This is a genomic window from Cognataquiflexum nitidum, from assembly GCF_022538055.1.
In the GTDB taxonomy this organism is placed as follows: domain Bacteria; phylum Bacteroidota; class Bacteroidia; order Cytophagales; family Cyclobacteriaceae; genus Cognataquiflexum; species Cognataquiflexum nitidum.
The window spans coordinates 1-57,671 of the sequence record NZ_JAKZAM010000014.1 but is presented as its reverse complement, the minus strand read 5'-3'; the positions used below and the strand labels follow the sequence as shown (position 1 = coordinate 57,671).

Genomic DNA, 57,671 nt, shown 5'->3' with positions numbered 1-57,671 from the left:
TTGTCCACTTTGGATCTTTTGCCAAAAGCCCCTATAACATGGTTGGCTGATAGGGAACTGCCTCTACTGAGTTTGAGAAAAAACCTGTTTTCTTTTTGCTCAAATCCAACTTCCTCCACCTGCGTCTGAAGCATAAAGGTTACACCTTCAGCTGATGCTTTTTGGTACAAAAATAAATCAAACGCATACCTGCTGATACCAAATCCACCAAGGTCCAGTGGCATATTGGCCATATTTCCTTTGATGGAACTCAGCTGAAATTTATTGATATCAGAAGGACCTATTTCCTGGGGGAATAGATTTTCTTTGAGTAAAAAATCTTTGACCTCATTGGAGATATATTCCCCACAAACACGGTGAAAAGGATATTTTTTTTTTTCAATGAGCAAAACCTCCCTTCCGTTTTTAGCCAATTGATGCGCAGCAATCAATCCTCCCAACCCTCCGCCGATGATGATAATGTCTAAATGCTGCATAAAACTGTCGCGCCTTTTAAATGGAATGAATTGCCGTTTATCAAATTTCGGCCTTTGAATTTAAGAAAAGCCCTGAATTACGGGTTAATTTCAAAAGTTAATTATCAAGTCAACTACATAACACATGAAGAAGTTTACCCAAATGTATTTACGAAAGGGATTGACTTTTCTTCTTTTGGTGGGAATGGTTTTCGTCAATGACGAGGCATTTGCCCAAAAGAAAAAGAAAAAAGATTCCAAAAACGCCCCTGCGGTGGCAGCTCCTGCACCTGCAAGACCTGCGCCGCCGAAGACAGGGCCAAAATCCTATGCTGAAGTCATTACCGACAAGGCAAAGTCAAAGGACGGATTGTTTAAAGTTCATGAGTTGGACGGGAAGTATTTTTATGAAATCCCCGATACCCTGATTGGGCGAGAAATGCTCATTGTCACGACCATTGCCAAGACCGCAGATGGGATCGGGTATGGTGGCGAAAGGACAAACACTTTGCTCGTCAGATGGGATCAAAACGGAGATAATATACTTCTGAAAGTAGTTTCCTACAGCAACACGGCGGCTGACTCTTTGCCAATATTCACAGCGGTAAAAAGCTCCAACCTAGAACCGATCCTCCAAAAATTTGATGTGAAGGTAAAAGCTACGGATAAAAATGGTGTAGTTATCGAGGTAACGGACTTGTTTACTAAGGATGTTCAGGCCATTGGGTTACCAAGAAATAGAAGGACACAGTATAAAGTAACTAGACTGGACAATGAGCGCTCCTATATTGAGCGGGTGAGCCCTTATCCGATCAACATAGAAGCAAGGTATGTCATGACCTATGCTGCTACCGAGCCACCTTCAAATGCAAGCACAGGATTGATTACGGTAGAGATGAATTCTTCCATGGTACTGCTTCCAAAAGTACCAATGATGCAACGTCTTTCCGACCGACGCGTAGGGTGGTTTAGCCGCTCAGTAGTGGACTACGGTCTCGACCAACAAAAAGCTGCGACAAGAACTTTCCTTGACAGATGGAGATTGGAAGTGAAGGAAGAAGATTATGAGAAATTCAAAAGAGGTGAATTGGTAGAGCCAAAAAAACCGATTGTGTTTTATATTGATCCTGCCACGCCTGAAAGATGGAGATCTTACCTGAAGCAGGGAATTGAGGATTGGCAAAAAGCTTTTGAGGAAGCGGGATTCAAAAATGCCATTCTTGCCAAAGACGCGCCTACCAAAGAAGAAGATCCTGATTGGAGTCCTGAAGATGCGAGGTATTCTGTCATCAGGTATTTTGCCTCGGACATCCAAAATGCATATGGACCACACGTCTCAGATCCGCGCTCGGGAGAGATCATTGAATCGGATATCGGCTGGTACCACAATGTGATGAACCTGCTCAGAAACTGGTTCTTTATCCAAACCGCAGCAGTCAATCCAGAAGCCCGGGGTGTCAACTTCAGGGAAGAAGTCATGGGCAGGTTGATCCGATTTGTATCCTCTCATGAGGTGGGACATACTTTGGGTCTTCCACATAATTTTGCTTCATCACATGCTTATCCGGTGGATTCTTTGCGGTCAGCTACTTTCACCAAGGAATTTGGCACGGCGCCTTCCATCATGGATTATGCGAGATTCAACTACATCGCGCAGCCCGGAGATGATAATGTCAGCCTGATGCCTGACGTAGGACCTTATGACAAGTACTCCATAGCATGGGGTTACAGACCTATCTTGGAAGCCAAAACTCCCGAAGAAGAGCAACCTACCTTGGACAAATGGATTTTGGCCAAACAGGGAGATCCTGTTTACCGTTTTGGCCGTCAGGGCAATAGCTATGATCCAAGTAGCCAAAGTGAAGACTTGGGGGATGACGCCATGAAAGCTTCCGATTACGGGATTAAGAATTTGAAAGTGATCCTTCCAAACCTGATGAAATGGACTGCAGAAGAAGACAAACCATTCAAAGACTACAGCGACCTTAATGAAATGTATGGTCAGGTGATCGGTCAGTACAATAGATACATGGGACATGTTCGAACCAATGTCGGCGGGGTATATGAATTCTACAAATCATCGGGTCAAGGTGATGCTGTCTATGTCCATGCCGACAAGACAAAGCAGAAACGTGCCGTTCAGTTTATCAACAAAGAATTGTTTGCCACGCCTTCATGGCTGATGGATGAAAAAATCATCGAAAGAACAGGTGATTTCGGAGCATTGGAAAGAATCCGTGGGGTGCAGGTCACTACTTTGAATGGAATCCTGGAATGGGGTAGACTTGGAAGGATGATTGAAAACGAAGCCCTAAACGGAAAAAATGCCTATACCATGGTGGAGCTGTTTGATGACCTGCGTGGAGGAATATGGAGCGAGTTGCCTTCCGGCAAAACAATCGATGTCCACAGGCGAAGTCTTCAGAGAGCACATATTGAGCGCTTGGAGTTGTTGCTAACCGGAAACGAGCCAAATCTTCCTTTGCAGTTCAGGGCTTTTCTTGGGCCGCAGATCAATGCTTCCCAATCTGATATCAGACCAATGGCAAGAGGTGAATTGAAAACCTTGCAAAGACAGATCACTGCTGCCATTCCAAGAACTTCTGACAAAGTATCCAAACTCCATTTGGAGGATGCTTTGGAACGAATCAATAAAATCCTGGATCCAAAATAGGAGGCATGAACTAATTTGAAATGATGCAGGGTAATTGATTTAAGTTTCTTACTAAAATGGATTTGATATTCATTGATATTGGATATTGATGGATATGGGTTCAAAAACCATCATTTCTTTAATATTGAAGTGATAAGAATAAAAATGGATAATAAATAATATGTGTATCCGCTTTCTTGCACGAGGCCAAACAATAATTTGTTGGAGGAGCCATTAAACACCCTGTGGACAGTGGACTGTCGTCTATGGACGAGTATCCGCATTCGATACAACCTCCTATAGCCCAACGTGCAACATTGCGGATACTCATAATAAATAATCTTGAGAAAAGGCCAAGCTGAACAAGTTTGGCCTTTTTTTGTGTTATGGTCCTAAGTCCCTATTTTTACCCAAACATATTTTAAAACGATGTCCAACAGCCCTCTTCAACTCCTTCAGGAACACAGTTTGCGGATTACCAATTGCAGACAGGAAGTATTAAAGACTTTTTTGGAAAGGCAGGTGGCGCTTTCCCATTCCGATCTCGAAGAGGTTTTGCAGAAAGATTTTGATCGGGTGACGATTTATAGGACTTTGAAGACCTTTTTGGACAATGACCTCGTCCATAAAGTCCTTGATGACAGTGGAGCTACCAAGTACGCCTTGTGTTCCCATTCCCATGCCGGGGAGCACCGTCATGACCACGAGCATGTGCATTTCAAATGCGAAAAGTGCGGCAGGACTATTTGTATGGAAGAAGTAGGCTTGCCAAAAATCTCCTTGCCCGAAGGATATACCAAAAAAGAGGTAAGCTTACTGATTCAAGGAGTTTGCGACAAATGCAACTGAGTCAAACCTCCATGGGTTCTCTCGGCGCTTTCTTTGTAGGAGAATCTGTAGGCCAAATTACCCCCGGAGGCAAATCGATTTTAGGTGGAGTAAAGTCCTCTATGCCCCCATCTCCGTCGTCGCTGCTGCCTGTATTTCGCCCAAGATTGGATTTGGTCATGGTAGCCACAAAGTAAATCAGCACCACATAGGCAACTCCGCACAAGACCAAATCAACTATCAAGCTACTCATATGCAATGAAATTTGAATCAATTTACTACAAAACCATGTAGAAGTCAATCAATTAACTCATCAAAGACAATATTGATTTAAGAATTTTTAAAAAAATCAATTGGTTTCCTGTTTAGCTTGTGAAATAAGCGATATCATTAGATATTTGCGCACGAAAAAAATGAAGTAATGATAGTCAAAACAAAAAAATATCAATTAGAAACAGGAACCTACATCAAGTTGGGGCTGACCAATATCCTCAAAGAACAATGGTGGGTGGTATTGATCGCCATCGCCATAGGTTGCGGTTATTTTTGGATTGCATCTTGGTGGTGGATCAGCATGGCAATACTTGCCTATGCATTATATTGGCTTTTTTGGGTTATCCAATTTGCAGGCGTCACCCAAATGGAACAGAACAAGGTCATTTTTGAAAAAATGTCATATGAAATTGACAGCAGACAGATATTGATGAAACTCAACGTCCAACAGGGGATGCCCATCAAATGGGACCTGATCAAAAAAGTGGACCTGACCAAAGATGCTTATATCTTGACCATGTCCAAAGCCCAATTCATATACCTTCCTTTCAAAATTTTCAACACGGAGAATGAAAGGAAATTTATGGAAGCCATCCTTAGAAGAAAAGGATTCCTTCCTGAACAGCCCGCGGGCAAAATAGCCACGGCGGAGGTGAAGAAGTGATCAGACCATGGTCGACAGTCGATAGTCCATAGCTGCTACAATGGCTCTTCAATCCAAGATTTTATTTGGTAAGTGGCAAGTAAGCGTACATACAAATAAAACAAAAGGCCTGATTCGGTTTGAATCAGGCCTTTTTGTTAAGTCAACGATTGATCATCCATGGTCTATGGTCTAATGACCATTAACCTTTTCTGAAGTATTTAAATAAATCAAAACGTCCAATCACACTATTACATTTTTGGAAGGATTACCGTATCGATTACGTGAACCACACCATTTGAAGCTTCAATATCAGCAACGGTAACAGTAGCATTATCTACCATAGCTTTTCCGTCTTTCAAAGTGATGGTTACTTCAGAACCTTGGGCAGTTTTAGCCTTCATTCCATTTTGGAGGTCTTTGGAATAGACTTTCCCTGGAACCACGTGGTAAGTCAATACCGCTACCAATTGGGCTTTGTTTTCAGGCTTCAAAAGATTCTCCACCGTTCCGGCAGGAAGTTTGGCGAAAGCATCATTGGTAGGAGCGAAAACAGTAAAAGGGCCATCACCCTTCAATACACCGACCAAGTCACCTGCTTTGACAGCGACTACCAAGGTGGAAAGGAATTCGGTCTGAACCGCAAGATCAACGATATCTGCTTCCGGGTTCAAAGTTGCATTTTTGTTCAAAGTGAAGGATGATGTCAAAAAGAATGTGAACAACATCGCAATGGCAAATAATTTTTTCATGGTAATAATAGTTTTGGTTAGGTCATATAAAGCCCAAAGCCTATCCTATTGTTTTTCAAATACTTGTGAAATTTTGTCAATGGATTTTGACTTACGGCATACGACCGTTTGTCTACAAAAATTGGCTGTTTAAAGAAATGATTTATTTGTACGGTATCAAATCGCAGCTCACGCAGATTGTGCTGACTGGCGCAGAAAAAGATGGATTGGGTTTGGGAAAGTTTTGTTTTAATGGAAAAGCAGAAGATGAGAATCTAATTTTTCTTTAATTTAACCAATTATCCAACTTGCCCATTGAGCTTAACACGAATCCTTCATCACAATTATTTTCAAAATCCGGATTATTCGGTTAAGCTTTAATTATTTTGCAGGATGCAGATCAGACTTATCGCCGTCGGCAAAACAGACCATGCCGCCATTCAGACGCTATTGGAGGAATACAGCAAGCGCTTGGGGTTTTATATCAAGTTCGAGTTGGAAATCATCCACGATCTCAAAAACTCCAAAAACCTCAGCGAAGCTTCCCAAAAGGAAAAAGAAGGCGAACTGATTCTGAAAAGAGTCCTGACTTCCGATGAGTTGGTATTGCTCGATGAACAGGGAAAGCAATTTTCATCCGTGGATTTTTCGGACTATCTCCAAAAGAAAATGAATGCAGGTTTGAAGCAATTGATCTTTGTCATTGGCGGTCCATATGGATTTTCAGCCGAAGTGTACCAAAGGGCAAACGGCAAAATCTCCCTTTCCAAAATGACCTTTTCCCACCAAATGGTCAGGGTATTTTTTGTGGAGCAACTGTATCGGGCTTTTACGATCCTGAAGAATGAACCTTATCATCATCAATGAGATGGGAGACAAGAGATTTGAGACTGGAGATGTGAGATTGGGGCAGGGCAATAAGAAGCAAGAGACGAGATTTGAGACGGGAGATATGAGACGTGAGATTCGGGCAGGGCAATAAGAAGCGAGATTTAAGACTTGAGGAGGAAAGTGTTGAGTTAAGAATTCAGAATTAAGTCCATCATAATTCGTGCTTCAATTGATTGAGAGTAAGGCCTGAATGTTTTTAGGCCTTCTTTTCCAATTTTTTGCACTGCTACATTTCATTACACTTCCATAATTCTTTTTTGAAAAAGCATTTTTTACAATACTAAATCAATGTCGTTTAGTTTGGTGGATTCAATTTACTTTTCCAAAGTTTGGAATGTATGTTTTAAGATTTTTAAGATCTGATCCCAACTTTGGAAAAGCTTTGTTTTACACAAAAGCCCATCTAAATGACATTGATTACTAAATTCTCAATGTTAAATTAATGTTAAGTTTTTTAACATTTATTTCCTTAATATTAATTTAATGTTAATTTTGGATTAACCTAATGTTACCATATGTTCCTCGAAGTAAATGAAAAAATTGTCAACGATACTGTTATCTCTGCTATTGGTTAGCTTCTCTGCTAGCTCCCAAGATAAAATTGACCATTTGATTCTTCCTGTTTTTGACAATACTTCTGAAAGAGAACTACTTTTTAACCATCAGGACAATCCATTTTTATTGCTCCAATCACTTTATCCAAATGAAAAACTTTCCCTGACAAATTGGAACCAAGTCGTATCGGATTTGGATAGGATACCCAAAAGGAAGAGGAAAAGTATCAAGATCCCGCCCGGTATCTTTTTTCTTGTACAACAAAAGCTTTTGAAAGAATACCAAAAAAACGCCAACTTCTCTAAGACGATCGATCAGGGAATTTATGATTGCGTCACGGGTACTGCTGTCTATGCTTTGCTCCTAAATCGGTTTGATATTTCCTATCAGATCATCGAAACTAAAGAGCACGTATTCATCCAAGGAATATTTAAGAAAACCCCATTTATCATAGAAAGTACCTTTGCAGATGAAGGAATGGTATTGGGAGAGCAGGAGACTAGGGGATTTCTGAACAGTTTTATCATTCAATCATCTAAATCTGCCAACCTGAAGCCAGTTGAGGTGGGATCTTTTTTTTCCAAAAATGAATCCAATACGCTATTCGAAAAAATCGGACTCCGTGAATTGGCGGGTTTGCAATATTATAATGATGCGGTCAAAAAATTTGATGAGCAAAAATACAAAGCTGCCTATGTGCAATTGCTAAAAGCAGAATATTTGTATCCTTCAGAACGGATTATTGACTTTAAGGGAAAAATGGAAATGCTATTAGGTGTTGTCTCTAGAACTGATATCAACTATTAAATAGACATTTTTGCGACTTTGACTTTTTTCAGACTCCCAGAGTCATCCGTCCAAGCAAACCATAGGGTATTTCCGTTTTTAGTCATTTGGGGAAAACCACTGCTTCTTTTGTCAGATGAGGTAGCCACTTGAATCGGATTGCCCAATTTACCGGAGGAACTCACAGATCGGACTAGAATTTTTCCTTCCTCCATCCAGCATACCATCGCTTTGTCTTGGCCTATCATTTCGATGTCCACGCGGCCAAGGGTTTGCCCAAGGTCGATTTTGGTTGGCGTTTCAAAAGACTTTCCATTGTCATCGGAAAAGGATACTTTCACTTCAGGATTGTCCTTTGCACCTGTGTACCAAGCCACAGCAACCTGATTTCCTATGGCAGAGACTCTAGGGCCATTGACAGGACAGGCGGCTATTTCCCACAGGTCCATATAAATCGGTGCCGTTTCTTTCCAATTTCCGTTTTCAAATTTTGCAATCCCCAAATCCCTGATTTCAGTTTCGGACCTGTCTCTGAAGATCACCAACGGGCCTTCCTCAGTCATGGCCGAGGTCGTCTGACAGCAGTCACAGACCCTGTCGTCCAGTTCCCATTCCTCTATTTTCTTCCCCTCAATATCCAGTACCGCTGCCCTGACTGTCATCTGACCATGGTGACCGTGGTCATGGCTATGGTCGTGGCTTCCACCTCCGGTATTTCTTCCATCCAACCAACTGACGAGCATATTTTCTCCCCAAGGAATTATGGAAACAAAGCCATGTTCTGTTTGGGTCTTGTCATCATGCAGGACAAAGGGCTCAGACCAATGTTTCCCATCTTTGGAAATGCTGATCCGAACATCGTAGGCAAAGGTTCCTTCACCGCTTTTTTGCAAAAACGCGGCAATCAAGGTCCCGTCTGCAAAAGCTGACATTTGGGGATAATCCGCCCAATTGACAAACCAATCTGATCCTTGGGCAATGGTGCTTTCGGAGGAAAAAGTTTCCCCTTCCAGCTTGGAGAATTTAAAAATATTGATGGAATCAGATTTTTCTATCCAAGAAAGGTAAGTTTCGCCTTGGGGTGAGGTGAAAAGATACGGTTCTTCGATATTGGCGTTTTCAGAAGAGATATCTTTAAAGTTGACCACCGGATGGGCTATGGTTTCCTGCTTTTTTTGCCCACAAGAAAAAAGGGCTGTCCCTACGAGGAAGCCCAATGCAATTATTTGATTGTTGCTTTTGTTGATCATTTTTAGTCAGTTACCACCATTTTGAAACCTTCCCCGTGGATCGTGATGATCTGTACTTTGGGATCGTCTTTGAGGATTTTTCTGATTTTGCTGAGGTACACATCCATGCTTCGCGCATTGAAATAAGAATCATCTCCCCAAATCTGCTTCAGGGCGTGGCTTCTGTTTACCAGTTTGTTGATTTCTGAAGCCAATAACCTGATCAGTTCATTTTCCTTGGAAGTGAGCTTGTGGACTCCTGATGGGCCATTGATATATTGTTCATCATAATGGAGTTCAAATTCTCCGAATTTATAAAGCTTCAAAGTATGTACTTCTTCTGATTTTTGGGTGCGACGGAGAATCGCCCCGATCCGTAGCAGCAGTTCCTCCATACTGAAGGGCTTGGTGATGTAATCATCCGCTCCGATTTTCAATCCTTCGATGATATCTTCTTTGAGGTTTTTGGCAGTCAGGTAGATTATCGGAAGGTCTTCCTGCACTTTCTTGATCTCTTTGCCTAGGGTAAAGCCATCTTTCTTTGGCATCATAATATCCAAGATAGCCATGCTGAATTTGTCCTTCTTGAACTTAGTCCAGCCTTCTTCCCCATCTCTGCAAAGGGTGGTTTCATATCCTTTCATGGTCAGGTATTCCTGCAGGATATCCCCTAGATTCGGATCATCTTCTACTACTAATAGTTTTGGTTTGCTCATGGTGTCTTGGGGAGTTTGATGGTAAATATACTTCCTTTTCCTGGTTCACTGTTTACGGATATTTCACCCTTATGGGCTTCGATAATGGTTTTGACATAGGATAATCCAAGCCCAAAGCCTTTTACATCGTGGACATTGCCTGTGGGAACCCTGTAAAATTTATCGAAAATTTTCCTAGTAGCTTCTTTCGACATGCCTATGCCATTGTCCTGAATGGATACGAAGGCAAAACCGCTTTGATCCCAAGCCTTGATATGGATAGTAGGACTGTCTTTGCTGTACTTGTTGGCGTTATCGAGCAGGTTATTGAGAATATGTGATAGGTGGAAGGGGTCTGACATCAGATTTGGATCTGACATTTCATTTTCCAGTGTGATCTTTCCTCCTCTATTTTCTACCTGAAGTTCAAACTGTGATTTGGCATTTTCCAATATTTCTATCAGGTCAACGTATTCCATCTTTAGCCTGAACTCCTTTTTTTCCAAAGTTGCCGCCTGTAATACTTTCTCCACCTGACCACCCAATCTTTTGTTTTCGTCCTTGATGATGCTTAGGTATCTCTTTCGGAAAGATTCCTGATTCAACAATTCCGGGTCTTGCAAAGCTTCGACTGCGAGACTGACAGTTGCGATGGGAGTTTTGAACTCATGGGTCATGTTGTTGATAAAATCATTCTTGACTTCGGAGAGGTTTTTTTGTCTGATGATCACCCTGATGGCATAGACAAAGCAAAAAATCACCACGCCGATAAATAGGATAGAACTCAGAACCGGCAGCCAAATTTGCCTAAAAACATAGGCTCTTTTATTTGGGAAGTTGACTAGCAGGTAATTTTCCTGGGAGATGATATCACTAGGGAATAACCTTGCCTGCATCCGTGAACTCATCAAGGAGAATGAATCGGCTGAGTTTGTAAGAGGTAAAAATTTTCCGTTGTTGTCAAGAATTCCAAGCTCAAATGATTGTTCTATTCCCTTTTCTTTTAGGTTATTTTTAACCAACAGTCTCACCTGACCTGTATCCATTCTGGACAGAATGTCTTTTTCCCCGATCAATTCCTCCCAAGCACGGTTCATAAAATCAATTTTCAGGTTTGCACTGCGGATTTTTTCCAAGGCATCTAATGGAATATTGTATTCCTCTTCGAATTCACCGTCACGGACTATTCCGTACCGGCTTCTGAAAACTTTCTCATTTTGGTTGAGGTACTGAAATTGCCTTTCCCTTTCCTGTAGTAGGATTTCCATTTCATCAGGTGTAAACATCGAGGAGGCAATCTCCGGGGTAAGGTTAGTAAAAAAATTATCCAAATCTGTCAAAATAGAAATATCCAAACCCCTTGCTTCTATTAATCTTTTAAAGCTCTGGCTGATCTGAGGAATAGGTTGTTGCAGCAATGTATCCATCACAGAGGGTCTTCTGCGAGAATTGGGTCGCTGTCTCACCTGTACCACGATAGGTTCGATTTTTTGTGTCAGGGATTGTTGCAGGAGAGTGTCTTTGGCTAGGTAGCTCAAAAATATGTCGCTTGTCTCCCCTTTTTCAATTTGGGTAATTGTCGCTGCCAGAGATTGGTAAACAGCTTGTTCAAATCTCTCCTCATTGATACGGAGGGCATTTCTGATCCAATAGTATTGGAATCCCACCAGACCTAGGCTGGAGATGGACATCAATATTATGATCAGTTTCATTTGAGAACTCGACATGTTGCAAATTTATGCCTTATTGGATGGCATGGGTTGGGCTTAACATAATTTAACTGCTTAAATTACTGATAGGTTTCCGTTCCGAGAAGATTTACTCTTCAGGTTTTCAATCTTTTTTATTGTGGTTCTATCCTTATCTTTGGGGCTTAATATTAGTTTCATGGAAGTTAAAGACCAGCAATACCAGATTCAGGGAGTTTCTATGATCGGTTTGTCGAAAGACTACGGCACGCCTTTATATGTATATGATGGGGAAAAAATCCTCGAAAAAGTCAGGCTTTTACAAAAGTCTTTTGCGGGAGTCAACCTCAGAATCAAATATGCCACCAAGGCACTTTCAAATATCAATATTCTGAAATTGATGAAAAAAGCCGGAACGGGTGTAGATGCTGTTTCCATAGAAGAAGTGAAACTTTGCCAACATGCAGGATTTGAACCTCATGAAATCATGTATACACCTAATAGTGTTTCTTTTGAAGAAATACAGGAAGCTGTAGCCCTAGGGGTAATGATTAACATTGACAACATTCCGATGTTGGAGCATTTTGGCACTTTCTATGGCAATAAAGTTCCGCTTTGTATTCGTCTAAATCCGCATATCCTTGCAGGAGGCAATGCTAAGATTTCCGTTGGTCATATTGACAGCAAATTTGGTATTTCTATTCTCCAGTTGAAGCATGTGCTCAAAGTCGTCGAAGCACATGACCTGAACATTGTAGGATTGCATATTCATACAGGATCAGACATTTTGGATGCAGAGGTTTTCCTTAGGGGGGCCAATATTGTCTTCGATGCTGCCAAAGAGTTCAGGGACTTAAATTTCCTTGATTTTGGGGGAGGATTTAAGGTAGCATACAAGCCGGATGATATCTCTACAGATATCGGGGAAGTCGGAGGCAAAGTATCCCAAGCTTTCAAGGCTTTTTGTATTGAGTATGGCAAAGAACTCGAGATTTGGTTTGAACCAGGTAAGTTTTTGGTATCAGAATCAGGCTATTTATTGGCTAAAGTAAACGTGGTGAAGCCGACCCCTGCCTCTACCTTTGTCGGAGTGGATACGGGTCTCAATCACCTCATCCGTCCTATGATGTATGACGCCTACCATGGGGTGTTGAATATATCAAAACTAGAAGGCCCCGAAAGGATCTATACCATCGTCGGTTACATCTGTGAAACAGATACTATCGCCGCTGACAGAAAATTGACAGAGGTACAAGAAGGTGATATTCTTGCCATAAAGAATGCCGGAGCTTACGGCTATAGCATGTCTTCCAATTACAATTCAAGGCTTCGCCCTGCCGAGGTTTTGATTCTCAATGGCAAAGCTTACCTTATCCGGGAAAGAGAAACTTTCGAAGATATATTAAGACATCAGATTGACATCGGACTGTAACAGAAGTTAAGTCAAAATCTAAACCCGGCTCAAAAAAGTCGGGTTTTATTGTTTTTGGTGGATAGTAATCCAAATTTTTTTGATTTTTTCAGAATTTTTTTATTTCACTTCATACATCAAAAAAAGCAGGTCTTCTTAAGGTTTTTGAAACTGATGCTACAAGCATTGATTTCTGCACTTTTAACTCTGCATATTCGGGTGTTGGCTTGTTGGTTTTTTAGCATATTATTTCATTAATTAAAAAAAATCACCCGAACTCAGAAATATCATTTTGTTTTATACAAATAACATAAAATAATATTTCTATTTACCAAAAACAGATTTTTGCTTTTCAACCACATAATCCCATGGTCAAAGAGCACTGTAAAGGTCAGATATAATACGTCATGAATTGGCAAAAAAGACTCCTCAAAACCCTGATTTTCCTGATTTTTCTTCAGGGATTGAGTCCCTTTGCCTTATCGCAAGGGATCTATCTCGAGCAGTTATACAGCAAAATCCGGCGACCTGTCGTTTTGGATACAACCGTATTCAGGACTATGGGCACGAATGGGACACCTGATCCGGGTGATATGGTTGTGGCTGTCAGTGGTCAGTTGGCACTTTGCACCCATGCAGATAGAGGGCATATTTTATTAGATGTAACCGGAGGCATTCCCCCTTACACTTTTCTTTGGAACAATTTACAAACTGTCCAAAACAGGTACAGTTTACTTTCTGGTACCTATACTGTTTGGATAAAAGACAGTGCTGGCCATGAGGTCAAAAAGAAGATAGTGGTTCAACCCCCGTTCCCATTGATTATCGAAATGGCAGAAAAAAAAGATGTCTCCTGTGGTAACGCTGATGGAGAAGCTAAGATTAATATCAAAAGGGGGAGGGGTGGTCCTTATAAAATTGAATGGAGCCATGGCTTGACAGACGAGTTGTCCGCAAAAGACTTGTCTCCCGGAACTTACTCCGTGAAAGTTTCTGACAAATTTAATTGTAGTCAGACCCTGTATTTTGAAATCAAATCGAGCAGTGAGGCGATTCAGCTAAAAGAAGAGGTAACGCACATATCCTGCTCCAATGAGAACAAAGGATCAATTGCAATCACAGCAAGTGGAGGAAAAGCACCATTTCAATTTAATTGGTCCAATGGAAAAACTTCAGATAAAATCACTGACCTGAAAGCCGGTGAGTATGGCTTGACTGTCACAGATGCAAATGGTTGCAGTATTTCCAAAACTTATACCATCCAAGCTGCAGAGCCTATGGCAGTCACGGCAGAAATTTCAGATATTATGCTTTGTGGCGAGGCAGAGACAGGCAAAATATTGCTTGATATACAAGGTGGAATTGCACCATTCACTTTTTCTTGGAACAATGGCTCCGAAGAAAAAGACCTTGAAAATTTGGCATCAGGGGATTACAGCGTCAAAATCACAGATTCGATGGGCTGCGAGATCATAAAAACCTTTACTATCAAAGGATCTGAAAAAATTACCGCCAAAATAGAGACTACTGTAGATATTAATTGTGAGACCAATGAGGTCAAAGGTGTGGCTTGGGTAAGTATTAAAGGTGGTAAGGCTCCTTACCAAATAAATTGGCTAAATTTTAATAAAAACACACAAGAGATTGAATTTTGGACAGAAAAAGAACTTGCTGTAGAGGTGACTGATGCAAATGGTTGCAAAATTATAGAGAAGATTTTTGTCGACTACAGCAATATTGTCGCCAAGGACAGGCTTGCGTTTGATGTCAAAAAACTTCAACTGCATGCTGACGGGGAAATTTTGGTTGATGACCAATTGATATTTGAAAGTAAAATCTCAGAAGACTTTATAGCATGGGAATGGAATTTTGGAGACGGGACCGTTTCAACAGATAAGGATCCTATTCATGTTTTCAGAATGGCAGGAGAATTTGAGGTAGTATTAAAAGCATACGATATATATGGCTGCTCCTCTGTCCAGAAAGAGGAAATTAAAGTTAGTGAAGTCAGTGAATACCTGATGATGCCAAATGCATTTACCCCCAACAGTGACGGATTGAATGACGTCTTCAAACCTGAAACCAAAGGTATCAGTGGGTATAGAATGTATATTTTCAACAAATGGGGAGAAATGATTTTTTCGAATGCTTCCCAAAGCAGTGAAGGATGGAATGGGACTTTGAATGGTCAATTGTTACCTGCCGGAAATTATGTATACAAAGTCAGCTTCCAGACTCCAAAAGGGGAAGAGATTGAAAAGGCAGGTACTGTCTCCCTTATCAGAGAAAACAAAACGGCATCAAATGGTGTATGGTAATCAGTCCGTACACCGTTTATGTCAAAAACACTGCGCCTGATTCTTGGCGACCAACTCAACATTCATCATTCTTGGTTTGACAAAATACATCCTGACATCACCTATGTCATGATGGAAATGAAGCAGGAAACGGGCTATGTCCGTCACCATATCCAAAAAGTTGTCGGATTCTTTTTGGCCATGAGAAATTTTGCCGAGACCCTTCAATCTCAAGGCCATCATGTAATCTATTGGAATCTCGACCATCCTGACAATAGCCAAAACCTCACGGAAAATCTACTTTTCCTGATTGAAAAAGGGGATATCGGCAGATTTGAATACATTTTACCGGATGAATATAGGCTTGACCTGCAGCTGACGGATTTTTGCATATCCCTTTCGATTCCCTATCGGCATTTTGATTCAGAACATTTTTTAACCTCAAGAGAATTTTTGGCAGAATTCTTCAAGGGGAAAAAGACATTTCTGATGGAGACTTTTTACCGGGAAATGAGGAAGAAGTATCAAGTCCTTATGGATGGAAAAGAGCCTTTGACAGGAAAATGGAACTACGACCAAGACAACCGCAACAAATTCCGTGATCCCTTGCTCCTCAAGGCGCCCGAGGTTTTTCCAAAAAATGTAAGTGAAATTGTCGGGTTAGTTCAATCCATGGGTGTGGACACGATCGGGTCTATAAATGAAAGAAACTTCGAATGGCCTGTTACCAGGGAGGAAAGCCTGCGGGTTCTCGATTACTTCTGTGAAAAACTCTTGGACAGCTTTGGCGAATACCAAGACGCGATGTACACAGGAGATGCATTCTTGTTTCATAGCCGCCTCAGTTTCAGTTTGAATACCAAAATGCTTTCACCCCTTGAAGTGGTGGAAAAAGTGGAGCAGTATTGGTTTGCAAATCAGGACAGGATCAATATCGCCCAAGTCGAAGGATTTATCCGGCAAATTATCGGGTGGAGGGAATATATGCGCGGAGTCTATTGGGCCAAAATGCCCGAGTATGCGACTTTGAATTACTTTGGACATGATAGGAAATTGCCTGAATTCTATTGGACCGGTAAGACCAAAATGAATTGCCTGAAACACAGCATCGCACAGTCTTTGGACAAGTCTTATGCACACCATATCCAAAGATTGATGGTAACCGGAAACTTTGCACTTTTGGCCGGAATAGATCCTGATGAGGTGGATGCCTGGTATTTGGGGATCTACATTGATGCTATCGAATGGGTTGAAATCACCAATACGCGAGGCATGAGTCAGTTTGCAGATGGAGGTATAGTGGGTACCAAGCCTTATGTTTCCTCTGCCAATTACATAGACAAAATGAGTGACTACTGTAAGGGATGCCATTATGACAAAAATCTCAAAACAGGAGAAAACGCATGTCCATTCAACAGCCTTTATTGGCATTTCTACGATAGAAATGAAGACAAATTAGCCAAGAATCCAAGAATAGGAATGGCCTACAAGACCTGGGAAAAGATGAAAGACAAATCCAAAATCCTGGAGCAGGCAGAAAAATATCTTGGAAACCTTGATGAATTGTGATTGGGGAAATGAGAATATTAAATTACCCTATGTTGCCAATGAATTCATTAATTCAATTGATTGCCAGGGATTGAAATGTCGGCACATCGGTCTTGCTCCCCGACTGAAGTTGAATATTGGCTTACTGACAAAGAAGGGTATGTTGATTATATTGAATTATTTGATTCTATTAAACCTCCTCATAATCTCCAAAACCTCCTCTTTTGGCAGTGCCCTTACTTCTCTTTCATCTTTTCCTGCCAAGTCTTCCGCTGCAAAAAGTGAATTGATGATGGCTTCTTCAGTTGCTTCGATGGTGGCAAGAAAAAGTGCACTCATGTCATCATTTTGTAAATAACTGGGTTTTTGGAGTTCAAGGGATGGGGAATTATGAGAAATCAAGTTGCCGGGAAAATTGGAAAAAGCGATCACATAATCTCCCGAACCATTGGAAGCGATTCCTCCTGTTTTGGCTAATCCCATCATGGCCCTTTGTGCGATTCTTTTGAGGTTTCTTTCATTGACAGGTGCATCGGTTGCCACGACGATCATGCAGGATCCGTCAACGGAAGACATATGGTCCATAAAACTGTAATTGCCTAATTCCACCCCTATCGGAACACCGTCAATCTGCAATACCCCACCGAAATTGGTTTGCACCAAAACCCCAACCGTATATCCGCCCAATGATTCGGGCAATTTCCGAGAGGAAGTTCCGATCCCGCCTTTGAATCCAAAACATACCGTACCTGTTCCTGCTCCGACATTTCCCTCCAAAACTTTATCTTCTTTGGCATTTGTAATGGCAGCAAGCACATCTTCCGTTTTCACATGTCTTCCCCGGATGTCATTGAGGTATCCATCATTGGTCTCCCCGACGACTGCATTGACTGATTGTACATTTTCATTTCCGGGTTGGGACAAAGTATATGCTACCACTCTTTCGATCCCTGCTGCTACGCCCAAGGTATTGGTGAGGATGATAGGGGATTCAATATTTCCCAATTCTTCGATTTGGGTAGTTCCTGCAAGTTTGCCAAATCCATTTCCCACAAAAACAGCCGCCGGGACTTTTGATTGGAACAGGTTGCCCTGATGGGGAATGATGGACGTTACACCGGTTCTGACATTTTCTCCTTCGATAAGGGTGACATGACCAACTTTCACCCCCGCCACGTCGGTGATGGCATTGAGTGGACCGGTTGGCATCACTCCAATACGTATCCCTAAGTCACGGGGTCTTGATTGTCCAAATGCGAGTGATTGTGACACCATATATATAAGGAGAAGTGAGGTCGAAATTCTATTTTTCAAAATACAGGATTTTTGGGAGTATTGTTTTCAATCAAAGCCATTTTAGGATTCCTTTGACCAGTTTCTTTTTGACCAAAGTAAAAGGTGGAAACAAGGGATTGACAGCGGCTGAACCGACCCGCTGTTTTAGGACGGCTTTTTCATTACTGAATGCCAAGAACCCAAAATGTCCGTGAGATTTGCCAATGCCGCTGTTATTGACACCGCCAAAGGGAAGTTCCCGGTGAAGAAAATGTACGGCACAGTCATTGGCTAATGCAGCCCCTGAGGAAGTCTCATTGAAAATGGTGTTGATTTTTTCATCATTCTTGGAGAACACATAAAAAGCCAATGGCTTGGGTTGTTGGTTGACCATCAAGATCGCAGCGTCTAGATTGTCATAAGTCACCACGGGAAGAATCGGTCCAAAGATTTCCTCTTGGAGGACTTTCATTTCCCAAGTGACATTGGACAGAATTGTGGGTTCGATGTAGTTTTCTTGACCGTTTGAGTTACCGCCAAATTCGATTTTTGCTCCTTTCAAATTGGCATCGGAAAGAATATGCTGTATCCTTTTAAAATGGCTTTCATTCACAATTCTGGAATAGTCTTTTGAACCCTCGATGCCATTTTTATTGGAGTCATACATTTTTTCAATGCTTTTTTTCATTTCACCGACAAAGGCATCTTTCAACCTTTCCGGGATCAATATATAATCCGGGGCTATACAGGTCTGCCCACAATTCAGGAATTTGGTAGCCGTGATTTTATCCGCCGTATCTTTAAGGTCGGCATCATCCAAAATCAACACAGGTGATTTTCCCCCCAATTCCAGGGTAACAGAGGCAAGATGCTCAGCAGCGGCCTTCATGACGATTTTGCCGACTCCGGGGCTTCCTGTAAAGAAAATATGGTCGAAGGGTTTGGATAAAAGTATCTGCGAGACTTCCACCCCTCCTTCTATGACAGCCACGGTATGGCTGTCAAAGATTTCAGCTATCATCCTTCTGAGTAAAGCGGAGGTATGGGGTGTCATTTCAGAGGGTTTGACGAAGGTCGGACAACCTGCCGCAATCGCAGAAACCAAGGGGCCTACAGCCAGGTTGAAGGCGTAATTCCAGGGAGCTAGGATGAGGCTTACTCCTTTTGGTTCATATTGTATATAGGCTTTGGTTCCCAAAAAAATCAGCGGAGTTCCTACTTTTTTTGGTTTCATCCAATGTTCAAGATGCTTGATGGCATGGTTGATTTCTATCAAAACAGGGAAAATCTCCGTCACATCAATTTCCGGATAAGGCTTTTGATAATCGGCATGTACGGCTTTTCGAATATCTTCTTGGTTTATATTGATCCAATCCAGCATTCTTTTTAAAAGTGAGATGCGGAGGGAGGCTGATCCTTTTCGAAGCTTTAAGGCCTCTTGTTTTTGAAGGAGGAAAATACCTTCAATTTGGGATTCTAGAAATTCAAGTTCTTGGGTCTTTTGCATTTTTAAAGGTTCTTAACTTTCATCAAGTTCAGTCAAGCAAACCGAAAAAACAAATCTTTTTTAGCTGCGTAGAATATGCTTAAAGTAAAAATGAGTATGCAATGGAGCTTGGAAAGGATAATTCCTCAATTCATTTTGGGAGATAATCACAGGCTGGAGCTAATTAAAAAATATCTCCAGGATTTGAAAGATGAAAAACTTACAAAAGTCAAAAGGGGTTGAAAAACCCCTTTTTTTATTCCCCTGGTTTTCTAGATTGAATGGAATTTAAGTAGTTTATAAACATATAAATGCAAAAAAATGCATTTTGTAAAATATTTTTTGAAAATCATTTGGAAATGAAAGTCAAATAATTGTATTTTTACGACAGTTAAATGGTCATAACACCACCCTTGTTACCCATTTCTCTAAAAAAGGCTTAATCTATCTCAATCGCCTACCCATTTTGTTTATCTAATATCTCGCTATGATGACATCATTGATTTCCCCAAAGAATGAAAGCCGCAACAGTGTACTGTTTTTGGTTTTAATCCTTTTCTTCTCTTCTTTTTCTCAAATTAAGGCTCAAAAATCCCTTTCACTTGAGGAATTCATAAACCAAGAGGGAGAAAATAACACAGTATTTATTAAAAATCTTGTGTTTGAGAATATTCCAACTGTCCTTTTAAAGGATTCAAAAATTCAAACTTTAGGAGAGGGCTTTCCTCAGAAAGTTTCCTCGGACATCAGTTCCCTTGAATTATTAAAATCAGAAAATAACATTTTTCGGACTGTCAAGATTTTACAAATCAATTTGGGCAGTGAGGCGGAAAAATCTGCTTTGAAAATCAATTTGTCTGAACTGAAAGGTTTTTCAAACCTTGTCTACATTTTTATTAACTCTGAGACATCACTGAGTCCTGATGAAGTCGATAGGATGGTATCAGGTTATGAAGATGGCGATGTCATTGTTCTATTTCAGGTCAACACTAATTTTTAATCCTAAATCAGAAAAACCATGAAAGCATTTTTCTCCTTTTCATTTCAAAAAGCGCTATTGGCAAACCTGATTTTGGTTTTGTTGATATCATCATTCGCTGTAAAAGTTTCAGCCCAGGTTGATAACAGAATTCCTTTCACGCACAGAGTTGGAAATCCTAGTCCTGAGAATAATATATTTAAATTAAGAGGTGATTTTACAATCATTGGCAACACAAATCTTACTCTTGCTGACCCTAACAGGATCGACAATTCATTTAGCCAAATGGTCTATGTAGACATTGACAACAACCCAAATACGGTCAATTCTTCATCCTCCACTTTGGTCTTTTCAGGTGAAAATAATGCCGATCCCAATTGTTCTGAGGTTATCTACGCCGGCTTATATTGGTCAGGAAGGGCCAATCCCGAATTAGGTATGAGTTTTGACGTTGTTGTTGGGACAGAAGACGGGACTCCTGAGACTGTCACCAATCAGGTTCAAATTGCAAATCATTCTAATCCGATAGCATTTTCTTTTTACACTTTGACGATTGGAAGAAGTGGAAGTGAAACCAACAGGTTTCCTCGCTACACATTTACGTCTAGAAAAGGTGGGAATACCTATCAGTTCGAATTTTCAAATAACAACAACAATCCTGCAAGATTTAGAATAGGCACCAGTGGTGCCATGACAACCTTGACCAATCAGACTGTGACCACCCAAGGGAATGTCAGGACAGTAACCTTTGACCCGATTACAATCACTGATGGCGGTGTTACTTTAAAAGTCGACAGGTTGCAAAGAATCATTTCAAGAACTGAAGAAATTGCGGCCTATCAGACTTCTGATAATTTTGCAAGGATCACTGCTGATGGCATTTTTGTTCCTGAAATTATCAATACTACCAACCTTGATAAAAGAAAAGTAAAAATCAAAGGTCCAAACTCTTCCGGATATACTGAGGTAACTGCTACTGCCAACAACATTTTATATCCGTCCGGTGAATTGGATGATATGTATGTGGGCTATGCGGATGTCACCCAATTTGTGAGAAGTCAAGGTCTTGGAGAATATACAATTGCGGACGTAGCACTTACCGAAGGAAACGGCGGTAGAGTAGGTTATTTTGGACATTGGGGAATAGTGGTTGTCTATGAAAACTCCAAAATGAAATGGAGGGACGTGACTTTATTTGACGGATATTCTTATGTAATGGGCATAGGTGATTCCATTGCTGTAGATGGAGAACTTGTTATCAATGGATTCAATGCCGTCCAAAACGGGCAGGTGAATTTGAAACTTGGTGTGATGGCAGGTGAAGGTGAAAGGGGTATAAGCGATGATTATCTTGAAATTCGAAATGCCGCAAATACCGGTTGGGTGAGGTTAAGTCATGAACTTAATGGGCCAAATAACTTCTTCAATTCATCAATTTATACTCCTGTAAGCGATAACAGCGGTAATTTGGTTGCAAACCCAAGAAACCCTCAGTTTGACCACAACACCGGAATTGACATTGCTATGTGGAATGTTCCTAATCCTAATAATTCTATCATTGCAAATGGGCAGACTTCAACGGTTTTTAGATTTGGTTCAAGACGAGATACCTATAATATCTATTCAATCGGATTTTCTGTTGATGCTTATGTTCCTGATATTCAAGGTCTAAATCAAATTGTATCAATTAATGGATCTCCTGTATCCGAAAATCCTACTGTACAGCCGGGTCAGGAAATTGCTTACACATTGGATATTAGAAATCTAGGAACTGAGGAGATTGAAAACGGAAAAGTAATCATTCCTATTCCATACACATCTACTTTTGTAAGCGCAGAGTTTGAAGTTTTCTTTGATCCAAACACTGTAAAAGTGCCTTATTTTGATCCTAACTTAGGCCTTACAGGTTCTATAGTCTGGGAATTGGGGGATTTGCCACTCTTGGAAGATATCAATACGATATTGGCAAGAATGAGCTATAAGTTAAAAGCTACTGAAGATTGTCTGATTCTTTCAAATTCCAATTGTGATGCATTCATCTCTGTGGAAGGCTCAATATCAGGGAAGGGGAAAATATCCGAAAGTGAATTTAGCGGCATACAACTTACCCAAGGGTTTTTGGATGGAGATTGTCAGGGTGAACCTATCCAAACTCCTCTCGTAATCCGTATCGTAGGAGCTGCAGAATGGATCCAGGAAAAATGTGGAGATGTTAATTTGTTTGACAATTTCTTCTTTTGCAATATCAATCCTGAAGAAGGTATTGCTTTCAACACCATCGCTATTTCTTTCCCTGCCGGAATCAGATTCTATGATGGCATAGACCCTAACAAGGCCACTGAATTTACCGCTACCAATCCTTTCCCAGCAAAAAGTGGTACCTACTTCGGTATTCCTGTGAATTCAAGTAACTGTATCTTTGAGTTCAACATTGAAGTTTCGATCGTTACTACCAGCCCATCAATTTCCGAAGGTGCAGCTTATGATTTTTGCCTAGGTCAAGAAATCCCTGATCTAAACACTTTGATTACTCCAAGTAATCTTGGTGAAGAAGGTCAATATGAAGTTTTCTTCTTTACACAGGCTGAAGGGGGTGAAGCAATGACGGGATATCAGCTAGATGGCAATGTGGCAGGAACAATTCAGATTTGGGTGGCAGAAGGAGCGTCTTCTGATTGCACAGGTCCAAGAGTACAGGTTACCTTAAATGTCAATACCTGTTCAATAGAATTCGAAAAATCAGGTCAGTTGGTTGATGCAGACGGTAACAATATCGTAAATGCAGGTGATAAGATTGTTTATACTTTCACAGTCACCAATACCGGAAATGTAGCCTACACCAATATTACTTTGATAGATCCAAAGGTAACTGTCATCGGAGGTCCATTGGAGACTTTGGCTCCCGGAGCTTCAGACAGTACTACATTCTCAGCAGAATATATCCTAACACAAGAAGACATTGACTTTGGCTCTTTTACGAATGTTGCAACTGTTAAAGGTAACTTTGGAGGAAATGAAATAGAAGTTTCGGATGAAGATGTACAAATATTCGATAAAGTAGAATCCATATCAGTAACCAAATCAACAGTTACTCAAACATACACTGAATTCGGTCAGGTAATTCCTTACACCATTACAGTTACCAATACTGGAAATACAACTTTATCTAACATTACGGTAGTGGATCCTTTGACAGGTATGAATGAGACCATTGTAAGCCTTTCTCCTGGACAGACTGTTTCTTTTGAGACGACCTATACAGTAAAAGTCGAAGATCTTGTGGCGGGCACTATACTCAATACGGTCTTGGTAACCGCTATAGGTTCTGATGGAGAAGAAATAGAATCAACAGACTCGGTGACGGTAATCGGATCCAAAAATGAGATCATAGCCAATAACGACGAATTTGGCACCCATGCTTTGGATTTTGGAGGTATTATAGGAAACATCTTGTCAAATGATTTACTAAACGGTCAGCCCGTAACTTCAGATAATGTCAACTTTGAATTTATAGAACTTGACGGCATCATTGGTTTATTGACCACCGGAGAGGGTGAACTTAGTCTAATACCTGGCCTAAACGAAGCAAGGGAATATACATTAAAGTATGTCTTGACAGAATCTCTCAATCCTACTAACAGTGATGAGGCTATTGTAACCTTTAGATTGGTCAATTCCGAAGTGGATATGAGTATCACCAAGACCTCAAATAATGCAGAAATTTTTGAGGGAGATGAATTCGAATACCAAATTGATGTAACCAATTCTAGCAGCTTCGATGCAACCAACGTAGTGGTAGTGGATGATCTGCCAAATGGAATCACTTATGTAAGCTCTAGATTTACATCTACCTCCGCAGACATCAATGTCACCACAGATATCTCAGGCAAAAGGCTTACTTATACCATTCCACTTTTCCCTGCCAACTCCAAATTGACCATCAATGTCAGGGTAAAAGCAGATGCACTTGTAAATGGTAATCCACTAAATATTGTCAATAGAGTAACAGTCACTTCAGATGAAGATGACACAAACCCTGATGACAATACAGCAGAAGATACCAATAGAGTCAATGCACTTTTCATCCCGAATGTGATTACACCAAATAATGATGGAAAAAATGACAGATTTATCATCAAAGGTTCACAGAAGTTTGCCAAAAGAGAAATCGTTATCCTAAACCGATTTGGTGACCATCTTTACGAAAACAGTAATTATGACAATGACTGGAGTGCAGAGGGACTAGTTGGAGGGACTTACTTCTTTGTATTCCGAGGAACAGATTCAGAAGGTAAAGTGCATGAATTCAAAGGTTGGATCCAGGTCATCAAAAAGTAAATCTCGCAGACCATGAAAAGAAACCATCAAATATTTGGACTTTCCCTACTGATAGCCATCTTGGCTATTCAGACAGGAAATGGGCAGCAACTGCCTCAGTTCAGCCAATATATTTTCAATGGATTACATATCAATCCAGGATACGCGGGATATAAAAACCAAGGATACATACAAAGTACTTATAGAAATCAATGGGTAAATCTTGAAGGTGCGCCCCGTACATTTACGATTACAGCAGATTTGAGTGCAAATGAAGGAATGATGGGATTTGGTGTATCAGTGCTTTCTGATCAGATCGGACCTACGAGGACTACAACTGGATTACTTACCTATTCTTATAGGATACAAACTGGCAAAGAATCCTTTCTTGCATTAGGAGCAAGTGCGGGGGTTTCAGAGTACCAACTTGATGGAGACATTCTTAATCCAATCGATCAGGATGATATCGAGATACCTGCCGGAATCAATAACCTTTATAGTCCAAACATGAATGTGGGCTTATTCTATCACAATAGGAGATTTTACGCAGGATTGAGTGCCTTTAATATGATTGGTAGGAATTCATTGGAAAGACAGGATATATCACTTTCATTACATGACCTCCATTTCTTTCTAACTGCAGGTGCTATGGTTCCTATTTCTGATGCCATTGAATTTAAACCTTCATTTCTGATTAAAGAGGTGAAGGGTTCTCCTACAAACCTAGACCTGAACGGTATGTTTTTGTTCATGGATAGGCTTTGGCTAGGGGCATCTTATCGGACCAACATGCACATCTGGAATGACAACCTTGAAAGTGAAATTAGCAGAAGAAACGCTGTAGCCTTTATAGTTGAGATTTTCGCGTCAGATAAAGTTAGATTCGGATATGCTTACGATCAAACATTAAATGCACTACAAAATTCCAGAAATAATTCTCATGAGTTTTCTGTTGGATTTTATTTAGCCCCAAGAAAAGCCACAATGAAAAATCCAAGATGGTTCTGATCATGAGAAAATCATTTCACCTTATTTCACTCTTGTTTTTGTTGGGAATTTTGCCAATCCATTCGATTGCTCAGAATAGACTTTTGCGCTATGCTGACAAACAGAAAAGCTTAGAAAACTTTCAGCATGCGGCAGAAATTTACGAACAGGCATACAACAGAAATCCAAAAATAACGACAGCAAGGTATGCTGCTGAAGCTTATAGCCAAGTCCAAGAATATGAAAAATCCTTTGCTTGGTGGGAAAAAGTAATCACCAATGAAGAAGCCGAAAGGACGGATTATTCCAACTACCTGATGGCAGCCATGAAAGTAGGAAAAGCAGAACAGATTGATGAAATGTTGGAGAGTTCTTCTTTTGATGAAAATGATTTTCCTGAACTTGATTTTGAATTGATCAGAAATATGTCCTCCAAAACTACCCGGGTCAAGCTGGTGCCTGTACAAGGAATCAATACTGACGGTTCTGATTTTGGGATGAATGTCGATAAAGATGGCAACAACTTTTTCTCAAGTGATAGGGGAAATATCATTCCCACGGACAAAAAAGGTATCAGGTTGGACGCAAAAAGCAATCTATACAGCACCGAAAAAAGCAGCTTCAATGACAGGGCTTTCTTTGGAATCTACAAATTCGATAAAGACAGTATACTTTCCAAAATAGTGTCAGACCTTCCCGATGCGCTCCACATCAGTGATCCAAGTTTGATGCATAGCCGAAATATTATTTTCTATTCCGTATTTAGAGATGTAAAAAAAATTAAAGGAAGTAGAGAGTTTTCTCTTCATTCCGAAATTTTCTACAGCCAGATAAGTACCGACGGAACATTATCACAAACCAAGCCTTTTCCTCTCAATAAAATTACAGAATATGGTGTTTTGAATCCTTTTGTGGATGAAGAAAACCAAAGAATCTATTTTGCTTCGGATAAAACGGGCGGAATGGGTGGATTTGACCTCTATTATGTAACCTATGATGGGGATTTGAATTTCGGCGAACCAGTCAATCTAGGAAGCCAAATCAATACTGCTAAAAACGAAAGGTATCCTTCTATCAACGGTTCGACACTTTATTTCTCTTCAAATGGACTTCCCGGCTTAGGTGGCATGGATATCTTCAAAGCGGATATAGCTTCTTCGGGATTTGCCAATGTCCAAAATATGGGTTTGCCATACAATTCTCCAAGGGATGATTTTGGATACATTGTAACCAAAGGGGGTAAAAGGTACCTGAGTTCTGACAGGACTGGAGGTATGGGTTTGGATGACATTTACCTGGTTGAGGACCTTTTCAAAAAGTTGATTGCACGGGTGATCGATTGTGACAGCAATATCATCAGTGAAGGATTTAATACCGCTTTAGCGAAAAAGGAAGGTGGAAATATGATAGCCACACTTAGAAATGAAAGAGGAGAAATTTTGGCAGACCTCGAGCCAGAAAGTAATTTTAATCTTAAAATCAGTAAAAAAGGATATTTTAGCATACAGGATAGCACAATTTCTACCATAGGTCTTCAGGATGATATTTTGGAAAGAGAATATAAACTTGTCCGAATCCCATATAATTTACCTGTCTTGGTGGACATTGTTTACTACGATTTGGACAAGGCAAAAATTAGAAATGACGCCGAACCGGTCTTAAATAAAATTGCAGAGTTGATGGTAAAATATGATTTCCTTGACTTGGCGGTTGCCTCTCACACAGATGTCAGGGCATCAGTGGAATACAATAGGATTTTGAGTGAAAAACGTGCAAATGCTGTCCAAAACTATCTTTCCAAATTTGGCATACCTGAAAACAGGGTTCGAATAGAATGGTTTGGTAAGGAAAAATTGGCCAATGACTGTGGTGATGGCGTGGCTTGTCCTGAGACAAAGCATCAGTTGAACAGAAGAAGTGAACTGGTATTGGAATCTTTTACAGATACCAATAGAGAATATGAATTGCCTACTGCTTTGTTTGGGAAAGATTTATGTGACGCTTCTTCTCTTTTTGAAGAAATCCAAAATGAAGTGAATTCGATACCTGCCGTGTATTTTGATTTTGACAAATCTACAATCAGGGCTGTCCATCAAAAAGATTTGGATAAGGTATCACTGATGATGATAAAATTAAAAAATCTTCAACTCTATATCTCAGGTCACACTGACCAAAGAGGAAATGAAGACTATAACATAAAGTTAGCAGAAAGAAGGGCAAAAGCGGTACTGGAATACCTCGTACAGAAGGGAGTGGAAGCCAATAGAATAGAGTATAAATGGTTTGGTAAATCACAGCCCATCAATGACTGCGGAACAATTCCATGTACAGAAAATATGCACCAACTGAATAGAAGAACTGAACTTCGGCTGAAGTGAAAAAATGATTGACGACTTTATTTTTTAAACTTGCGAGATAGATAAGTAAAAATGGCCTCCTTCTGGGAGGTCTTTTTTTTCTTTTAATTGAAATAAGATTAATAGACGAAGAAAATCTTTCCATGGTTTTTTTTCTTCAAATCAACATAAGAAAGCGTGGAGGCCTTTGTTTGTGAATGGCTTGGGACGTTCTTACTTGGTAGGATGGTTTTTTTCTAACCTTCCATTTTGAAGACATAAGGAACTTGACTTTTGCAAAAAGTCAGCCAGAAGTGATTTTGCTTGATCCATAAAAAAACCAAGAAGTAAAAACTCCTTGGTCATTGTTTATTGAAATAGCGAAACTCGATTTAGGGATTCACTTTTGCAACCATTTTTTGGTTTGCGTCTACATAAGGAATTGCAGCAATCTGTCTCATACTTTCAGCTTTCACTTGCTCAAAAGCCATTCTGTTTTCCTGAGATATCGGTTCAGATGGCGGGATTTTCTCTTTCAACCAATCTTCCTGCTTCCCATTCTTCCAAAATCTGAAACAAAGATGTGGGCCGGTTGCCAATCCTGTACTTCCTACATATCCGATCACCTGACCTTGCTTTACCCTCGTTCCTGCTGTCATTCCTTTGGCGATTTTGGACATGTGAAGGTATTGCGTGGTGTAAGTCCCGTTATGTTTGATTTTTACAAAATTGCCGTTGGCACTTGTATATCTTGCCTCAACGACCGTTCCATCTCCTACAGACCTGATTTCTGTACCGGTCGGGGCTGCATAATCTGTTCCAAGATGGGCTTTGTATCTTTTTTGCACAGGATGAAAACGGTTTAGGTTATACCTTGAACTAATTCTGGTATACTTCAAAGGATCCCTCAAAAATGCCTTTTTGAAACTATTTCCTTCCTGATCGAAAAATGTTCTTTCCCCATTTTGCTCAAATGGAATTGCATGGTAAGGAACTCCCATATGTTCAAAATAAGCAACTTCTATATCGCCTATACCAATCACATTACCCTCTACCACTTTCTCAGAATATGATACTTTGAACTTGTCTCCTTTTTGAAGCCTTTGAAAATCCACTGCCCAACCATACAAATCCGCAAATTGGTCAATCAGGTCAGGGCCGATGCCAATCTCAGTCATATTGACGTAAAGGTTGCTGCTGATGGTCCCGCCGATTTCTACTTTTCGGATTTCAACAGGTTTTTCTTCTTTGTACACTTCGCCCTCGTCCAATTTGAAAACGACAAACTCAGCAGGGTTAGGTTCATATATAAAAAACTGAGCCAGGGAAGTGTCTTTGGAGGTGAGTACAGTAAATTTTTTGTTAAAAGAAATTTTCCTTACATCAAAAATATCTTTTGACTTTCGGGCGATTTCGTCTATGATTTGATAAGGAACATTGAAGGGTGCAAGGATGGTCGATAGCGTTTGGTTCTTTCCAACTATGCCCTCGACTACATCTAATTCATTCACATTGATACCATAAAGAATCTGATCTTCCTTCTTTTCTTCTACCAATTCAATTTTTTCTTCGGTAATCTCAGGTGCATCTTGTTCTTTTTGATTGAAATAAAACACCGTGCCAAAAACCAGCAACGCCGAAAGTGTAAAAGTTAATTTTTTGTTCATGTTTAGAGGGGGTGAAATAATGTATTATTCCAAAGAAATTTAAATTTGGTTCAAATTCCAAATTATTTACAACTTTTCAAGTCATAATTAATATTTTGACGATACTATTCAACGTGAAGTACAATTTGGTATTTCATTTAATTGACATTTATTTGTTTTTCATTTGCTCGATATTGTTGAAAACCCAATCAATCGGTAGTTTTTTTGCCAAATAAAAAGTTTTTTCAAACTTCTTGATCATTTTAGAATTGTCCCCAAGCTTTGTTTATCTTTGTCCACTTCAAAAAATACCATTTATTATCATGCTCAGAACACATACTTGCGGAGAATTGAGGATACAAGATGTACATCAAAAAGTAAGCCTTTCGGGTTGGGTGCAGCGGGTCAGGAACAAAGGGGGCTTGATATGGGTAGACTTAAGAGACCGATATGGGGTTACTCAATTGATTTTTGAAGAGGGTTCTTCTGACAAATCGCTTTTGGAAAAAGCCGCTTCCTTGGGAAGGGAATTTGTGGTGCTCGCAAAAGGAACTGTCCTGGAAAGGACTTCCAAAAATGACAAAATGAGCACAGGGGATATCGAAATCAAGGTGGAATCCCTCGAGATTTTGAATCCATCCAAAGTACCTCCCTTTATCATCGAGGATGAAACAGACGGAGGTGATGAATTGAGAATGAAATACCGATACCTTGACTTACGCAGAAATGTAGTGAGGGAAAAACTCCAACTCCGACACCGCATGATGCAGGAGACGAGGAAATATATGGATGCACAGGATTTCATCGAAGTGGAAACTCCAGTTTTGATTAAATCCACTCCCGAAGGTGCAAGGGATTTTGTTGTTCCAAGCCGTGTCAACCCCGGAGAATTTTATGCTTTGCCACAATCTCCACAGACTTTCAAGCAGCTCTTGATGGTCAGCGGTTTTGACAGGTATTTTCAGATCGTCAAATGTTTCCGAGACGAGGATTTGAGGGCGGACAGGCAGCCTGAGTTTACACAGATTGACTGCGAGATGTCATTTGTAAGTCAGGAAGATATCCTGAATACTTTTGAAGGATTGACCAAGCATCTTTTCGCAAATGTGAAAGGGGTAAAATTGGAAGAAGTCAAAAGAATGACCTATGCCGAAGCAATGAGCGGTTATGGCAATGACAAACCGGATTTGAGGTTTGATATGAAATTTGTAGAACTCAATGAGGTCGCTCAGGGAAAAGGGTTTTCCATTTTTGATCAGGCAGAGCTTGTCGTAGGAATCTGTGCCAAAGGCGCAGGTGAATACACTAGAAAGCAACTTGATGAATTGACCAATTGGGTCAAAAGACCACAGATAGGAGCCAAAGGATTGGTTTATGTCAAATGCAACGAAGACGGGACTTTCAAGTCAACTGTAGATAAATTCTATTCCAATGAGGATTTGAAATCATGGGCCGAAAAGATGGGTGCTGAGTCTGGAGACCTGATTTTGGTTTTGAGTGGCGATGCCAAATCCACCAGAAAGCAGATGTCAGAACTCCGATTGAAAATGGGTGAAGAACTTGGGCTGAGGGATAGAAATGTGTACAAGCCGCTTTGGGTGGTTGACTTTCCATTGCTCGAGTGGGATGAGGAGACCAATAGATACCATGCCATGCACCATCCATTTACTTCTCCAAAAAAAGAAGATATTCCGCTTCTCGAAACTGATCCGGGTTCCGTCAGAGCAAATGCCTATGACCTCGTCATCAATGGTGTCGAAATCGGAGGCGGATCAATCCGAATCCATGACAGGTCTACTCAGCAACTGATGTTCAAGCATCTTGGGTTTTCGGATGCAGAAGCGCAGAAGCAATTTGGATTTTTGATGGAAGCGTTTGAGTTTGGAGCACCTCCGCACGGGGGGATTGCCTTTGGATTTGACAGGCTTTGCGCCATTTTTGGTGGATCAGATTCCATCAGAGATTATATTGCCTTCCCAAAAAACAACTCCGGCAGGGATGTCATGATCGACACCCCAAGCACCATATCTGATGAACAGCTGACAGAACTTTCGATCAAAGTCGCTTTGGCCGAGAAAAAATAAAACTCAAAAAATCCCGGTTGAAAGATCGGGATTTTTTATTTATTTTGATTTTTACAGAAATCAAACAAACACTTCCAAAAAGTTTATATGATATGAAACCACAATTTGTAACAGACGACCACGGAAAAAAACTTGCCGTCATTTTTCCCATCAATGATTATAATAGGATGATGAATGAGCTTGATGAGCTTGAAGATATTAAACTCTATGATGCTGCCAAAAAAAGAGACCAAAAATTCATAGATGCAGAACAGGCGTTTAAGGAAATCGAGAAAAAACGCGAAGAAAAACAAAAGTGATGTATTAAGTCCGAATTGAGCGCAATGCCATGAAAAAGCTTTCCAAAATTCCAGATCCTTATTATTCCAATATCAAAACAGCCATCTTAGAACTCGGGAACGATCCTCGTCCAAAGGGATACAAAAAACTAAAAGGAAGGGTTGCTTACCGTATCAGGGTGTCCGATTACCGCATTATATACGAAATCCATGACAGCATTCTTCTAGTAGATGTGATTGACCTTGGCCATAGAAAAGAAATTTATGAGTAAAGCCTAAGATTGGTTCCGGTAGGTTTGGACCAGAAAGATGAAATTTTTTTTCACCCGTCTACCAAAATCCCATTTTAAAGGAATCCAATACCCATTTAACATTAATTTTTTCCACTTACAATTTAACCTACTGACCGCTTAAACTTTTTGACTTACTCCAATGTCTAAGCTTAGATAATAATTTTATTCCCATGAAGATTTCTACTTTCAAAATATTTTTCATTTGCTTGTTTTTTGTTTATTCCTATGATTCCCAAGCCCAAAGACCGGAAGGAAGAACGCAAAATCTCATTCTAAAGGGCCGTGTCATCGAAGGTGCGACAAAACAACCGATGATCGGAGCCAATGTCGTGATCAAGACGGTAACAGACTCGGTTTTGGTGAATACAGTCACCGGTGTAGACGGGACTTTTGAAATCAGCCGTCCAAGAATCCCTTCAGTGCTGATTGAGGTTACATTTTTAGGGTTTGTCAAAATCAGCAAAACCCACAACAGAGGTGATGGTCTAGACCTCGGGACTTTGGTTTTATTGGAAGACAGCAAGCTCCTCGGTGAAGTACTGATAGAAGGTCAGATTGTCGTGGGTGAAGTAAAAGGAGATACAACTTCCTTCAATGCAAGTGCATTCAAAACTAGGGAAAACGGTGATGCAGAAGATCTTGTCAGAAAGCTTCCCGGAGTCACCATCCAAAACGGGGAAATCCAGGCAAAAGGGGAGCAGGTCCAAAAGGTTTTGGTGGATGGTCGGGAATTTTTTGGAAGTGATCCATTCCTAGCCTTGCGAAATCTACCTGCAGACGTCATTGACCGGGTGGAGATTTTGGACCAAAGGTCAGATCAATCGAGACTTACTGGATTTGATGATGGTAATTATTCGCGGACTATTAATATCGTCACCAGACCGGATAAAAACACAGGACAGTTTGGGAGATTGTATGCAGGTGCCGGAACACAGGACAGATATGCCGCAGGAGGTAATTTCAATTATTTCAAAGGCACCAAAAGAATCTCTATCATTGGATTATTCAATAACATCAACCAACAAAATTTCTCCTCTCAGGATCTAGTCGGAGTCAATGCCTCAAGTCAAGGTGGCGGAAACAGGGGAGGCGGTGGCGGACGTCCCGGAGGCCAAGGATGGGGAGGCGGAAACAACAACTTCCTCGTAGGACAGGATCAGGGGATCATCACCACAAACAGTGTTGGCTTGAATTACAGTGATAAATTCGGTAAAAAAATCAATTTCACAGGGAGCTATTTTTTCAATTCCACAAAGAATAATCTATTTAAACTTACCAATAGGGAAACAATTTTGTCGGAGACTACCAGGCAATTTTACGAGGAAAGCTTACTCAATACCATCACAAACAACAACCACCGCATCAATGGCAGGATAGAATATGACATCAATCCAAAAAATGCGATCATTATTACACCTTCCCTAAATTTCCAGAGCAACAACACCTACAATGACCGCGACGGTCTCAACCTTTCAGGAAACTTTGATCCTTTGAGTAGTGCAAAGACAATATCTGATGCCGCCACAGACGGATATAATCTTGCCAATAATTTTGTATATAGATACAGGTTTGACAAGAAAGGCAGGACAGTTTCTACCACCGTATTTACCGCCTGGACTAAAAGAGACCAGCTTTCTGACCTCATTGCTGCCAACAGGGATTTTATCCGGGATATCCGCGATACCATCAATCAAGAGACATTCGGACTTTCGGATGGCTTTAACTACCGGGCTACTTTACAATACACAGAACCAGTTACCGAAAAATCGCTTTTGACCATGTCCTACCAAGTGGGTAACAACAAAACCACTTCTGACCAAAAGACCTTCAGCTTGGTGCCAGAAGCAGGCATCATGGTCTTAGATACAGCCTTGAGTAACCAGTTCAACAACAAATTTATTGTCCAAAGACCAAGCGTCGGATACAGTTATAACCTCAAGTCATGGAATATCAATGCCAATTTGGATTACCAATATGCCGTGCAGGACAATGAAAGCTTCTTTCCGAGGGAACAGCTTTTCAACCGCTCCTTCAGCAATTTTCTTCCTGGCCTGAATGCCAATTATAGAAACCAGGAAAAAGGAACTTCCTTTAGGTTGAGGTATAGGACCAACACCCAAGAACCAAGCGTCAACCAGCTCCAAAATGTCATCAACAACCAAAACCCCTTGCAGCTTTCTGTCGGTAATCCAAACCTTGGTCAATCTTTCAGCCATAATGCCTTCATCAATTATTCCAAAATCAACCTTGCCAAGTCCAAAACCTTCTTCACTTTCCTTTCTTTGAACCTTACGGAAGACTTTATCGGTACCAATACTTTTGTAGCACAGACCGATACCTTGATCAACAACCAAATCCTCTTAAAACCGGGCGGGCAGATCAGCCGTCCGGAGAATTTCTCAGGCAACTTCAGGTCACGATTATTTGTCACCTATGGCACGCCGATCAAAAGCTGGAAGTCACAGTTCAATCTGAACTCCTCTGTTTCCTACAACAGGACGCCCGGTATGATCAATGGCCAGAAAAACGCGAATGACAACATTGATTTGAGCCAAGGTTTGACCCTGACGAGCAACATCAGCAAAGACCTGGATTTTTCCGTGTCTACGACGGGGATTTATACCATCGTCAATAGCAGTTTGCAATCAAACTTGGATCAGAATTACTACATCCAATCTTCTAATTTCAGGTTCTACTATTCTCCAAACAAAGGAAAATTATTCATCTCCAACGTGGTCAATAATTCCCTTTATAGAGGACTTTCCCCCACTTTGGATCAGTCAGTTTGGCTTTGGAATATTGAAGCCGGATACAGGTTTATGAAAGACAACAAAGCAGAATTGAAATTGACGGTGTTTGATTTACTCAATCAAAACAATGCCATTGGAAGAAATGTATCGGACGTAGCCATTGAAGATACCTTCACACGGGTTTTGACAAGATATGCCTTATTTACCTTTTCATATAATATCGGAAACTTCAAACCCCAAGCTGCAAATCCTAACCAAGGTATGCCGGGAATGCCCGGTGGAGGAAGGACTTGGTGAGATATGGCAGGTAAAATCAATGAAAATTGTGGGTGAAACAATGGGTTTTACCTCCTGAAATTTTACCGGAAAATTTTTTTCAAAAGTTATAATGGTTTATTTAGTGAAACCTAATTTTTGAATGGATATAGTAATTAAAAATGAGAAGGATTATTCAAAACTCTTTCAAATGATTTCAAATGGTCCACAAACTGAATCTGTTACCATTCATTTGTATAATCATTTTCTCAATCCTTCGGATATTCTCATATTAAGTCAGTTTATAATCATGCAACTTCAGCAAATAGCCAAAAGTAAACCTAAATGTTGAAGAACCTAAAGTTAAAGACTATCTAATTGCGATTGGCCTCTTTGAGTTTTGTTCAAGCAATTTTTTAGAACCTACAGAAATAAAGGAGATTCCAAGCTATACAGCCATGCCGATTCGAAGGGTCAATAGGGAAAACATGAATTATTACATATCAAAGACTCAGGAATTTTTTCAATCCTACTGTGTCAAAAAGGATTTAGGAATTTTGAATATAACTTTATCAGAATTGATCAACGATGTTTATGACCATTCAAAATCTCCTATTGATTCATTGGTTTTCAGTCAATTTTACCCTCATTCAAACGAGATCAAAATAGCCGTATCTGATTTAGGTAATGGAATACCAAGAACTGCAAACTCATATTTTAATAACAAAGGTTGGAATCAAGTATCTCAGGAAAAAGCATTGAAATGGGCACTGAAATTGAATAATACTACAGAATCTCTACCTCATAATGCCGGGCGAGGACTTGATACTATTTGTTCTTTTGTATCAGCAAATAATGGAATATGGATACTCATGTCTAATCAAATTAGAATGGAAGGACTGCAAACTCAAAACAATTTCTCTCAAAATCCGATTGAATATTTTATTGGAACAGTTATTGAAATTACAATAAAAGTTATCAATTTAGAAGACCAAGAAATTATTGATACAATTGATTGGGATTTTTAACCTAGTTTTGTGTGACATGAAAATCAGATTAGCAGATATTGTAGCCGATACTTATACAAATTCCTCGGGACTCGTATTATATACTTTTTTGAAAAGTGTTTTAAACAAAAATGAAATCATTGAACTTTCATTCCGTGATATCTCCGCGCCCTCATCCTCTTTTCTAAACTCTTCTTTTGGAAGTCTTATTGAGGAAATAGGTTTGGAAAATTTTCTTGTGAGGATAAAGCCAAAAGAAGTGACAGCAACCCAAGCGAAGATGTTGAAGCACTACATTCATGGCTTTAAAAATGGTAGGGCAAGTGTTTAGAATAATTTTATCTTCAGCCAAGTACTTCCCTTGACATAATCCTCTATATCATTCCTTTATTCAAAAAAAGAAAGAGACCCATAATAGGTCTCTTTTCTTTTTTTGAAATTTTGTAGGTGGACAGATAATTCCCAACGCTTTTCAACTTTTTTTAAGAAACATTTTTTTGTTGGAAAGTAGACAAATAAAGAGAGGATGATCCATGAGGATTTTGACTTCCAAAAAAGGTGCATTTCCCATCATTTGTTTTAGATTTGTGGCTCTGAAAAATTGAACAAAACATGCATCAGGAAAAAATAGAAGCCATCAAATCCGCCATCTCAGCAGCCGAAGCCGGTAACGAGGATGAGTTGGAGGCTTACAGGATGAAATTCATCAGCAAAAAAAGTGTGGTTGGGGAGCTTTTTGCCGAAATGAGAAATATTCCGAATGAACAAAAAAAGGAATATGGGCAATTGGTCAATGAAGTCAAGCAAATGGCTGATGAGAAATTTCAGGAGCTGATCGATCAGGTTAACCAAGCCAAAAAACAAACCAAATCCTTTGACCAGGACTTGACTTTACCTGCTACCAATGTAGCGGCAGGCGGGATTCATCCTTTGACGTCCACCAGACAGCGGATCATCGAAATATTCGAAAGAATCGGGTTTAACCTTTCTGAAGGGCCTGAGATAGAAGATGATTGGCATAACTTCACGGCCTTGAATTTTCCTGAAAACCATCCGGCAAGGGAAATGCAGGACACATTTTTTTTGGAAAAAAATCCTGACGTGGCCTTAAGAACACACACTTCCTCCGTGCAGGTTCGTGTCATGGAAAACCAAAAGCCGCCTATCAGGACGCTTTCACCGGGAAGGGTATACAGGAATGAGGCGATTTCTGCACGCGCTCACTGTATTTTCCATCAAGTGGAAGGATTATATGTGGATGAAAATGTGGGTTTCGCTGACTTGAAAAACACACTATACCATTTTGCCAAAGAGATGTTTGGCAGGGAAACCAAAGTACGGTTCAGGCCATCTTTTTTCCCCTTTACAGAGCCAAGCGCGGAGATTGATATCAGTTGTCTGATCTGTGGTGGCAAAGGTTGCAATGTATGCAAAGGTTCGGGATGGGTCGAAATCGGCGGCTCGGGAATGGTAGATCCAAATGTTCTCGAAAATTGTGGAATTGATTCCAAAAAATATACGGGTTTTGCCTTTGGGATGGGAATAGAGCGCATTGCGATGCTCAAGTTCCAGATCAAAGACCTCAGGTTATTTACTGAAAATGATGTGCGTTTTCTCCGGCAATTCCGGCCAATGCTTTAAATCAAAGTGCTTTTCGGGAAACCGGGAAGCGCTTTTTAATTGGATAGAATCCTGACTGATTCCAGATATTCAGACACTTCTTTGATCAGGTTTGGATTTTTTCCGGCACCATTGCCGATGACGACAATGTCAGCCCCAGCTTCAAAAGCCATCTGAACTTTTTCCTTTGAATTGAGACCTCCGCCAACGAAAAGAGGGGATTTGATTTTTTTCTTGATGGCTTTGATGATTTCGGGAGCCACAGGATTGGGCGCACCACTTCCTGCATCCAGATAAAAATACTGCAATCCTAAATAATGGCCAGCCAGCGCAGTCGCGACAGCGAGTTCTGGATGATGGTTTGGCAAAGGAATGGTCTGACTGATGTAATGGACGCTTGTGGTCTGCCCGCCATCCACCAACATATAGCCTGTGGGAAGCACTTCTACTTTGGATTTGTCCAAAATCGGAGCGACACTCACGTGCTGTCCGATAAGCAAATCAGGGTTTCTCCCCGAAATCAGAGAAAGAAAAAGGATAGCATCGGCCAAAGGTGAAAACTGAAGGGAGTTCCCCGGAAAAATCACTACTGGAATTTGCTCGGTAATACTTTTGATAAATCTGATGATTTCGCCGACTGTATTTTGTTGGATAAGACTGCCTCCCAAAAAGAAAAAATCTATTTTCAGCTCAATTGCCTCCCTCATCTGTTTTTCAAAAAGTAAAGGAGAATGGATATCATCAGGATCAATGAGCCAGGCAATTCCCTTTCGACCTGAATCAGTCAATTCCCTGAGCTTGAGGCTTACCTTATTTTGCATCCTCTTCAGGTTTGATTTTCGGTTCGTTTAGCCTATTCATCAATTGGTCCCTGCCATAACTGACCACAATGGGAAGCAAAACAGCACTCAGCCTGCCTAGGAATCCCGGCTGATTTTTTTGGGTAAGTTTTGTTTTGATTTCTTCGTCTAAAAGTCCCTCTTTTTCAAGTGTTTCCAACACCTTTTGGGTTTTTTTGTTTTTTTTTCTTCCCAAAAGTTTGATCGTGGCAAATGTGATTAAAGCGCCTGCCAACACCACCCCGCCGACTTTTATCCATTCTTCGGATTCCTTTTTGGCAAGATCAAGTTGCATCTGAAGGGTCTGCTCAAGCTCCTCAGCCTTTTTATTCAGGTCATTCTTCATTGTCTATTCTTTTTTTTGCCTTGAAAACAAAAGCTTTGATCACTTCCTGAAAACCCTTAATGAGGGTCCTTGAGTCTTTAAGGAAGTATAGTAAAACGAGTAAAAGCACATAAATCAAGGCCACATACATAAAGCCTTTGAAGGGCGATCGCATCAAATCGCTCAGGTAAAATGCAAATGAAAAACTGGCAAAAAACAAGACCATTACAGAAACTGTCCCCATGACAATAAGCAAAAATACCCGTGCCATGACTGTAGAAATCTGCTCATTGACTTCATCCTTAACAAGCTGCACCCTCACTTCGATGAGCTGCTTGATCGTTTGTATGATTTCAGATACATTCAGCATATTTGGTAATTTAGGAAGCTCCGATAGATTTTTTATTTCTTTACAATATACGTTAAAAAGTACATTTCAGAAACTTTCTGCTGATTCTGATGTCTCACTTCCTTCATAATATTTGAATCTCAAAACTGCCTCCAAAGCCTTTTGAATAGCGACATTGATTGGCATTTGCTCCGAAGTCAATTGAAAATCAATATTGTACAGCTGAGAGTAAGCATCACTGCTCAAGGGGACAGGCATTCCTTCATTTATGGATATAGAAGCGGCTTGGTATTGTTCTTTTTTTGCTTCCTTTATTTTTTTGCAGGTGATGATTTCTTTTTGTCCGGTTCTGTTTTTCCTAGCGGAGGATCCAAACAGCCTACAAATCATGCCTCTGTTTTGATAATCAGAACAAAATCCCATAGAGGCGTCTGTAGTTGTGGCTTTGTAAATGATGCAAAAATCTTCCTCAGTTTTGGTTTCTAAAATGTCCAAGGCTTTTTCGGCTTTTCCTTTTTGATATAAATCAAAAGCCAAAGGCAAGAACTCAAGTATGGAAGCACTCACTTTTGGATTGGAACAACAGAACCCGCAACCCGAAATACATCCTATCTGACTGGAATCCATAAATAGCCTGATTTCGGCATCCAATTCTTCAAATACCCTTCTTACTTCCTGCGACTTCTGTTGAAGATTCATGTTCCCGATTTTTAAAAGCCTGCGAAAGTAAAAAGAGTTCTGTATCAAAACAATAGCCCTTAACGAATCATTTTTGTGTTTTTGAGTTTTTGTATTTATTAGAGCTTATTTTCCATTCCAATCCATTAAATCTTATATTTAATTGCCATGTTTGGTAACTGGGGTAGAGACAACTTTAATCGAATATAATGAGCAGTAGATTTGACAATTTTGAAGAAAAGAGAGAAGAAAAAATCCGCAGAGCCTTTAAAGAGCGGGATTGGAATGAAATCAAAAGTGCGGATTTATGGGCTATATTTAAGGTAATCGCAGAGTTTGTAGAGGGTTTTGAAAAACTGTCCAAAACAGGACCTTGCGTGTCTGTGTTTGGTTCCGCAAGAACGCCATCGGATAATCCCCACTATATCATGGCAGAAGAAATATCAGCCAAACTCGTACGCCATGGATATGGAGTCATTACTGGTGGCGGACCCTGAATCATGGAAGCGGCCAATAAAGGGGCGAGTTCTGAAAACGGCAAGTCAGTCGGGCTCTGCATCAAACTTCCTTTTGAGGCCAAAGGAAACATCTACATTGATCCTGATAAAATGATCATGTTTGACTATTTCTTTGTCAGAAAGGTCATGTTTACAAAATATTCTCAGGGATTTATCGTACTTCCGGGAGGGTTTGGCACATTGGATGAGCTTTTCGAGGCATTTACCTTAATCCAAACCATCAAGATTGGCAAATTTCCTATCGTCTTGGTAGGGAAGTCGTTTTGGGAAGGACTCATAGATTGGATTAAAAATACCCTTCTTGCAAAATACAAGTATATCAGCGAGGAAGATCTTGGCCTATTTTACCTGGTTGATGATGCTTCAGAAGCAGTGAAAGTCATCGATGATTTTTACAGTAAATATTTACTTACCCCTAATTATTGATTTTGAGACGCTACCATCTTTTTATTATTTATATCCTGATTGCAGGACTTGTGGCCTGGAATCTTTTCCTACAGTTTGGGGAAAAACCCGATAATCCCACCGGTGAAGACGTCCTTGTCCAATCTGCGGAAGGAGAGCAGTTTAGGATCAGCATTCCTGAAGCAAAAGTCAGAATCTTTGAAGTTCCTAAAAAACTTACTTTTGCGGAAGAGCCCGTACCCTTGGATCAGCCCGATATTTTGGAGAGGTTTGAAAGAGAAATTTATGTCAATGTCTATTGGCAGTCCAATATGATTTTGCTTATGAAAAGGGCAAATAAATACTTGCCGACAATTGAGAAAATCCTTCGGGAACAAGGAGTTCCGGACGATTTCAAATACCTGGCAATGACCGAATCAGGCTTGATGAATGTTGTTTCTCCTGCCGGTGCGCGTGGATTTTGGCAGATTATGCCCGGGACTGCCAAGGATTACAAACTAGAGGTAAGCGATGATGTGGATGAAAGGTACCACCTCGAAAAATCAACATTGGCAGCATGCAAGTACCTGAGATCTTCCTTCAGTAAATTCGGCAATTGGACTTCTGTCGCTGCGAGCTACAATATCGGAATCACCGGTATCAGAAAACGAAAGGAAGAACAAAACCAAAGCGATTATTACAACCTCCACCTGGTCGAAGAGACTAGCAGGTATCTATTCCGAATTTTGGCTTTCAAGGAAATATTTGAAAACCCGGGAAAATACGGATTTGAACTTTCAGAGAAAGATAAGTACACGCAGCCACTTTTCAGGGAATTGAAAGTAACCCAATCGATAAATAGCTTGGCTGGCTGGGCAATAAAACACAATAGCAACTACAAAGAATTGAAGATACATAATCCTTGGCTTAGGTCTCAGCAACTCAAAATCAAAAAAGATCAGGATTATATCATTAAGTTGCCTGTAAACTGACTATTTTTTAATCAATATTCGATTTGCATGTTATTTTTTCAATAACTTAACTCAGTGAACCCTCCTGACATGAAAAAATTTTTGATTACGGTTTTTGTCCTGATTCTTATTGGTTTTTTTGCTTTCAAAAGCATTCCAACACTTGTCAACAAGTATTTGAACAGCAATGCTGATAGGTTGATTTCCAATATGATCACCCGGACGAGCAGCTTTGGAGAGCATGAAGTCACGTTTGGCGAGATTGTATTGAATTACGATTATTCAGGGACTTTTCTCAAAATCAGAAATATCCGTGTGACTCCATCTGAAAGCCTGGGAAAAGACATGATTGCGGTCAATCTTACAGTGGACCATGTAGACCTGACAGGTTTTCAGTGGTTTCCTTTTCTTTTCAGGAATACCATCACGGTGGATTCGGCATTATTGGATAATATCAAAATCATTTCCTCCTCCCCACCTTGGGATTCACTTTTTCATGAACCCAAAAAACCAAAGAAAAAAACAGGCAAGGACTATGACCTGATCGAAGTCAAAAACTTCAGATTGAATGACTTTTCGGTTGAAATAAAGAATAACCTGTACGATTCTGTGAGAATTTCATTGGTAAATATGAATGTGAATGCAAAGGAATTTAAACTGACCAAAGAGGACATAGAGAACCCCAAGTCACTTTTTGATGTAGAGATGATTCATGGAAGTATCGAAAAGGCACAATTTCACTTTGACAAATTTCGTCAGTCTACATTGGTAGAGGATATCGACTTTGATACCAAAACAAAAAAAATGTCTATCGGATATATAGGACTGCATAATAAAATGGACCGCTATGCCTACACTTCGCTGTTTGCAGATCGCCAAACTTGGATTGACATCAGTAAGTCAAAAATGGAATTGAGCGGGGTTAATTTTGGTAGTTATTTCAAAAAAGGCATTATAGAAGTGGATACACTCAGTTCTGATGGGCTTCATTTGGAACTTTTTGTGGACAAAAGGAAGAAAAAAGACCTCAAAAAACGACCTCAAATGATCCACAAAACGATAGAAAATCTCAAGCAGATCATCCATATTGAACATTTATTTCTAAAAAATTCCTATATCAAAATCGAAGAAAGGCCCGATAATGCATCACCCCGATCTGCCTTTCTGTATTTTTCAGATATCAATGCCCATATTACCAATGTGTCCAATTATATTGAAAGGAGGGGTAAAAATAGGACATTGGAATTGGACCTTACCGCAAAGCTGATGGGTGAGGGGCCACTTGCTGCCAATGTCAAATTCGATTTGGAAAAACCTGATGGTAGATTCACTCTGAAAGGAACTCTGGGAAAAATAAAGCTCAGTTCCTTGAATACCATGATAGAACCTGAGGCAAAAATCGGATTGAAATCAGGAACCATCAATCGACTGGATTTTAACATCCTTGCCAATGATTACGATGGTTCAGGAGAGCTTATCATCAGGTATGAAAACCTTGAAGTGGAATTGTTGAACAAAAATTATGAGGCAGATGAGAAGGTGTTGAGAAAGATTGGTGCTTATTTGGCCAACAAGATCATCATCAAATCCAATAATCCCAACAAAAAAGGAGAAGTCCAAAAAGGCAATGTATACTTTATAAGAGAAACTCATAAATCCATGTTTGCTTACTGGTGGAAGTTGATTTTTTCAGGGATGAAGTCCACCCTGACCCGTGAAAGCATGGAGGAAATGAAGAAAAAGGCCTTGGATCAAAAATCATCACAAAGCAACTCCGAATCCGCTCAATCCGATAATTCGAATGAAAAATCAGGTGACCCAAAAACATCAAAGAAACTTGAAAGACAAGAAAAAAAGGAGGAAAGAAAAAACCATAGGGAAGAGAGAAAAGCAGCAAAAATTGACAGTGCGCTTACGAATTGACCTGTGAAAAAATTGATCTGTAGCTCCTTTGTGAAAAAAAGGCTGTCACAGATACTTTTTAGTAAACCTTAATCATTTATTCAGGTTTTATGATGGGATTCATCTGGGAAACCCCCTCATTAATTTGTACTTTTGCAAGCTTGAAGAAAATGCAAAATTCCTCCATGTCAGAGCCCTCAGTAGAGAAAAAAGAAGAATTCATCGAAATTTTTGGAGCACGGGAACACAACCTGAAAAACATCGACATCAATATTCCGAGGAATAAATTGGTCGTGATCACTGGGTTGAGTGGAAGTGGAAAAAGTTCACTTGCCTTTGATACTATCTATGCGGAGGGGCAAAGGCGGTACATGGAAAGTTTCTCGGCATATGCCCGCTCTTTCCTGGGAGGAATGGAGAGGCCAGATGTGGACAAGATAAACGGGCTTTCTCCGGTCATCTCCATCGAACAGAAAACGACTTCCAAAAACCCAAGGTCCACAGTAGGTACGGTCACTGAGATTTATGATTTTATGAGATTGCTCTTTGCAAGAGCCGGAGAAGCATATTCCTACCTGACTGGACAGAAAATGATCCGTCAGACCGAAGACCAGATCATCGAGCAGTTATTTGACAAATTTAAAAACCAAAAACTGTATATCCTCGCTCCGATAGTAAAAGGCCGAAAGGGACACTACCGGGAGCTTTTTGAACAGATCCGCAAAATGGGTTTTTCGAAAGTCAGGATAGATGGAGTCGTCATGGATGTGGTGCCAAAGATGCAGGTCGACCGGTACAAGATCCATGATATTGAAATCGTCATTGACAGGATTGTCGCTGAAGAAGAAGACAGATTCCGAATCAGCCAGTCGCTCAAAACCGGACTTCAACATGGCAAAGGCGTCATCATGCTCCGGGATGAAAAAGGAGACATCCACCATTTTTCCAAGTTCTTGATGGATCCTGTCACGGGACTTTCCTACGATGAACCTGCCCCGAACAGCTTTTCCTTCAACAGTCCTTATGGGGCATGCCCTACTTGTAATGGACTCGGGATCATCGAAGAAATTACCATTGAGAATATCATTCCTGACCGGAGCTTGAGTATCAGCAGGGGAGGAATTGCCCCACTGGGTGAATACCGGGATGTTTGGATTTTCAAAAAAGTAGAAGCCATCCTGAAGCATTACAAATGCAGCATTACCACTCCAATAGAAAATCTACCCCAAGAAGTCATAGATATCTTACTCTATGGGGACAAAATAGAAGTGGCTGTAGAATCGGTCAAATACCCCGGTACGGAGTGGAATACCACCTTTGAAGGAATTGTAAATTTCCTTCAAAAACAACAGGAGGGTGGATCAGAGAAAATCCTGGATTGGGTCAATGAGTTCACCACCTCAAAAACCTGCCCTGACTGTAACGGATACAGGCTAAAGAAAGAAGCACTTCATTTCAAGATAGATGAAAAGCACATAGGTGAGCTATCCTTGATGGATATCACAGCATTGGGGAGTTGGTTTGAGGGACTGGAAAGCAGGATGTCTGAAAGGCAGCAGATTATCGGCAAGGAAGTATTGAAAGAAATCAGGAAGCGTATCGGATTTCTTCTCGACATTGGATTGGATTATTTGTCATTAAACAGACCCTTGAGAACACTGTCAGGAGGTGAGGCGCAACGTATCAGGCTTGCCACCCAGATAGGTACCCAGTTGGTAGGAGTGCTGTATATATTGGATGAACCGAGCATTGGACTTCACCAAAGGGACAATGTCAAATTGATCAAGGCCCTTCAGGATCTCCGTGATTTGGGCAACTCCGTCCTTGTAGTGGAGCATGACAAAGACATGATGCTGCTTGCAGATTATGTAGTGGATATTGGCCCCGGTGCAGGAAGACATGGTGGACAAATCGTCGCGGCAGGTACACCAAATGAATTTTTGAAGCAAAACAGCGTTACAGGCAAGTATTTGACGGGTCAGCTAGGCATTGACGTTCCTAAATCGAGACGAAGCGGAAGCGGTTTTTTCCTTGACCTCAAAGGTGCCAAAGGCAACAACCTGAAAAATGTTAACCTCAAACTTCCTTTGGGTACGATGGTCTGTGTCACAGGGGTTTCAGGAAGTGGAAAAAGTTCGCTCATCCATGAGACCTTGTTCCCGATATTGAACCAACATTTTTATAATTCAAAAAAGGAACCTTTGGCATTCGATTCTGTCGATGGCTTGAAGCACCTTGATAAGGTTATAGAAGTAGACCAATCTCCAATAGGAAGGACCCCTAGATCCAATCCGGCCACTTATACGGGCGTTTTTTCGGATATCAGGACATTATTTACCGAACTGCCAGAATCCAAAATCAGAGGATATAAACCCGGCAGGTTCAGTTTCAATGTCAAGGGCGGGAGGTGTGAAGACTGTGAGGGTGCCGGAATGAAACTGATTGAAATGGACTTCCTGCCTGATGTACATATCCCCTGTGAAACATGTAAAGGTAAGCGCTACAACAGAGAAACTTTGGAAGTAAGGTTCAAAGGAAAATCCATCTCCGATGTTCTTGATATGACAGTAGAGCAGGCAGTGGAGTTTTTTGAAAACCAGCCCAAAATCCTCAGAAGAATTCAGACCCTAAATGATGTAGGATTGGGATACATCACCCTTGGTCAGCATGCAACAACTCTCTCAGGAGGGGAGGCACAGCGGGTCAAACTAGCCACCGAACTTTCTAAAAAAGATACTGGGAAGACATTTTATATCTTGGATGAGCCTACAACAGGACTTCATTTTCAAGATATTCAGCATCTTTTGGGAGTATTGAATAGACTTGTGGAAAAAGGGAATTCCGTTTTGATCATCGAGCATAATATGGATATCATCAAAGTCGCTGATTATGTGGTGGATCTTGGGCCTGAGGGCGGGGAAAAAGGAGGGCAGATTCTCGTAGAAGGAACTCCAGAAATAATTGCCAAAGACAAAAGGAGTTACACAGCAAAATTTCTTAGGGAAGAATTGAACTGATAAAAGCATATGACCTCATAAGGCCTTGATTTTACCTATCAATAAAAAAGAATGAGTGAATAAGGTCGGCATGTCTATATTTGAGCTAAGGCCATGAATAGGACGAGATTATATTGGGTATTACAGATTTTGGGTTGGTCAGGATATGCTTTGATCAACCTTTTCTTTGTTTCTTTGGATAGGAGGATCACACCTGTGCAGGTAGGGGCATATTCTTCTTTGGCGGCATTTTATTTTTTGTCCACCCATGCATTTCGATATGCGATCAAAAAATATGGCTGGTTGAATTTTAACTTCCCCAAGCTACTCTCCAACACCCTCCTTATATTAAGTATTCTGAGTATTTTGAATACCATAGCCCAGATAATCATCAGCTGGGTTTTTGGCACACTCAATCCCGAAACTGAATTCAGGCTAATTGTAATTTCGGGAAATATCTTTGTCAGTTTCCTGTTTTACTCACTTTGGAGCATGGTTTATTTTCTATTCCACTTTTTGGATAGCTATAACCAATCGCTGAGGTACCAGGCCAAGATCAACGAAATCCAGCTAAATCACCTTAAAAGCCAGCTGAACCCCCATTTTATTTTCAATGCCCTAAACAGCGTCCGGGCATTGGTAGATGAAGATCCGGGCAAAGCCAAGCTTGCAATTACCCAGTTGTCTAATATTTTGAGGTTTTCACTCATGATGGATAAAAAGCGGACGATTGACTTTGAAAATGAAATCAATACCGTAAAAGATTACCTTAACTTGGAGACCATCCGGTTTGAAGAAAGACTTCAGGTCAAATATGATATAGAGCCGTCGGCATTTGATTATAAAATCCCCCCTATGATGCTGCAGACGATCGTCGAAAACGCCATCAAACATGGAATATCCAATAGAGTAAAAGGGGGGATAGTTGAAATCAATTGCAAAGAAGGAATCACTGATGACCTGATCATTCAGGTTAAAAATAGCGGCCAACTGAAAAGTAACAGCATTGGCAGAAAAAAAGAAAGAGAGGGTCACGGTATCAACAATACTGTGCAGCGTTTGAAGCTAATCTATGGTGACCGTGCTTCCTTCAAGATTTACAATTCAGAAAGTGATTTTGTAATTACCGAAATAAAAATTCCAAAACAAAACCCTACATTAGGTTAAAAATTCAATAAGATGAGAGCACTTGTAATAGACGATGAAAGACTGGCTAGGAAAGAACTGATCAACCTGCTATCCCAATATGACCAAGTTGAGATTGTTGGCGAAGCCAACAATGTGGATGATGCCAAAGAGAAAATCGAAGCACTTGCCCCGGATGTGGTCTTTCTCGATATTCAGATGCCTGAAAAAACAGGGTTTGATTTATTGGAAGAACTGGACAATGTCCCCCATGTCGTATTTACCACGGCTTATGATGAGTATGCCATCAAGGCATTCCAGGTCAATGCATTGGATTACTTATTGAAACCCATAGAACCAAAGCGATTGGGAGAGGCGATAGAACGCCTTTTGAAAAAGTTGAATGAAAACCAAGACAAATCTGAAGACTTGGGAGCTTTTGCAGGAAGAAAGCTGACACTTGAGGACCAGGTATTTGTCAAGGATGGAGACCGCTGCTGGTTTGTAAAATTATCCAACGTAAGGCTTTTTGAATCTGACGGCAATTATATCAAAGTTTATTTTGACAATTTCAAGCCAATGATCCACAAATCCCTTAATGCCTTGGATGAAAGACTGAGTGAAAAATCATTTTTCAGAGCAAGCAGAAAACACATCATCAACCTGAGCTGGGTGGAGGCCATCGAGCCCTGGTTTAACGGTGGATTGGTAGTAACACTTAAAGGCGGAGACCGAATCGAAGTAAGCAGAAGACAAGCTGCCCGATTCAAGGACATGATGAGTTTGTAAAACGAAATAATCGATTATTTGAGAAATTTCAAATAAATATTGATTGTGAAAACTAAATTTTGTAAATAGTCACTTCTATAATTTTCACCACCAATAAATATTATTTAATAGTAATTATAACGTATTATTTCCCGAAAAAAATATATGAAAGAGGAAAGAATTCTGATCGTCGAAGATGATGTAAACATAGCCGAAAACATTGAAGAGATTTTAGAACTTTTAGGTTACGTCAACATTGACATCGCAAACTCCGCCAACCAAGCCATCAAAGTCGTCAAAAAATATAGACCTGACTTGGTATTTATGGATATCAAGCTTAAAGGTGATAAAGATGGTATCGAACTTGGAGAGATCATCAAACAAATGGTGGATGCTCCCTTGGTCTATGTGACCTCCTACAGTGACCCAACAATCATTGAAAGAGCAAAGAGAATCAATCCTGCAGGCTTTATTGTAAAACCATTCAATACGAATGACATCCACGCTATCGTGGAGATCGTGCTTTACAACAAAAGAACCAAGCCAGCAGCAGAGACAGTAGCGGTAAGGACAAAAGACGAAAGTCCCTACCTTGTCGTAGACGCTGTTTTCATCAAAGCAGACAATGCCTATGAAAGGGTTCCTTATGAGGAGATCTATTATGTGGAAGCCAACGGAAATATGGTTACCATTTACACCAAGGCACGGAATTTTACCATCAGAAAATCAATGAAAGACATGGAGGAAAAACTTCCGCCACATCTTTTCCTGAGGGTGCAAAAGTCATTTATCGTACAGCTTGCACAGATTGAGAGCTTCAACACCAAAGATATCAACCTTAAAATGGGTGCTGTAGTCCAAGTCGGAAGGCAATACTACAATAGCTTCCTTGCGAAGTTGAATACAATCACTGAAAGTTAATTTTTCAGAAAAAAAGAAAAAAGGTGAGCATGACTCACCTTTTTTTTTTCAAAAAACCAAACAATCAACTAAACTATCGTAAAAGGTAAAACTCGTGGCCTCCTGAAGCCGTGACGAACAATCCTTTATCAAAAGAGTCTTTAAATTTTTTCTTTATCTCTTCTCTATCTCCATAGAATTCTGCGACCACCTCTCCGAATTTATTGATAATGGTGATAGTAGGAAGCTCTTTCATATCAGAAAGATCCAATTCAAATTCTTGGATTACATTATCCTTAACTTCTCCGAATCCTTTATTGTATTCCATTGGGATTACCTCGTTGATTTGATCAACTTTCGCCTCAGCCTTTGCGGCCCACAAGATTGTCAATGCCATCATTAATCCTAAAAAGGCACAAACTGTTTTTTGAGTTAAAATAGTTGGTTTCATTTTCTTTAATTTTTATTACACTGTGTAAGGTTTGATTTTTTTTCCTGTGTTCGTTGTTACAGTTATTGTTCATATGCCAAATTCTGATCCTAAATTTATAACATATTGTAAATCAACGTTTAATATATATTTTGTACCATAATAAGTGTACGTATTTGAACACCGCATTTACAGATACGATACAGGTGGATAACACGAAAATATTGGATATTGGTTGCCCAAAAAAAAGTTAAAAAATAAAAAAACCGATAGAATTCGAAATATTCTATCGGTTAATTAAAAATTTATTAATTCTTACAGAAGATCATTTGCCAAATTGGCCAATTCCGATCTTTCCCCCTTTTCTAACTTGATATGGGCATATAATGGATGGTCTTTTACCCGATCTATCAAATAAGATAAACCATTACTCTGACTGTCAAGATATGGTGTATCGATCTGAAAGATATCTCCGGTAAAAATGATTTTTGTATTTTCCCCGGCACGGCTGATGATTGTCTTTATTTCGTGTGGCGTGAGGTTTTGTGCTTCATCCACAATAAAGAAAATATTGGAAAGTGACCTTCCCCGGATATAAGCCAAAGGTTGTATGACCAATTTCTCCTGATTTACCAATTCTGTGATTTTTTGAAACTCCTTGTCCGACTCCTTGAACTGGTTTTGGATAAACTTCAGGTTGTCCCAAAGGGGCTCCATATAGGGATTGAGCTTGGATTTGATGTCACCCGGAAGGTAGCCGATGTCCTTATTGCTCAGGGGAACGATAGGCCTTGCGAGGAAAATCTGCTTGTAATCCCTTCTTTGCTCCAATGCCCCGGCTAGTGCCAAAAGCGTTTTTCCTGTTCCCGCCACACCTTGGATGGAGACGAGTTTGATCCTTGGATTTAGGATGGCATGCAAAGCAAAAGCCTGCTCGGCATTTTTTGGTTTGATGTTATAAGCGAGCTTCTTATCGACCCTTTCGAGCATATTATCTTCCGAGTTGTAGTATGCCAACACAGAATTTTTGTCACTTTTGAGGATATAGAAAGCATTGGCCTTCCGTTTTTTATTTCCCAAAACCAGCTTGGCCTCTACAGAATGGTTTTCATATAGCCTGTTGATAATATCCGGTTCTATGCCGTCAAGGATATATTTTCCTGTATTTTCAAGTTCTGAGAGGTTTTTGATTTTTCCCGTCTCGTAATCCTCTGCATGGATATCAAGGGACTTTGCTTTGAGTCGGAGGTTGATGTCTTTGCTGACCAGGATTACTTTCCTGCCCTTTTCCATTTGTTGGCAATGAAGTGCGGCATTGAGGATTTTGTGGTCGTTTTTTTCTTCACCAAAGATCAGGTTGGCATTGATATTATTGTCAGGGTTCATCAATACCCGAAAATATCCTTTGGTCTTCCCATTCAGTGGGGTCCAATTGTGGATCATGTTATCTTTGGCTAACCCGTCGAGCAGCCTGATAAATTCACGGGCCTCAAAGTTTTTGGTGTCGTTTCCCTTTTTGAACTGATCGAGCTCCTCCAATACAGTAATCGGGATGACCACATCATGCTCCGCAAAGTTCATGATGGAGTTGTGCGCGTATAGGATTACCGAAGTATCCAACACAAAGATTTTCCGGTCTTTATCAGATTTAGCTCTAGGCATAGATTAATAATTTACTAGGTTTTTGTTAGTAAAAAGATAGAGAAATAAAAAATAGATTACCATTGTATCAATAGAAAATAAGATTGTTAACGAAATGGAAAATCTTAGACTGTTGATTTTCAGGGGGAAAAGTTTGTAGAACAGGGCAAAAGATAACATGAACATCCATGCTGTCCTCCCACCCAAAAAAACGAATTGTTTTTTTCAAATAGCAAGGCAAATTCCTCAATAAGGAAAATGGACAAACCCTTTATTTCCGCACCAGTATCAATCAATATCCATTAATATCCAATATCAATTCAATATCCTATAAATCTTCCCGTCCGCCTTGGTCAAAACGTAAACCTGACCTGATTTATCCTGACCAAATTTCAAATCTACCCTTGGTTTGCCACATAATTCCTGTAAAGTAGTCTCCCTTCCTTCATACTTGATTCCGACTTTTTGCATCTTGGGAGCAGCCGATTCATTCAGATCGGAAACAAAAACCTTTCCCGATGGCACATCTCCGAAAAGGAATTTCCCCTTGAAGATCCCTGAATTTGGGAAATACCCCGCAATGATCGCCAAGCCCTCATCATGGTCAAACTGCAAAAAAGGGTAAGTTGCTCCTAATTTTTCATCGTCTGAGGGCAATGCATAGACCTTGTCCATATCACCTTTTGGATTGATGACAAAAGATCCTTCCCTACGCGGCCAACCATAAAACTTCCCCGGCTCAATTAAATTGATTTCTTCGATATGTTTGTGCCCTATCTCTGAAGCCATCATCCTTCCCCTTGGATCCCAAAAAATCCGGTTTGGATTCCTGAATCCATAAGCAAAAACTTCAGGTGCTTTATTCAATTGACCGGCAAATGGATTGTCTTTTGGGATGCCGTATTTTCCGTTTTTGCTATTATTTCCTTGTGGATCTATCCTCAATATGCTGCTCCAAACAGCACTCCCTTTGTGGTCTGAAATAAAGTCGAAACCATTTTCGGCACTGCCGCCGTCACCGATCCCTATATAGAGCAAACCATAATCCTGATCTCCCTTTTTGGCATGGGGATTAAAGGCAATTTCCTGCATGCCGTGAATCTGGGTAATGACATTTACGCGGAGGAGCTCGCGGCTTTCTCCAACAAAGGGTTTTGAGGAGGGGTTGGATGTTTTCCATTCGGTAAGTACCCACTGCATCGTCACTTTGATGCTGTCGGCATAGGCAAAATCCACAGTCTTGGAACCAGGCTTCTCGGTATGGGAAGTATAGAGTAATCCATTGTAGACATATTCGGGATGAAATGCATAGCTGCCAAATCCTGTAGCCAAACCCGGTTTGGATACAAAATCCGGCCGAAGGGCTCTCAGGTCAAAGAATACCTTTGGCTTTCCATTGACCAGCTCATACATTTTCCCATGCTGATCCTGCACAAACAGCCTCCCTGAAACAGGTTCACTTTCCATTTTGGTGATTTTGGCCAAAGGTGAAATGGAATCGGAGGCGGGGATTTGGGTAAAAAATTCAAGTTCTAAAGACAACCCCGAATCCATTGTTTTTTCCGGAATCGGGTCTTCCAAGGCTTCTCCAGCTGCACTTTCTAATTCAGCCACCGGCCCAAAAGAATGCATGTAACTTAATAATGCATCTATTTCGTCCTCTGAGAGTAGATTGAATGCCGGCATCAGGACTTTATATTCCTCCGTTAACATTTTGGTCCGCTGATCTCCGTTTTCCAAGAGCTGTTGTGGATTTTTGATAAAGGATTTGATCCATTCAGCCTCGATTTGGGAAGTCAGGCCGGTGAGATTGGGACCGATAGTCTTTTGGGTGAAGTTGTGGCAGGAAGAGCAATTTTGTTCAAACAAGGACTTGCCAAAGGCTATTTGTTCTGAGTCAGTAGGGATATCCTGACCAAAGGGATGGTTACTTTTTGTGTTGCATCCAATGATCAGTAGGTAACCTAAAGCAATGGACAGGGCTTGTTTTTTCATTAAAGCATTTCTTGGGATTACCTTAAACCTAAAAATTTTTAGTCAGGATTGAAATAAAAATATTCAGGCGGTGAGATCAAAACAATCGAACAAACGAAAGATAGGTTCAGACCAATTGAATAGCAAATTCAGAAATATGTATGTACGCTTTCTTTCCACAAACCATGTAAAACTCGGATTGAAAATCCATTGCAGTTGCTATTGACTGTCGACAGTGGGCTACGGAATGACTATCTGAAGTTTAAATCTTTATGATAGTGGCAAAGTAACGGGCTCATATTCAGGAAAATATGAAGGCGTAATTGCAAATCCATGTCCTCAAACTGAACCAAAAATACAGATTAATGATGCAGCCTAGTTTCAAATTATTTTTGTCTATGGAGGGATCGGATATTTGATAAAATAATCAGATATTTCAAGGAAAAGCAGCGGCTGAGTCGTCGTCATTTAATGTAAAAATACCCTTTGCTTAATTAGAAATAGGATAACAAATATGATAATCTTTGGCATTAAAGCAACTCAAGTTGCAAGTGAAACCATCAATGAAAATTGTTCAAGCTGTGGTACCCCAAACAGTATCCAAATGACAGTTTTTCAAAAGTATGCCCACATTTTTTGGATACCCTCTTTTCCTATGGGTAAAACAAGTTTAACCCAATGTTCACATTGTAAACAAGTCCTTGAAAAAAAGGAATTTTCAAGAAACTTGAATACCAATTATGAAATTCTAAAATCAAAAAGCAAAACTCCAATCTGGACATTTTCCGGGATAGCCATTTTTACTGCGTTTATAATTTGGGGAGGCATTATTTCAAAACAAAAAGAAGAGTTAAATGCAAATCTGATTTTGACACCTCAAAAAGGGGATATCTATGAAGTAAAATTAGACCGCAGACAATACACTTTATATAAGGTAGAAAAAGTTTCGGGAGATACAGTTTTCATTTTATTCCATCAGTATGAGACAAATAAAAAATCAGGTCTTCGTGGTTTGAAAAACAAGGGTGACGGAGGATTTATTGAGGAGGAGCCCCTACCAATCTTGAAAACGGATCTAAAAAGCATGTTGGAAACAAGGGAAATCATGGATATTGAAAGATAAGTATGGTAAGTGAAAACCAATTTGACTGTAGTTTGAAGTTTAATTGCGAGTATGGGTAAGGTTTGTCTACCCCTTTTTTCATCCATGTATCAGTAGCATGCAATAGGAATCTTTGACCATTTGGCATGATTTTACCATGATAATGTAGAAAATCCATGTCGGCCAAAATGTCAACAGCACTTTGATTATCTGTTTCTTCCCCTTTTTCCTAACCAGCCTTGATGGAAGTGATGCAATTGGACTAGTCAACCACACGCTCAAACGAAAGATAGGTCTCAGTAGGTTTAATTACAAATTCAGAAAAATATAAAGGCGTAGTTATAAAGCATGCCAAACAGAAACGCAATTCTACACCTGTCCGGAGGCCATAGTTACGGTGGAGTAGGATGAGTAAGAATAAGAATTACTATCTTCTGAAAAAAATAATACCACCTGATCGGTGGATTTATCTATGCTATTTTAAGCTTGAGTTCGCCTTTGCGTTTGATGATTTTGAGCTCGAAGTACTGATTTATAAAAAACTTGCAGTGGTTTTCAGACCATTCTGCCCTGGATTCAGTATCAAAAAGTAGGGTCATGCGAAGCATTGTTTTCACATATTGCTCGTGATATCCGAGTTCGTGAACCCACTGAATCAACTGCAAAGACCAATCTTCCTGAAACTTTTCCAAATGTGTCCTTCCATCAAAAAGCAGTTCCAATTGGTTGTCTTTGTTCTTGAACCTATATATCCCGCACAGCTGTCTGTAAATCATCCTCAGCCTATCCGTGGGATACTCATATGAGTCAATGATTTTGCCAAAGGTTTCATCCATCAGCATCAAAGGATTGTAAAGTTGGGTGTAGGATTTTTTGAGTTCAAAAACCATCACTTCAAGCATTTGCTCTTCCAAAATGGACTGGGCCTGCCTTAAAATGTAATTTTTGTCAAGTGGAAATAACTTTTGAATCATTTGGCTATCAAATCTTTTGCAAATTAGCCTTTTGCTTTCAGAAATTAAAGATTTTGTCCTGAAAAAACAGTTTCTACGGCACTTTGCACCACATCACTTTCAAATCCCCTACTGATCAGGTACTGTTGGATTTTGTATTTCTTCCTAAAAAGGTCAGGTTCTTTGATGAAACCGGATTTTTTCTCCACTAATTCCAGGAGCTTTTGCCAATACTCTTCCGGATCGATTTCCTTCATACCTGACTTGATGCAGTTGGGGCTGACTTTACGGAGTTTGAGTTCTTGGGTGATCTTGTTTTTCCCCCATTTCTTGAGATTGAATTTACCCCTGACAAAAGCCTGCGCAAAGCGCTCTTCATTCAAAAAACCCTCTTCGATCAAATGGGAGATCAATTCCTCGGCCTGATCTCCAAAGAGTCCCTTTTCGGCCAATTTGGTCCTGACCTCCTCCTGACAGCGCTCTTGGTATGCGCAGTAAGCCGCGATTTTCACCTTGGCTTCTGCCACTGACCAATACTTTCTGGGCTGATCGGGATTATATTCTTTTCTTGGGTAGGACATTTTATGTAATTTTAGCCCAAAGTAACTTTTGAAGTTATTTTTTTCAAATCTAACCATCAAACCGAAGAAACCATGCGCAAAAAAATTGTAGCCGGAAACTGGAAAATGAACCTCAACCTGGAAGAAGGCCAAAAACTGACTTCTGAAATCGTCAATATGCTGAAGGATGAAAACATCAAAGATGTCACCGCCGTCCTCAACCCTCCTTTTGTACACCTTTATCCCGTCAAAAAACTGATCGGGGACACGCCAAATCTTTTTCTTGGTTCGCAGAATTGCTCCGACAAAGCCTCCGGTGCTTTTACAGGCGAAACTTCCGCCGGCATGTTGGCTTCCTTCGGTGCGACCTATGTGATCATCGGACACAGCGAGAGAAGGGAATACTTCAAAGAATCAAACCAATTACTGACCGAAAAAACCAAGCAGGCACTTACCAATGGACTGACGCCGATCTTCTGCTGCGGCGAACCATTGGAAATCCGTGAAGCAGGTACGCATGAAGCGTATGTGAAACAGCAATTGACTGAAAGTTTGTTTGACTTTTCTCCTGAAGAAATGTCCAAAATCGTCATTGCTTACGAACCAATCTGGGCCATCGGAACAGGAAGGACTGCTTCTTCTGATCAGGCACAGGAAATGCATGCGGCTTTGAGAAGTCACTTGGCGAGCAAATTCGGCAAAGAATTGGCAGACAATATTTCTATCCTCTATGGCGGTTCGGCAAATCCCGGCAATGCGAAAGACCTTTTCTCCAAGCCTGATGTGGATGGAGGATTGATCGGTGGTGCTTCGCTGAAGTCTAGGGATTTTGTGGAGATTGTGAAGTCGTTTTGAGGTAGGAAGGTAGGAAGTATGGAAGTAAGGATGATGGGAAGTAAGGAAGGATGAAGGATAGCGTCCCTACCAATTTAAGCTTTGTCGTGGCCAGCACTCGGAGCCTTTAACATTTGGGAAATGTTCAGAAATGGAATAACGGTTGGTGTTACGTCATGCTGAACCGGAGCTTGCGGAGGTGAAGCATCTCTTAAAAGAGACACTTCACTACGTTCAGTGCGACGACCCGGATATTCACGTCATTGGTAGTGAGCGAAGAGTCTCACCGGAAGAAAATGAGATCCTTCAGTTCCCGTAGAAAACGGGACAGGCTGTGCCTCCTTCAGGAGGTCATGTACTGAAATAGGTTGACACAATTTAATTCAAAATTGTAAACCTATACACGGACAAAATGCGTGAATCAGA

47 protein-coding genes and 1 pseudogene (1 of these 48 running past the window's edge) are annotated in these 57,671 nt (G+C 40.4%); 30 read left to right on the top strand and 18 right to left on the bottom strand.

Going from position 1 to position 57,671, the window contains the following annotated elements; genetic code table 11:
- Window positions 1-476, bottom strand: partial view of an NAD(P)/FAD-dependent oxidoreductase gene (locus tag MMU07_RS11160; RefSeq protein WP_241125959.1) — the 5' portion only. Its footprint begins 637 nt before the window's first position; only the first 476 of its 1,113 coding nucleotides appear in the window; its start codon is at window positions 474-476; the stop codon falls past the left edge of the window.
- 124 nt (window positions 477-600) lie between these two features.
- Here MMU07_RS11160 and MMU07_RS11155 point away from each other — a divergent pair, with 124 nt between their 5' ends.
- Together MMU07_RS11155 and MMU07_RS11150 are read left to right on the top strand one after the other, a co-directional pair.
- A complete protein-coding gene (locus tag MMU07_RS11155) occupies window positions 601-3,129 on the top strand; it encodes a zinc-dependent metalloprotease (RefSeq protein WP_241125958.1) in 2,529 nt (842 codons plus the stop codon).
- A 408-nt stretch (window positions 3,130-3,537) separates the two neighbouring features.
- Window positions 3,538-3,957 (top strand): Fur family transcriptional regulator, encoded by a 420-nt coding sequence (locus MMU07_RS11150; protein ID WP_241125957.1) that lies wholly within the window; start codon window positions 3,538-3,540, stop codon window positions 3,955-3,957.
- Between the two features lies 1 nt (window position 3,958).
- Here the strand turns inward: MMU07_RS11150 and MMU07_RS11145 are convergent, their stop codons facing one another.
- On the bottom strand, window positions 3,959-4,189 hold the full coding sequence (locus tag MMU07_RS11145; protein WP_241125956.1) for a hypothetical protein: 231 nt from the start codon (window positions 4,187-4,189) through the stop codon (window positions 3,959-3,961).
- Between the two features lie 168 nt (window positions 4,190-4,357).
- Between MMU07_RS11145 and MMU07_RS11140 the strand changes: the two genes are divergently transcribed.
- Window positions 4,358-4,873, top strand: coding sequence for a YcxB family protein (locus MMU07_RS11140; RefSeq protein WP_241125955.1), 516 nt, complete (start codon window positions 4,358-4,360; stop codon window positions 4,871-4,873).
- Window positions 4,874-5,103: 230 nt separating this feature from the next.
- Here the strand turns inward: MMU07_RS11140 and MMU07_RS11135 are convergent, their stop codons facing one another.
- Entirely contained in the window at window positions 5,104-5,604 is a 501-nt protein-coding gene (locus MMU07_RS11135; protein ID WP_241125954.1) for a fasciclin domain-containing protein, read from the bottom strand.
- A 137-nt stretch (window positions 5,605-5,741) separates the two neighbouring features.
- Between MMU07_RS11135 and MMU07_RS21710 the strand changes: the two genes are divergently transcribed.
- The 4 genes from MMU07_RS21710 (at window position 5,742) to MMU07_RS11120 (ending at window position 7,836) form a co-directional block, all read left to right on the top strand.
- A complete protein-coding gene (locus tag MMU07_RS21710) occupies window positions 5,742-5,873 on the top strand; it encodes a hypothetical protein (protein WP_255737352.1) in 132 nt (43 codons plus the stop codon).
- A 103-nt stretch (window positions 5,874-5,976) separates the two neighbouring features.
- Window positions 5,977-6,450 carry a 23S rRNA (pseudouridine(1915)-N(3))-methyltransferase RlmH gene (gene rlmH / locus MMU07_RS11130; RefSeq protein WP_241125953.1) on the top strand — a complete coding sequence of 158 codons (474 nt, stop codon included), beginning with the start codon at window positions 5,977-5,979 and terminating at the stop codon, window positions 6,448-6,450.
- Window positions 6,428-6,565, top strand: a complete 138-nt coding sequence (locus MMU07_RS11125; RefSeq protein WP_241125952.1) for a hypothetical protein — start codon at window positions 6,428-6,430, stop codon at window positions 6,563-6,565. Before rlmH ends, MMU07_RS11125 begins: the two co-directional genes overlap by 23 nt.
- A gap of 440 nt (window positions 6,566-7,005) precedes the next feature.
- Window positions 7,006-7,836 (top strand): hypothetical protein, encoded by an 831-nt coding sequence (locus MMU07_RS11120; protein ID WP_241125951.1) that lies wholly within the window; start codon window positions 7,006-7,008, stop codon window positions 7,834-7,836.
- Here the strand turns inward: MMU07_RS11120 and MMU07_RS11115 are convergent.
- The 3 genes from MMU07_RS11115 to MMU07_RS11105 are packed head-to-tail and all read right to left on the bottom strand — an operon-like array spanning window position 7,833 to window position 11,451.
- On the bottom strand, window positions 7,833-9,065 hold the full coding sequence (locus MMU07_RS11115; protein WP_241125950.1) for an exo-alpha-sialidase: 1,233 nt from the start codon (window positions 9,063-9,065) through the stop codon (window positions 7,833-7,835). The two genes, MMU07_RS11120 and MMU07_RS11115, sit on opposite strands and share 4 nt — an antisense overlap.
- 2 nt (window positions 9,066-9,067) lie before the next feature.
- A complete protein-coding gene (locus MMU07_RS11110) occupies window positions 9,068-9,760 on the bottom strand; it encodes a response regulator transcription factor (RefSeq protein ID WP_241125949.1) in 693 nt (230 codons plus the stop codon).
- A complete protein-coding gene (locus tag MMU07_RS11105) occupies window positions 9,757-11,451 on the bottom strand; it encodes a sensor histidine kinase (RefSeq protein WP_241125948.1) in 1,695 nt (564 codons plus the stop codon). Before MMU07_RS11105 ends, MMU07_RS11110 begins: the two co-directional genes overlap by 4 nt.
- A 175-nt stretch (window positions 11,452-11,626) precedes the next feature.
- On the opposite strand from MMU07_RS11105, the gene lysA reads away from it, so the two are divergent.
- The 3 genes from lysA to MMU07_RS11090 all read left to right on the top strand — a co-directional run bounded on the left by lysA (window position 11,627) and on the right by MMU07_RS11090 (window position 16,704).
- Window positions 11,627-12,859, top strand: a complete 1,233-nt coding sequence (gene lysA / locus MMU07_RS11100; protein ID WP_241125947.1) for a diaminopimelate decarboxylase — start codon at window positions 11,627-11,629, stop codon at window positions 12,857-12,859.
- 386 nt (window positions 12,860-13,245) lie between these two features.
- Entirely contained in the window at window positions 13,246-15,156 is a 1,911-nt protein-coding gene (locus MMU07_RS11095) for a T9SS type B sorting domain-containing protein (protein WP_241125946.1), read from the top strand.
- Between the two features lie 18 nt (window positions 15,157-15,174).
- Window positions 15,175-16,704, top strand: a complete 1,530-nt coding sequence (locus MMU07_RS11090) for a cryptochrome/photolyase family protein (protein WP_241125945.1) — start codon at window positions 15,175-15,177, stop codon at window positions 16,702-16,704.
- Between the two features lie 156 nt (window positions 16,705-16,860).
- Here MMU07_RS11090 and MMU07_RS11085 read toward each other — a convergent pair whose 3' ends face one another.
- Both MMU07_RS11085 and MMU07_RS11080 read right to left on the bottom strand, forming a co-directional pair.
- Window positions 16,861-17,958: a P1 family peptidase gene (locus MMU07_RS11085; RefSeq protein WP_241126032.1), complete on the bottom strand. Its 1,098-nt coding sequence runs from the start codon at window positions 17,956-17,958 to the stop codon at window positions 16,861-16,863.
- A gap of 70 nt (window positions 17,959-18,028) precedes the next feature.
- Window positions 18,029-19,465: an aldehyde dehydrogenase family protein gene (locus MMU07_RS11080; protein WP_241125944.1), complete on the bottom strand. Its 1,437-nt coding sequence runs from the start codon at window positions 19,463-19,465 to the stop codon at window positions 18,029-18,031.
- 466 nt (window positions 19,466-19,931) lie between these two features.
- On the opposite strand from MMU07_RS11080, the gene MMU07_RS11075 reads away from it, so the two are divergent.
- Genes MMU07_RS11075 through MMU07_RS11060 form a run of 4 tightly spaced genes read left to right on the top strand, consistent with a single transcriptional unit; the run spans window position 19,932 to window position 28,105 of the window.
- A complete protein-coding gene (locus MMU07_RS11075) occupies window positions 19,932-20,444 on the top strand; it encodes a hypothetical protein (protein WP_241125943.1) in 513 nt (170 codons plus the stop codon).
- 18 nt (window positions 20,445-20,462) lie between these two features.
- Window positions 20,463-24,761: a DUF7507 domain-containing protein gene (locus MMU07_RS11070; protein ID WP_241125942.1), complete on the top strand. Its 4,299-nt coding sequence runs from the start codon at window positions 20,463-20,465 to the stop codon at window positions 24,759-24,761.
- A 12-nt stretch (window positions 24,762-24,773) separates the two neighbouring features.
- Entirely contained in the window at window positions 24,774-25,748 is a 975-nt protein-coding gene (locus MMU07_RS11065) for a PorP/SprF family type IX secretion system membrane protein (RefSeq protein WP_241125941.1), read from the top strand.
- Between the two features lie 2 nt (window positions 25,749-25,750).
- Window positions 25,751-28,105 (top strand): OmpA family protein, encoded by a 2,355-nt coding sequence (locus tag MMU07_RS11060; protein WP_241125940.1) that lies wholly within the window; start codon window positions 25,751-25,753, stop codon window positions 28,103-28,105.
- Window positions 28,106-28,455: 350 nt separating this feature from the next.
- Here MMU07_RS11060 and MMU07_RS11055 read toward each other — a convergent pair whose 3' ends face one another.
- Entirely contained in the window at window positions 28,456-29,730 is a 1,275-nt protein-coding gene (locus MMU07_RS11055) for a M23 family metallopeptidase (RefSeq protein WP_241125939.1), read from the bottom strand.
- Between the two features lie 302 nt (window positions 29,731-30,032).
- Here MMU07_RS11055 and aspS point away from each other — a divergent pair, with 302 nt between their 5' ends.
- The 7 genes from aspS (at window position 30,033) to pheS (ending at window position 38,017) form a co-directional block, all read left to right on the top strand.
- The gene (aspS, locus tag MMU07_RS11050) at window positions 30,033-31,793 is read left to right on the top strand and encodes an aspartate--tRNA ligase (protein WP_241125938.1); all 1,761 of its coding nucleotides are present in this window, start codon (window positions 30,033-30,035) and stop codon (window positions 31,791-31,793) included.
- A gap of 92 nt (window positions 31,794-31,885) precedes the next feature.
- Complete coding sequence (locus MMU07_RS11045) at window positions 31,886-32,092, top strand: hypothetical protein (RefSeq protein WP_241125937.1); 207 nt, start codon at window positions 31,886-31,888, stop codon at window positions 32,090-32,092.
- Between the two features lie 14 nt (window positions 32,093-32,106).
- Window positions 32,107-32,343: a type II toxin-antitoxin system RelE family toxin gene (locus MMU07_RS11040; protein WP_336246188.1), complete on the top strand. Its 237-nt coding sequence runs from the start codon at window positions 32,107-32,109 to the stop codon at window positions 32,341-32,343.
- A 191-nt stretch (window positions 32,344-32,534) separates the two neighbouring features.
- Window positions 32,535-35,411 (top strand): outer membrane beta-barrel protein, encoded by a 2,877-nt coding sequence (locus tag MMU07_RS11035; RefSeq protein ID WP_241125935.1) that lies wholly within the window; start codon window positions 32,535-32,537, stop codon window positions 35,409-35,411.
- A 446-nt stretch (window positions 35,412-35,857) separates the two neighbouring features.
- Window positions 35,858-36,397: a hypothetical protein gene (locus MMU07_RS11030; RefSeq protein ID WP_241125934.1), complete on the top strand. Its 540-nt coding sequence runs from the start codon at window positions 35,858-35,860 to the stop codon at window positions 36,395-36,397.
- 16 nt (window positions 36,398-36,413) lie between these two features.
- Entirely contained in the window at window positions 36,414-36,707 is a 294-nt protein-coding gene (locus MMU07_RS11025; protein WP_241125933.1) for an STAS-like domain-containing protein, read from the top strand.
- Window positions 36,708-36,988: 281 nt separating this feature from the next.
- The gene (pheS, locus tag MMU07_RS11020) at window positions 36,989-38,017 is read left to right on the top strand and encodes a phenylalanine--tRNA ligase subunit alpha (RefSeq protein ID WP_241125932.1); all 1,029 of its coding nucleotides are present in this window, start codon (window positions 36,989-36,991) and stop codon (window positions 38,015-38,017) included.
- 35 nt (window positions 38,018-38,052) lie between these two features.
- Here the strand turns inward: pheS and MMU07_RS11015 are convergent, their stop codons facing one another.
- The 4 genes from MMU07_RS11015 to MMU07_RS11000 form a co-directional block, all read right to left on the bottom strand.
- Window positions 38,053-38,817: a phosphoglycerol geranylgeranyltransferase gene (locus tag MMU07_RS11015; protein WP_241125931.1), complete on the bottom strand. Its 765-nt coding sequence runs from the start codon at window positions 38,815-38,817 to the stop codon at window positions 38,053-38,055.
- A complete protein-coding gene (locus MMU07_RS11010) occupies window positions 38,807-39,181 on the bottom strand; it encodes a hypothetical protein (RefSeq protein WP_241125930.1) in 375 nt (124 codons plus the stop codon). Before MMU07_RS11010 ends, MMU07_RS11015 begins: the two co-directional genes overlap by 11 nt.
- Window positions 39,171-39,530, bottom strand: a complete 360-nt coding sequence (locus MMU07_RS11005; RefSeq protein ID WP_241125929.1) for a phage holin family protein — start codon at window positions 39,528-39,530, stop codon at window positions 39,171-39,173. The genes MMU07_RS11010 and MMU07_RS11005 overlap by 11 nt, the downstream gene beginning before the upstream one ends.
- Before the next feature lie 66 nt (window positions 39,531-39,596).
- Window positions 39,597-40,208: a YkgJ family cysteine cluster protein gene (locus MMU07_RS11000; protein WP_241125928.1), complete on the bottom strand. Its 612-nt coding sequence runs from the start codon at window positions 40,206-40,208 to the stop codon at window positions 39,597-39,599.
- 188 nt (window positions 40,209-40,396) lie between these two features.
- On the opposite strand from MMU07_RS11000, the pseudogene MMU07_RS10995 reads away from it, so the two are divergent.
- The 7 genes and pseudogenes from MMU07_RS10995 (at window position 40,397) to MMU07_RS10965 (ending at window position 49,772) form a co-directional block, all read left to right on the top strand.
- Window positions 40,397-41,131 (top strand): annotated as a pseudogene (locus MMU07_RS10995) (LOG family protein).
- Between the two features lie 2 nt (window positions 41,132-41,133).
- Complete coding sequence (locus tag MMU07_RS10990; RefSeq protein ID WP_241125927.1) at window positions 41,134-42,081, top strand: lytic transglycosylase domain-containing protein; 948 nt, start codon at window positions 41,134-41,136, stop codon at window positions 42,079-42,081.
- Between the two features lie 69 nt (window positions 42,082-42,150).
- Window positions 42,151-43,983 carry a DUF748 domain-containing protein gene (locus tag MMU07_RS10985; protein ID WP_241125926.1) on the top strand — a complete coding sequence of 611 codons (1,833 nt, stop codon included), beginning with the start codon at window positions 42,151-42,153 and terminating at the stop codon, window positions 43,981-43,983.
- A gap of 164 nt (window positions 43,984-44,147) precedes the next feature.
- Window positions 44,148-46,979 carry an excinuclease ABC subunit UvrA gene (uvrA, locus tag MMU07_RS10980; protein ID WP_241125925.1) on the top strand — a complete coding sequence of 944 codons (2,832 nt, stop codon included), beginning with the start codon at window positions 44,148-44,150 and terminating at the stop codon, window positions 46,977-46,979.
- 93 nt (window positions 46,980-47,072) lie between these two features.
- Window positions 47,073-48,125 (top strand): sensor histidine kinase, encoded by a 1,053-nt coding sequence (locus MMU07_RS10975; protein ID WP_241125924.1) that lies wholly within the window; start codon window positions 47,073-47,075, stop codon window positions 48,123-48,125.
- 12 nt (window positions 48,126-48,137) lie between these two features.
- Window positions 48,138-48,872, top strand: coding sequence for a LytR/AlgR family response regulator transcription factor (locus tag MMU07_RS10970; protein ID WP_241125923.1), 735 nt, complete (start codon window positions 48,138-48,140; stop codon window positions 48,870-48,872).
- A gap of 144 nt (window positions 48,873-49,016) precedes the next feature.
- Window positions 49,017-49,772, top strand: a complete 756-nt coding sequence (locus MMU07_RS10965) for a LytR/AlgR family response regulator transcription factor (protein WP_241125922.1) — start codon at window positions 49,017-49,019, stop codon at window positions 49,770-49,772.
- 73 nt (window positions 49,773-49,845) lie between these two features.
- On the opposite strand, the gene MMU07_RS10960 is transcribed toward MMU07_RS10965, so the two are convergent.
- The 3 genes from MMU07_RS10960 to MMU07_RS10950 all read right to left on the bottom strand — a co-directional run bounded on the left by MMU07_RS10960 (window position 49,846) and on the right by MMU07_RS10950 (window position 53,817).
- On the bottom strand, window positions 49,846-50,202 hold the full coding sequence (locus MMU07_RS10960; protein WP_241125921.1) for a hypothetical protein: 357 nt from the start codon (window positions 50,200-50,202) through the stop codon (window positions 49,846-49,848).
- A 294-nt stretch (window positions 50,203-50,496) separates the two neighbouring features.
- Window positions 50,497-51,843: a PhoH family protein gene (locus tag MMU07_RS10955; RefSeq protein ID WP_241125920.1), complete on the bottom strand. Its 1,347-nt coding sequence runs from the start codon at window positions 51,841-51,843 to the stop codon at window positions 50,497-50,499.
- Between the two features lie 294 nt (window positions 51,844-52,137).
- Window positions 52,138-53,817 (bottom strand): PQQ-dependent sugar dehydrogenase, encoded by a 1,680-nt coding sequence (locus tag MMU07_RS10950; RefSeq protein ID WP_241125919.1) that lies wholly within the window; start codon window positions 53,815-53,817, stop codon window positions 52,138-52,140.
- 706 nt (window positions 53,818-54,523) lie between these two features.
- Between MMU07_RS10950 and MMU07_RS10945 the strand changes: the two genes are divergently transcribed.
- Window positions 54,524-54,919, top strand: a complete 396-nt coding sequence (locus MMU07_RS10945; protein WP_241125918.1) for a hypothetical protein — start codon at window positions 54,524-54,526, stop codon at window positions 54,917-54,919.
- 449 nt (window positions 54,920-55,368) lie between these two features.
- On the opposite strand, the gene MMU07_RS10940 is transcribed toward MMU07_RS10945, so the two are convergent.
- The gene (locus tag MMU07_RS10940; RefSeq protein ID WP_241125917.1) at window positions 55,369-55,872 is read right to left on the bottom strand and encodes a hypothetical protein; all 504 of its coding nucleotides are present in this window, start codon (window positions 55,870-55,872) and stop codon (window positions 55,369-55,371) included.
- Window positions 55,873-55,916: 44 nt separating this feature from the next.
- Window positions 55,917-56,432, bottom strand: coding sequence for a regulatory protein RecX (locus MMU07_RS10935; RefSeq protein WP_241125916.1), 516 nt, complete (start codon window positions 56,430-56,432; stop codon window positions 55,917-55,919).
- A gap of 72 nt (window positions 56,433-56,504) precedes the next feature.
- Between MMU07_RS10935 and tpiA the strand changes: the two genes are divergently transcribed.
- On the top strand, window positions 56,505-57,266 hold the full coding sequence (gene tpiA / locus MMU07_RS10930; protein ID WP_241125915.1) for a triose-phosphate isomerase: 762 nt from the start codon (window positions 56,505-56,507) through the stop codon (window positions 57,264-57,266).
- Window positions 57,267-57,671 lie beyond the last annotated feature (405 nt).

Bases quoted from the DNA above. Each gene is read 5' to 3' on its own strand.
- MMU07_RS11080 (WP_241125944.1), bottom strand. From the start codon at position 19,465: ATGCAAAAGACCCAAGAACTTGAATTTCTAGAATCCCAAATTGAAGGT.
- MMU07_RS11105 (WP_241125948.1), bottom strand. From the start codon at position 11,451: ATGAAACTGATCATAATATTGATGTCCATCTCCAGCCTAGGTCTGGTG.
- MMU07_RS11085 (WP_241126032.1), bottom strand. From the start codon at position 17,958: ATGGTGTCACAATCACTCGCATTTGGACAATCAAGACCCCGTGACTTA.
- MMU07_RS10950 (WP_241125919.1), bottom strand. From the start codon at position 53,817: ATGAAAAAACAAGCCCTGTCCATTGCTTTAGGTTACCTACTGATCATT.
- MMU07_RS11025 (WP_241125933.1), top strand. From the start codon at position 36,414: ATGAAAATCAGATTAGCAGATATTGTAGCCGATACTTATACAAATTCC.
- MMU07_RS11135 (WP_241125954.1), bottom strand. From the start codon at position 5,604: ATGAAAAAATTATTTGCCATTGCGATGTTGTTCACATTCTTTTTGACA.
- MMU07_RS10940 (WP_241125917.1), bottom strand. From the start codon at position 55,872: ATGATTCAAAAGTTATTTCCACTTGACAAAAATTACATTTTAAGGCAG.
- MMU07_RS10965 (WP_241125922.1), top strand. From the start codon at position 49,017: ATGAAAGAGGAAAGAATTCTGATCGTCGAAGATGATGTAAACATAGCC.
- MMU07_RS11150 (WP_241125957.1), top strand. From the start codon at position 3,538: ATGTCCAACAGCCCTCTTCAACTCCTTCAGGAACACAGTTTGCGGATT.
- MMU07_RS11015 (WP_241125931.1), bottom strand. From the start codon at position 38,817: ATGCAAAATAAGGTAAGCCTCAAGCTCAGGGAATTGACTGATTCAGGT.
- lysA (WP_241125947.1), top strand. From the start codon at position 11,627: ATGGAAGTTAAAGACCAGCAATACCAGATTCAGGGAGTTTCTATGATC.
- MMU07_RS11030 (WP_241125934.1), top strand. From the start codon at position 35,858: ATGAATTATTACATATCAAAGACTCAGGAATTTTTTCAATCCTACTGT.
- MMU07_RS11090 (WP_241125945.1), top strand. From the start codon at position 15,175: ATGTCAAAAACACTGCGCCTGATTCTTGGCGACCAACTCAACATTCAT.
- MMU07_RS10975 (WP_241125924.1), top strand. From the start codon at position 47,073: ATGAATAGGACGAGATTATATTGGGTATTACAGATTTTGGGTTGGTCA.
- MMU07_RS11010 (WP_241125930.1), bottom strand. From the start codon at position 39,181: ATGAAGAATGACCTGAATAAAAAGGCTGAGGAGCTTGAGCAGACCCTT.
- MMU07_RS10955 (WP_241125920.1), bottom strand. From the start codon at position 51,843: ATGCCTAGAGCTAAATCTGATAAAGACCGGAAAATCTTTGTGTTGGAT.
- MMU07_RS11005 (WP_241125929.1), bottom strand. From the start codon at position 39,530: ATGCTGAATGTATCTGAAATCATACAAACGATCAAGCAGCTCATCGAA.
- MMU07_RS11035 (WP_241125935.1), top strand. From the start codon at position 32,535: ATGAAGATTTCTACTTTCAAAATATTTTTCATTTGCTTGTTTTTTGTT.
- MMU07_RS11075 (WP_241125943.1), top strand. From the start codon at position 19,932: ATGATGACATCATTGATTTCCCCAAAGAATGAAAGCCGCAACAGTGTA.
- MMU07_RS10985 (WP_241125926.1), top strand. From the start codon at position 42,151: ATGAAAAAATTTTTGATTACGGTTTTTGTCCTGATTCTTATTGGTTTT.
- MMU07_RS11055 (WP_241125939.1), bottom strand. From the start codon at position 29,730: ATGAACAAAAAATTAACTTTTACACTTTCGGCGTTGCTGGTTTTTGGC.
- MMU07_RS10970 (WP_241125923.1), top strand. From the start codon at position 48,138: ATGAGAGCACTTGTAATAGACGATGAAAGACTGGCTAGGAAAGAACTG.
- MMU07_RS21710 (WP_255737352.1), top strand. From the start codon at position 5,742: ATGATTTATTTGTACGGTATCAAATCGCAGCTCACGCAGATTGTGCTG.
- MMU07_RS11125 (WP_241125952.1), top strand. From the start codon at position 6,428: ATGAACCTTATCATCATCAATGAGATGGGAGACAAGAGATTTGAGACT.
- MMU07_RS11110 (WP_241125949.1), bottom strand. From the start codon at position 9,760: ATGAGCAAACCAAAACTATTAGTAGTAGAAGATGATCCGAATCTAGGG.
- MMU07_RS11140 (WP_241125955.1), top strand. From the start codon at position 4,358: ATGATAGTCAAAACAAAAAAATATCAATTAGAAACAGGAACCTACATC.
- MMU07_RS11065 (WP_241125941.1), top strand. From the start codon at position 24,774: ATGAAAAGAAACCATCAAATATTTGGACTTTCCCTACTGATAGCCATC.
- aspS (WP_241125938.1), top strand. From the start codon at position 30,033: ATGCTCAGAACACATACTTGCGGAGAATTGAGGATACAAGATGTACAT.
- MMU07_RS10935 (WP_241125916.1), bottom strand. From the start codon at position 56,432: ATGTCCTACCCAAGAAAAGAATATAATCCCGATCAGCCCAGAAAGTAT.
- MMU07_RS11120 (WP_241125951.1), top strand. From the start codon at position 7,006: ATGAAAAAATTGTCAACGATACTGTTATCTCTGCTATTGGTTAGCTTC.
- tpiA (WP_241125915.1), top strand. From the start codon at position 56,505: ATGCGCAAAAAAATTGTAGCCGGAAACTGGAAAATGAACCTCAACCTG.
- MMU07_RS11060 (WP_241125940.1), top strand. From the start codon at position 25,751: ATGAGAAAATCATTTCACCTTATTTCACTCTTGTTTTTGTTGGGAATT.
- MMU07_RS11000 (WP_241125928.1), bottom strand. From the start codon at position 40,208: ATGAATCTTCAACAGAAGTCGCAGGAAGTAAGAAGGGTATTTGAAGAA.
- MMU07_RS11155 (WP_241125958.1), top strand. From the start codon at position 601: ATGAAGAAGTTTACCCAAATGTATTTACGAAAGGGATTGACTTTTCTT.
- MMU07_RS11070 (WP_241125942.1), top strand. From the start codon at position 20,463: ATGAAAGCATTTTTCTCCTTTTCATTTCAAAAAGCGCTATTGGCAAAC.
- uvrA (WP_241125925.1), top strand. From the start codon at position 44,148: ATGTCAGAGCCCTCAGTAGAGAAAAAAGAAGAATTCATCGAAATTTTT.
- MMU07_RS10960 (WP_241125921.1), bottom strand. From the start codon at position 50,202: ATGAAACCAACTATTTTAACTCAAAAAACAGTTTGTGCCTTTTTAGGA.
- pheS (WP_241125932.1), top strand. From the start codon at position 36,989: ATGCATCAGGAAAAAATAGAAGCCATCAAATCCGCCATCTCAGCAGCC.
- rlmH (WP_241125953.1), top strand. From the start codon at position 5,977: ATGCAGATCAGACTTATCGCCGTCGGCAAAACAGACCATGCCGCCATT.
- MMU07_RS11095 (WP_241125946.1), top strand. From the start codon at position 13,246: ATGAATTGGCAAAAAAGACTCCTCAAAACCCTGATTTTCCTGATTTTT.
- MMU07_RS11045 (WP_241125937.1), top strand. From the start codon at position 31,886: ATGAAACCACAATTTGTAACAGACGACCACGGAAAAAAACTTGCCGTC.
- MMU07_RS11115 (WP_241125950.1), bottom strand. From the start codon at position 9,065: ATGATCAACAAAAGCAACAATCAAATAATTGCATTGGGCTTCCTCGTA.
- MMU07_RS11145 (WP_241125956.1), bottom strand. From the start codon at position 4,189: ATGAGTAGCTTGATAGTTGATTTGGTCTTGTGCGGAGTTGCCTATGTG.